Raw genomic sequence first — 57,671 nt, forward strand, 5'->3', positions numbered from 1 at the left:
GTGTTACTCACCCGTTCGCCACTAATCCGCCGGAGCAAGCTCCAGCCTCATCGTTCGACTTGCATGTGTTAAGCACGCCGCCAGCGTTCGTCCTGAGCCAGGATCAAACTCTCCGTAAATGTTTGATCGACTAACCAAGCCCTCCTGACAAGCAGAAAAACCCGGCGTCACATCTAGAGTGCCAGGCCACCGGAATAGGTGGTACCCGACACAAGTTTGAAACTGACAGAACAAATCATTACTGACTTGCTTTGTTGTTTAATCATTTTCCAAAGGAATCCCTGACCACCAAAGTGGCCCGGGGTTTTTGGCATTTGACATTGTGCACGCTGTTGAGTTCTCAAGGATCAGACGCACCCGACACATGACGGTGAAGCCATGACTTTCGGGGCAACTTGATTGTGTCCATCACCGTGGCAGTCTGAGAGCCACCGTTTACAGGTAGCCGTTGAGGCTGCACACGATATTGTGATGGGATTGGGTCTCGGTCACGCCGATTGCGCGTCATGACTTTCTTTGACCAGATGTCCCCACGTGAGGCCGGGAGCCGCTCAGGACTTCCCGCACCTTTGGGGTGACAAGTAAGAAGATTACGTGCATCCGGCACCGGCCGCAAATGTTCGCGCTTCCCGGGCGTGTCGCGCTACTTCTCCCACGGCGCGGGTATCGGAAAGTACCGCTCCAAAAAATCGGTCACGGTACGTGCACGCACCTCGAGATCCACTTCGGGGAAGCTTCCGTCATTGAGGCAGAAGAAGTCGACCTCCCGCTTGGGCAGCAATGACTCCATCGACTTCAGGCCGGCGGCGGTGGTCGTGTCGATGTAGCTGACACGCGCGTTGGGCTGCTCGACCGCACGCCCGGTGAGCAGCGCGTAGTAGTGGTAGAGCGAATTCGTGACCGAGATATCGGTACTGGAACGAAACCGACTGGCAGCGGTGCGGGCGAAATCTGCAGCGAACTCGGCCTCCATCTCGTGCAGCACACTTCGGCGCAGCGGCACCGCCGCGTGCTCGAGGTGCCGGGTGGTGAATCGTCCGAACCGTTCGTGCAACAGCCGGCGATTGACCCGGGCCGCATTCTCGAAACCACTGCGCCTCGCGTGGTTCTCGCCCAGCCCGATGCGGGTGTCTGCCTCGATGAACTTGGTCACCCCGCCCGGGGAGAAGAACATGCTCGGTGTCACCGGCCGACCAAAGAACATGTCGTCATTGGAATACAGAAAGTGCTCGGCCAGGCCGGAGATGTGTTGGAGCTGGCTCTCGATGGCCTGCGAGTTATGGGTGGGCAGCACGGTGGGGTCTGGAAAGTAGTCTTCACTCCGAACGACGGTGACCATGGAGTGCTCGGACAGCCAAGCCGGTGCTGGCGAGTCGGTCACGATGAAGATGTGCCGGATCCAGGGCGCAAACATGTGGATCGAGCGCAACGCGTAACGGAGCTCGTCTACCTGCCTGACCCGCGCAGTCGAGTCGTCACCCTCGCCCACCTGGTGTTCCGCCATCCGTTCCGCCCACCGGCGTTGAAACTCCGGGTCGTTGCCGTCGACCCAGGAGAAAACGATGTCGATGTCAAAGTTGATGTCTGAGGCGTGCTCGGCAAACATGTTCTCGATCGTCGGCCAGCTCAGGCCGAAGCGCTCGACAGTGCTGCGCACCGCCTCGGCCTTGGGCAACCACATGCGAGTGAGCGAGTTCTCCATCGGCAGGAGGTACTCGTCGCCGGCCATCTCCCACAACTCCAGCTGCACGCCCGCCGACGCCCCATAGCTCAGGCCGCCCGCCGGCTCGACCCGTGGCCGATACAGCCGAAAGATACGCGCCTTCGACGAGTCGGCGAGGTCTCCGTCTGCAACGAGCAGGGATCTGCCGGTTCGGGCGTCGACGACCTGGGAGTAGAACGGCTCGTCCTGACACGCGCTCACCAGTGCCGCGCGAAGGCGCTTGCGGTCCTCCCAGTCCGCTGCGATCACGGGCCGCTCGTCGTTGCCGCGAACGAACAGGAATTCTATCTGCGCCTCATCAAGAACCCGGCGGATGAACAGCAGGTCTTCCACCATGGCCTCGTGCGGAGTGAGAGTGTGGTTGACCAGACAGAGGCGGTGCCGGAAGCGCGTGATGTCAGGGCGCTGCAACAATCGGGCCGCGGATGAGGCGCGCGGTGCTTTGGCGTCGACCTTGGCGTCATCCGGTTCGGGTGCGACGAAAAAGGCGTCGTGCGGAGCGGGCTGGTCGGTGATGATGCCTCCTCACTGCTCGATCGTGCAGAGGGCAATTCTACCAAGCAGCACCGGGCCGCCGTCAGACGCCGCCAAAGCCGCCGCCACCGCCACCGCCACCGGCGTGACCTCCACCAGTCGACCCACTGCTGGAGGAGCTGCTCGAGGTTCCGGACCACGACTTGGTCGCGGTGTCGGTGAGGCCGGCGACACCCGCCGCGAATACGGCGGAGCTGAAGGCGCCCTGGCCGTGATACCAATCGGGCCGGGTTCCCGTCTGCTCATAGACTTCGCCCAGCTCTTTGAACCACTGTTTCTCCAGCCCGAAGAGCACCGCATACGGCAGCAGCCGTTCATACAGTTTCACGATCTGTCCGGTCTCCACAGTGGTCTCCGCCGTGGTCTCCGCCGTGGTGCCCATGGAGGACGCGCTCGGAGTCGACCACGGGGTCTCGCCGATTGGGCGGAACGGCCCTCTCACAGCCCCCTCGGGGCTCTGCAGCACGCGCATGCGGTCAGCCTCGGCCAATCTGATGTACATCTCAAGCCCCTTGAGGTAGTCACGCAGTTCTGCCCCGAACGCGGTGATCGGGCGAACGCCGACGACCAGCATGATCAGGCAGACGAGAACCACGACCGCGACCATGATCACGAGCGTCGATAACAGTGCACCCGGTCCGTCGTCGGGGACCGCCATTCCGAACAGGACTGAAAGCACGGTCGCCGCAGCGCCGACGACGAAGATCCACGTTCTGCCGCGGCCGGTGGCCTTGTGCCGGTAACCGAGGGTGAGCGCCAGCTCTTTGGCCTTCGTGACCAGTTCGGGCATCGCACGGGCCATCCGGGGATCGGGCCTGGACATGTTCTTGCGGTCACCGGGGGTGCGCTGGGTGCCGAACAGAACACTCACCAATTCGACCCCTGGGTCGGTGAGCCCATCATCCGTCACATATTCGAAGTGGAACGTGGGCTTCCCGCGGCCCGAATACGGCGGCTCTTCGATCACACGCACATTGTGGTTGACGGCGAGATTCAGAAACTCGGCGGCCATCGCCTTGCCACTCTTGCCGTATACCGTGGAGGCGAACAATGGCGTGATCTGCTTCGGGGGCAGATATTCGGGGATGATCGTGCCTCGGCCCGGGTCATCCCACCACGTCGTCCGACGCTTGAAGAGGGCGAACAGTGCCGTCGCGATGAGCACACCCAACATGATTAGTTGACCGACGGCGGCCGGCGACGCGAGGTAGCTGTTGTCGCGCGGCACGAATGTTCCTTCGTGGAAGCCGAGCGCCACGGTCAGGGTCTGACGGGCTTTCAAGCCCGTTGCCTCCGCGGTGATCAGCAGCCCATCTTCCGTCTCAGCCGTAGTGAGCTCATCACAGGCGTCTCGAGATCTCGAGTGCCCCTGGTAGCAGCTGGCGCTGCCCGAGAAAGCTGCGGCAAGGTCGGCCTCCAGATGCACGCGCGCGGTCACCCGTTCGAACGGTTGTCGCGCTCCGGTGCCGTTGACGTTCCAGAAGAACTCCTCGACGGTCGCGTCGTCGGGCTGCAGCGTGACGTTCGTCTGGTGGTACTCGATCACATACGTTTTGGCCCCGTGCACATAGCCAAAGTCACGGTCTGTGATCGTGACGACGGTGAATTCGCCATCCTCTTCCTTGTCGACGTTGTGACTCAGGGGGATGCCCGCCCCGTCTTTGATCGAATAGATCTGCAGGTCGAGGGGCTGGTCGTTGTACTTGTTTGGGATGGCCCCTTGGATTCCGCGGTTCTGGTCGATGTCGGGGAACACGGCAACGATCGTCTCGACCGTTCGCAGGGTGGAGTTTCCGGCGTCGTTGCGGCCGAGATAGAAGTCGGAGTCGAGCGATTCGAAGTAGAAGTCGTCGACCGAGGTCGTGAGCCCGTCGACGCGTCCCGCCATCGGAGGGTGCGGTGCTCCTCGTTCGAGGCCCACAGTGACGGCAGTGTCCACTACATCGGTGACACCCGCCGCCAGTGCGGGCTGGCTGCCGACCGTGGCCGATGTGCCCAGCAGTACAGCGAGGGCAGCCATGACACAAACCATGAATCGACGCATCAGGTCATTATGGCCGGTCAGAACACTTTTCTCGTCCAGGCTCACAGATGTCGCCGAGAGCACGGTGAATCGTCCCTCCGCTTTGGAGCGATTAACCCGCGGGGTGCGGCACCCGGGAAACCATACCCCCTATGGGTATAGCCGGTAGTCAACTAGGCTGGGCTCATGATCCCCGACATCAAGAAGCGCGCCCTCCATCGCGCACGCATCCTCCAGGGCCAGCTGCGCGGTCTGGAGAAAATGATCGACCAGGAGGAGTACTGCGTCGACATCATCACGCAGTCACTGGCCATTCAGAAATCCCTCGCCAGCCTGAACAAGCTCATGGTGGACAACCACCTGCAGACGCACGTGACCCAGATGTTCCAGGAGGGCGGTGAGGTGCGCGAGAGGGCGATCACCGAGCTTCTCAGGCTGTTCGAACTCTCCAACAATCGGTCCTGACGGCGAGCACCCCTCAGCGTTCAATGGCTCCACACCCGGGCTGTACTGCTCAGAAGTAGGTTCTGAGCAGGTCGATGACGCGGTCGTCATCGTCGAGCACCGGCACCACCCGCCACTTGTCGAACGCGGTGCACGGATGCGAGATGCCGAAGCAGACGAGGTCTCCCGGCCTCACCTCGAGCCCGCCCTCCAGATGGAGGTAGGCGTGCTGGTCATCCATCTTCGTGACCTCCGCGCGGCCGTCCACCTCCTCCGGCGCGTCGCCGTCAGCTCGCCTGAGCCGGAGCGGCACCGGCATGCCACTGTCATAGGGCGCATCCCGCCTGCCCATTCCCACAATCGCCAGCCCCGGCTCCGGCGCCGACCCGACCTGGGCCCACAGCTCGATCGCCGCCTCCAAGTGGCCCTCCTCGGGAACCCGGTTGAACGGGGTGCGCTCATGGTAGATGCCGTGGTCATGGCTGACGTAGGCCCCGCTTCTCAGAATCAGCTGAACACCCCGTTCGCGCGCCCAGCCACCCGCGAGGGCGTCGACGACCAGGTCGAAGTATGCACTGCCGCCGGTGGTCACGACCGGGTGCGCACCGACCAGGCGCTCGTCGACCATTCGGTCGATCGCCTCGCGCACGACGCCATAGTGAGCCCGAACCCCATCAAGGGTCGTCAATCCCCCTTCATAGCTCGACACACCGGCGAGCCGGATGTACTCGGTCGATGCGACCAGGCGGGCGAGCTCGACCGCTTCGTCGGAGCTGCGCACACCGGTGCGGCCGCCGGCGAAACCGATATCGACCAGCACCGACATCCCGCCGGCCCGTTCGGGTCGGCGCTTTCCGGCTTCCGCGATCGCACGGACCCCCTCCACCGAGTCGACCAGACACAGAAACTCCAGCGCCGGATCGGCAACCAGCATCGCTGAAATGGCATCCAGCGCGCTGCCGTCGAGCAGTTGGTTCGCCAACAGGATCCGTTGCACGCCGTACCCTGCGGCCACCCGGGCCTGGTGGGCGGTGGCGACGGTGATCCCCCAGGCGCCCGCATCGATCTGCCGCTGGAAAAGGACCGGCGACATGCTGGTCTTGCCGTGCGGGGCGAAATCAAGTTCGTGCCGCCGGCAGAACGCTGCCATGGTTTCGATATTGGCCGCGAGTGCCGTCTCGCGTATGACCATGACCGGCCAGTTCAGGCTGCCGTCGAAAAGAGAGTGCTGCTCGGCGACGTAGTCTTCGACCGTGCGCGGCTCCCCCACCTGCCAGAGCGCCTTGTCGTGCCAGTCGATCACCTGCGTGAGCATCCCATCGCCTCATTTCCTCCGGTGCGGTTCTGTCCATCGTGGCACGCACGCGCGCCGAGCGGGCACAGTTGCTGCCGTCTTCAGGCTGATTCCGTCGTCTGCCTCACTCCGGCGGGATGAGGTGGCTCAGGCGCGGCGCGCATCCGGCAACAGAATCGATCTGCTGGTCGGCGGCAGCGACAGCAGTTGCTCCAGGGCAGGCTCCAACTCAGCGACCCACGCCTCGTAGCCGGCCTCGTTGAGGTGGATCCGATCGATGCTGAACGCCGGGTTGATCGCATTGCCCAGGGCCAGCGCCGGCCACAGGTCCAAGTACTGGGCCCGCACGCTGGGAGCGAATTGCCACAGGTGTCGATTGACCTCGCGCAGAAGCGGGCTGAATTCAGCCCCTCGCGGCAGCAATGAATGCAACAGGATGCGCGTGTCCGGCAATGCTCGGCGCAACCGGAAGAGGATGTTCTCGACGGTGCGCACAATAAGTTCCACCGAGCGATTGGACGCCACATCATTGGTGCCGATCCCGAGCACGATCGCCTGCGGCGCCTCGGCGATGATCGACTCCAGCCGGGTCGCCACATCCACACTGGTGTCGCCGTCGACACCGAGGTTCAGGCATCGGTACTCGGGGAGATGCTCCTGCCATGGTCCGTTGTGGATCAGGCTTCCGCCGACGAACGCAATCGTGGGCTGGTCCGCCTGGTCGCTCATTGCCCACACCTCCCGAAATGTCGACGGCAGCCGGTCACCGCCGTGAACCCATCATCCATCGATCACGGGCTGTTGACCAGTGCTGCGCGGCGGATGCTCAGGTAGAAAAGCGGGATCTCTCCAGACTGAACCAATGCCCGTGCCTCAGTGGCCGGATTCACAGTGGCCGGATTCACAGTGGCTGGATTCACAGCGGTTGGATTCACAGTGGCTGGCTACACAGTGGCGTCTCAGATCATTCCCTTGGTGTGCCAGACGGTCTTGGTCTCGGTGAAGAACGTGATCCGATCGATCGACGGTGACGCCGCATCCGGCCCCGCCTCGGGCGGCAGCACCCGTTTGAGGGTTTCGGCCGCGTCGATCTGCAGGTCGACCCAGTCGAGGTCACCCGCTCCGAGCAGGTCGAGCGCGTTGACGTCGGCGTGCGAGGCCAACCACGGTGCGATCTCGGCCGGCGAGCCGGTGAGGATGTTGATCACTCCACCGGGCACGTCACTGGTGGCGAGCACCTCGCTCAGGCTGATCGCCGAAAGCGGGGTCTTCTCGCTGGCCACCACGACGACGGTGTTGCCGCTCACCAATGCGGGTGCAATCGCGCTGACGAAGCCCAGCAGGCTCGCCGACGGCGTCGGATGTTGCGGCGCGATGATCGCCACCACCCCGGTCGGCTCGGGCGTCGACAGGTTGAAATACGGCCCGGAGACCGGGTTGCCGTTGCCGGCGACCTGCACGTACTTGTCGGCCCAGCCCGCATACCAGACCCAGCGATCGATGGCGGTGTCGACCTGCTCGCCCGCCTGTTTCGCCGTCACACCCTCTTGACGGCAGATCTCGTCGACGAACTGTGCGCGACGCCCCTCGAGGAGTTCGGCTATCCGGTAGAGCACCTGGCCGCGGTTGTAGCCGGTTGCCCCGGACCAACCGGTGACCGCGGCGCGGGCTGCGACGACCGCGTCACGGGCGTCTTTGCGGCTCGCCCGGGCGACGTTGGCAATGAAGCTGCCGTCGGCACCGGTCAGTTCATAGACGCGACCGGATTCGCTGCGCGGGAACTTACCGCCGATGTAGAGCTTGTAGGTCTTCAAAACGGCGAGGCGGGTCATTTCGTGGCCTTCTTCGAGGTGCGACGGGGCTTTGCGGAGGGCGTTGCAGAAGTGCGTGTGGTGGCGGCGGACGCCGTGACGGGTTCGGCGACGGGTTCAGCCACAGCCTCTGTCGTCTGGGCTGCGACCGCGGTCAGTGCCGGTGAGGTACCGGCCGGCTTCAGGTAGGCGGCGAGTCCGTGGCGGCCGCCTTCACGCCCGTAGCCCGATTCCTTGTAACCGCCGAACGGGCTGGCGGGGTCGAGCTTGTTGAACGTATTGGCCCAGATGACCCCCGCGCGCAACTTGTCGGCGACCGCGAGGATGCGGCTGCCCTTGTCGGTCCAGATACCGGCGGAGAGGCCGTACGGCGTGTTGTTGGCCTTGGCGACGGCCTCGGCCGGGGTGCGGAAGGTGAGAACAGACAGGACCGGTCCGAAGATCTCCTCGCGCGCGATGCGGTGGCTGGTCGACACGTTGGTGAAGATGGTCGGCGCGAACCAGAAACCTTTCTCGGGCAGCACGCACTCGGGGCTCCAGCGCTCGGCGCCCTCGTCTTCGCCGACGGCACTGAGCTCGGTGATCCGAGCCAGTTGGGCAGCGGAGTTGATCGCCCCGATGTCGGTGTTCTTGTCCAGCGGGTCGCCCAGACGCAACGTCGACAATCGGTCCTTCAGCCGGTCGATCACCTCGTCATGAATGGATTCCTGCACCAGCAGGCGTGACCCCGCACAGCAGACGTGTCCCTGGTTGAAGAAGATGCCGTTGACGATCCCCTCGATCGCCTGGTCGATCGGCGCATCGTCGAAAACGATGTTTGCGGCCTTGCCTCCCAGTTCGAGGGTGAGTTTCTTGCCGGTCCCTGCGGTCGACCGGGCGATTCTGCGCCCCACAGCGGTCGATCCGGTGAACGCGACCTTGTCGACATCCGGGTGATTCACCAGCAGCTCCCCGGTCTGCCCGGCACCCGTGATGATGTTCACGACACCCTCTGGCAGTCCGGCCTGTTGCACGATCTCGGCGAACAGAAGAGCGGTCAGCGGGGTTGTCTCTGCAGGTTTCAACACGACGGTGTTCCCGGCCGCCAGGGCGGGGGCGATCTTCCACGCCAGCATCAGCATGGGGAAGTTCCACGGGATCACCTGGGCTGCGACCCCGAGTGATGCTGGGGAGGCGCCGAGGCCGGCGTGGTCGAGCTTGTCTGCCCAGCCGGCGTAATAGAAGAACCAGGCGGCCACCAACGGAATGTCGATGTCTCGGGACTCCTTGATCGGTTTGCCGTTGTCCAGGCTCTCGGCGACCGCCAGTTCCCGGGCACGTTCCTGGACCAGCCGGGCGATCCGGAACAGGTACTTGCCGCGATCGGCACCGGACATCGTCGACCACGTTCTCGTGTAGGCGACGCGAGCCGCCTGCACGGCCGCATCCACGTCGTCGGCATCCGCCGTCGCGACGGTGGTGATTGTCTCCTCGGTGGCCGGGGAGATCGACGGGAACGGTGTGCCGCGCCCGTCGACGAACTCTCCGTTGATGAACAGGCCGTACGTCTCGCGCAGGTCGAGTATCGCGCGCGACTCGGGGGCCGGGGCGTAGTCCAGAAAGCTGATTGTCATGGTTGAAGGTCCTTAGTCGATCGTCACGTAGTCGGGGCCGGAGTAGTGCCCGGTGGTCATCTTCTGCCGTTGCATCAGCACGTCATTCAGCAGGCTGGATGCCCCGAACCGGAACAGATGGGGTTGCAACCACTCCTCACCCGCGGTCTCTGCCACGGTCACGAGGTATTTGATCGCGTCTTTGGATGAGCGGATGCCACCCGCGGGTTTGACCCCGATCTTCTGGCCGGTCAGCTTGTACCAGTCGCGCACCACTTCCAGCATCAGCAGGGTCACCGGCAGCGTGGCCGCGGGCGACACCTTTCCGGTGGAGGTCTTGATGAAGTCTCCCCCGGCGAGGATCGCCAGCCAGGATGCCCGGCGCACATTGTCGTAGGTGTTCAGCTCCCCGGTCTCCAGGATCACCTTCAGGTGCGCAGAGGTGCCGTCCTCCCGGCGGCAGGTCTCCTTGACCGCGACGATCTCGTCGAAAACGCGGCCGTAGTTTCCGGCGAGAAATGCGCCACGGTCGATGACCATGTCGATCTCGTCGGCACCGGCCGCCACCGCGTCGCTGGTGTCGGAGAGTTTCACCGGCAGCGAGGCACGGCCGCTGGGGAACGCGGTGGCCACCGCGGCGACCGCGATCTTGCCCCGATCAGGGGCACCGTGGTGAGCGCCGAGCGCAGCCACGGCGTCGGGCACCATATCGCCGTACACGCAGATCGCGGCAACCGGGCCGCAGTCGGGGTCGGAGGCGTCGGGCGTGATCGCCTTTGCCGCCAGCGAGCGCACCTTGCCCCGGGTATCTGCTCCCTCGAGCGTGGTCAGGTCGATGAGGGAGATGATCGTGTCGAGCGCCCACCTCTTTGACGTGGTCTTGATCGACCGCGTGCCCAGGGCGGCAGCTCGTTGCTCGAGGCCCACCGCATCCACCCCGGCAATGCCGTTCAGGTAACGGCGCAGGCCTTTCTCGGTCAGGTCGGTACCGAGAACATTCAGTGCCCGCTCGGCAGGCGCCAGGGCTGTCGTCAATGTCACAATCGTCTTCTTTCGTCTCATTCACAGGTCACACCCGGTCACCCGACCCGGCGCGACCCGCCATTCAGTACTCGTGCAGCGACCTGGTCGGAGAGCAGCATCGCGCTGGACTCCTCGTCGGTCACCAGGACCGTGCACAGCCCGCTGGTGACCACCGCTTTGGTGACGGCGTGCTTGGGCCGACCGGCGATCACCGCGATGGAAGTGGCCGCTCGGCGGATCTCATCCAGGCCGAGGCCCACGGTGCGGTCATCGAGCTGTGTGTCGACAATTTCGCCGGCGGCATCGATATAGCGCCCGAGCACATCGCCCACAGCGCCGCGTGCCACCAATTCGTCGACGTCGGCCGCGGTGATATAACCGCTGTCAACGTGAACAGAGGATGCGTCGGCAACACCCGCACTGAACAGGAACGCATCGGCGGCTCGAGCCTTCTCCAGCACCTGGGCCACGGTGCGATCCCTTTCGATGGCACGCTTGGTCTCCAGATGTTCAAGAATTGCCGGGCTCGGCAGCAGAGTGGCCTGTCCGGAGCCCTTGTGAGCGATCTCGACTGCCGTCGCGGATGCCGTGCCGGCCATTCGGTTCAGGCTGACTCCGCCGTTGATCTGCACCACATCGACGCGTGTTGCCCACCCGTGTCGCAGACAGTCGGCGACACCTTGCAGCGTGCGCCCCCAGCTCACCCCGAGGGTGCGTGGGACCGGCCGCATTCCGGTCAGGTAGTCGGCCGCGGCCTGGGCGACACGAGCTTGAATCTCTGGGGCGCTGCGATGCTCTGACTGCACCACCACGGCGTCTTTCAAGCCGAACTTCTCACGCAACATCCGCTCTGCCGATAAGCGGCGAGCGCGTGGGTGCACGATTTCGATCCGGATGAAGCCCAACTCGCGGGCACGTGCCAGCAGCCTGCCGACCTTCCAGCGAGTGAGGTGCAGAATGGCACCGATCTCCTCCTGGGTCTTCGCATCCTCGTAGTAGAGTTCGGCGGCACGGATGGCAAGCAGTTCGTCGGTCTCGTCCACATCTCTCCTGTCCCCGTCGTCGTCACTCCTAGATTACGGTGAACTGTCCAGTTGATCAACAGATGTGTATCGGTTCGCTCACATGAGCAACATCTGGTCGCCGGCCGACTCCCGTCGTAGTCTGGAGCCCACAGACACCCGGCACCGAGCAAGGACCGATCGATGAAGACTTTCACGGTATTGGACCAGGTCGCGCGGCTGGAAGACCAGGAGTGGTTGGATCCGATCGCTGGCGCCACGCGGAACATTGTCGGGGCGTTGTTTCGGCCACAATGGTTGCGCGACCTCTTGCACGGAGTGCCCATCGGGCACCCGCTGCATCCATTGGCGGCGCAGATCCCGCTGGGCCTGTGGGCCGGGGCCGCCGGTCTCGACATTGTGCCCGGCACCGAGAAGGCAACCACCTTACTGGCCGGCGCCGGCGTGCTCAGCGCCCTTCCGGCCGCGTCGGCCGGCCTCGTCGACTGGGCCCAACTCGACACCAAGCAGTCCCGGACGGGCGTGGTGCATGCGGCCTGCGTGGTCACCGCCACCGGCATCTATGCGCTCTCCTTTCTCCAACGGGCTCGCGGCCGGCACGCTTCGGGGAAACTCCTCGGGTTTGCCGGTTTCTCCGTCGTGCTCGCCGGGGCCTTCCTGGGCGGGCACCTGTCGTACAGGCAGACCGCCGGGGTCAACCACACCAGGGACATTGAAGACACGTTGCCCAAGGGGTGGCACTCCCTCGGCAGGGCAGACGACCTGCCAAACGGCGAACTCCAGCAACGACAGGTCGGTGATGTACGGCTGGTGGTTCTCAGAACCGGCAGCCGGGTCGATGCACTGTCTGGGGTGTGCAGTCACCTCGGTGGCCCGCTCGCCGAGGGCGCCCTGCTGGTCGGCCCTGCTGGCACAGGGGCCTGTGTCGAGTGCCCGTGGCACAAGAGTGTCTTCTCGATGCGCACCGGCGACGTGGTGCACGGCCCGGCCACAACGCCGCAGCCATGCCTTGAGACCATGGTTCAAGACGGCGAGGTCTTCGCCCGGCTCGCGTCGGCCAATTGGGATTGACTGCCGCGCCATCGCCGGAACGCCATAGTCTGTCAACGTGGTGACATCACTGGCGCTCGCCCTCGACTTCGGCGGCACGAAGGCGGAATCCGCACTGATCGACGACTCGGGGCGGGTGGTTGCCGGGTCGCGGTTTCGCGCCCCGACCGGTCGAGACGCCACCAGCGAACATTTGGCGCGCGGGGTGGTGTCCATCATCCAGCAGTCCATTGCGTCAGCAGCTGGTTCTCAGATCGTGGGTGCCGGGATCGGTTCCGCGGGGCCCATCAACCGGGCCAAGGGCCTGGTCTCTCCGCTGAACGTACCGGGATGGCGTGATTATCCGCTGCGACAGACGGTCGTCGACACGCTGGCTGACAGGGGCCTCGACATCCCGGTCACACTCCAGATGGACGGGGTCGCGATCACGATGGCCGAACACTGGGTGGGTGCCGCCAGGGGCATCGACAATGTCATGGGCATGGTCATCTCGACCGGGATCGGTGGTGGCCTGATCGTGGGTGGCCGGGTTGTCACCGGCACCTCCGGAAATGCCGGTCACATCGGTCACGTCGAGGTGGCGGGGATGACCGGCGAGAGCACGTTCGGAAATGCAGGCGCTTTGGAGGCGATCGCCTCGGGCCCGAACACCGTCGCCTGGGCCAGACGCCAGGGTTTCACCGGCACCACTGGCGAAGACCTTGCGGCGGCCCATGCTGCCGGCGACGAGGTGGCGATCCGCGCAATCCAGCGCACCGGCCAGGCGGTCGGTCAGGCGATCTGCACGGCGACAGCATTGTTGGATCTGGAGATGGTCGCGATCGGTGGCGGATTCTCACAATCCACGCCCGACCTGTTCGAGACGATCAGGGAGACCATCTCTCATCATCACTTCGCCTTCGTGCGCAAGGTGCGCGTGCTGCCGTCCGCACTCAGCGGGACCGGCCCCCTGGTCGGCGCCGGCGCACTGATACACCGGGCATCACTGCTGGCCGCGGATTAACAGAGAAATAGTCAACCGATCGTCGATGCCGGCGTGCGGCGGAGTTCCACCGAGCGCGCCAGGTCGTCTTCAACCATGATGGGCCTTCGGAGTGGGATCGCCGCGACCAATGACAGCACCGAGACGACCACGAGCACGATCAGAGGCGGTGTCCACGAACCGGTCAGCTGCGACAGCACACTGAACATGAGCGGCCCCAACGCCGCAATGCCGTAGCCGACCCCCTGCACGAATCCACTCAGGACACCGGCCATTTCGTGGCTTCGGGTGCGCAACCCGATCAGTGCAAACGTCAAAGGGAAGGTGATCTGTCCGAGGCCCGCCATTGACACCCACAGCCAGGTGGCCGTGGCCGGCACCATCAGCAGACCCAGGTAGCCGACAACGAAGAATCCGACGCTCAGATATACCAGAATCCCGACGTTCTGTAGCCGGGCGGCGAGCGCCGGCGCCAGCAACCCGAGCGGCAGCACCATCAGGCCGTAGAGCGAGAGCATCGAGCCGGCGGCCAGGGGCGTGAGTCCGGCGATATCAACCAGCATTCGTGGCATCCACGCGAACATCGCGTACGCACTGATGCCGGAGACCGCGAAAATCGTCAACAGGGCCCACGCCACAGGAGAACGCCACACCTGTGCGTCTGCGCCACTCAAAGTGATGGCCGGCGCGGCTGGCGCTTCATCGACTCCGATACCGGCCTGCGGCGCCTCGAGAGAACCGCTCTCGGCCGCCGGGGTGGGCGCTCCGCTGGCTTCTGCCCGCGGCCTTCTCACGCGCAGCGACAACCACGGAAGCAGGCCGATGAAGGCGACGACCCCCCACACCCCAAGCGACACCCGCCAACCGGAGGCATCAGCAACCGGTCCGGCGAAAAGTGGCGGCACGAACGTGCTGAACGCCAGAGCAGTGGCATAGATGGTGGTCATCACACCGATGCGGTCGGGAAAGTAACGCTTGACCAGCGGCGGAAGCAGCACGTTGCCGATCCCCATACCGGCGAAGGCGAGCACACTCCCGGTGAGGAACAGCGCATAGTCTGCGGATGCCGCCCGCAGCCCGTTGCCGATGATCATGGCCGCCAGAGCGATCACTGTGGTGCTCTCCAGCCCGAGATTCCGGATCACGCGCGGAGTGAGCAGGCCGAAGACGGCGAAACAGATCGGCGGCAGCATTCCGATGACGCCGAGGCCGATGGTGTCGATCGCCACATCAGACGTGATCTGTGCGGTGATCGGTGAGACGGCGGTGACCGCTGTGCGCAGGTTGGCTGCCACCAGCACGATGCCCAGCAACGCCATCGTGCGGCCCGCCCAGAGGGGCAGCGGCTTGTCAGTGGTCATCGTGGACATTTGGTCATCCTATCGATCACGTCGCCGGTCTCAGCCCTCCTGGGCCAAGCGCTTCGACCGCGCGGCCAGTTCATCTTCGACAAGAATCGGCCTGGTCAACCAGAACCCGGCGACACCGGCAACCGCCGCCGAGACCAGCAGCAGGTAGATCGGCGCCTGCCAGCCGCCGGTCACCTCGTGCAGCATGGCCACCAACAGCGGTCCGAGTGCGCCGAGGGTGTAGCCGACGCTCTGCACGAACGCGCTCAGCTGCACCGCCATGCCATGGGTGCGAGTGCGGGTATTGATCAAGACCAACACCACCGGGAACAGCAGCGGTCCGGCCCCGATCAAGGTGACCCAGAGCCACGGCAGGAGCACTGGAACGGTGAGCAGCCCCAGATACCCGGCAAACCAGCACCCGACCCCGACGTAGACCAGGATGGCGGCGTTCTGCATGCGTGCCGCCAGCACCGGGATCAGTAGGGCGGCGGGCAGGCCGATCGCCGAGTAGAGCGAGAGCATCAGCCCCGCTTCGCCGACGCCCACCTGCGCCAGGTCGATCATGAGGCGTGGAATCCAGGCGAACATGGCGTACGCGTTCAGCGACGACATGGCGAACACCACGCCGAGCGCCCACGCAATCCGGGAATGCCAGACGCGGCCGATCTCGGTCGCATCCGGCACTTCAACGAGCCGGCGACCCTGCCCGCTCGCCCCAGTCTGCGATCGTCTGCCCACGAGGATTCCGAGCCAGGGCAACGCGGCCACCAGCGCGAGAACAGCCCAACTGCCGAGTGACACCCGCCAGCCGGCCTGGGCGGCCATCGGTGCCGCCAAAAGGGGCGGCAAGAATGTGCTCACCGAGAGAACCGCCGCGTACAGTGCGGTGAGCAGGCCGATCCGGTCGGGAAAATAGCGTTTCACCAGTGGGGGCAGCAGCACGTTGCCGGCGCCCATGCCGGCGAACGCGACCACACTGCCTGCCAGCAGGATGCCGACACCGGGCGCCGAGGCGCGCACCAGATGGCCGACCAGCATGATTGCGCAGACGACGACCACGCTCGTCTCGAGACCGACACGCCGGGTCAGGCGGGGCGTGAGAATGCCGAAGATCGCGAAACTCACCGGCGGGAGCATGCCGATGATCCCCAGGTCGAGGCTGGACAGGGGGATGTCTTTGGTGATGTGGTTGACAATCGGCGACAGCGCCGTGACCGCCGCTCGCAGATTGAGGGCGAGCATTATGATGCCGATGAACGCCAGGGTTCGCCCGCCCCACAGGGGCAGGGTGCGGTTGGCTGGCATTGCTCGATTCTACCGACGGCGATCATCGACCGGTGGCAACCGCGGAGCGGTCAGCCGAGGACGAGGCCCAACCAATCAACATCGTCAGTCTTGTACACGATCGACGACTCGATCCCCGCCAACGCCGCCACGGGCCGTGCGCCACGCACTTCGGCTCACATGCCGGGCCGCGCGGCGAGCGCCGTAAGGTGGGATCATGCCTCACAATCCGGATTCCGCCGCCCACGATTGGCGAACCGCGACCGGCGACGTCCTCGACTTGATCGCCGACATGCTCGGATCGCTCACCCCGGAGCGATGGGAATCTCCGAGCCTCGACGCCGGCTGGCGCATCAAGGACGTCGCCGGTCACATCGTGTGGCGGGTGGGAACACCAACGCGTCAGCTGTTGGCGAGCGGTTCGAAGGCGTATCTCGGCAAACATCTCAACCCGATGAAGGCCATCGACGACGTAAGCATCCTTACCGCACAGGCCAGCTACGGCGACCTCGTGCGCGACTTACGCCTCAGCGCCGAGGCCCATCGGTCGGGGCGCGGCCGCAAGAACTTCGGCGAACTCGCGGAGGCCGTCGTGCACGGTTTCGACATGTCCAATGCGCTCGGATTCGACCTCAGTGTCAACCCGAGCTCGACCGAGGCGGTCGCGCGCAGCAGAATGAAACTCTCGCCGAAGAACGTCCGTTCGGTTCTGAAGAACCGAACCCTGGTGGCCACCGACGCCGGATGGCGCATCGGCAGGGGCGACCAGTGGCCGGGCACGGCAGAGGCGATCGTGCTGTTCCTGTGCGGACGAAGGCCTCTAGCGGGCGGAACATTCGGGCCGGCTGAATAGCCGGGATGATCACTCGCTGAGCGCGAAAGGCAGACGAGAACCACACGCGATTCGCGCACGGTCTCGGGCCCCAACTTGGCGTCAGCTCAGAATGTGGCGTGCCCGCTCGACGTCGTCGCGCATCTGCAGCTTCAACGGCTCGATCCCGGCAAAGGCGACCATCGGGCGGATGCGCTCGACGAAGCACACGTCGACCACCCGGTCGTACAGGTCCGGGGTCTCGTCGAGAACATGGGCCTCGACCTGGCGCGGGGCGACACCGGCGAAGGTCGGGTTGCTGCCAACCGAGATCGCAGCCGGATACCGACGGTCACCCGTGATCAGCCAGCCTGCATAGACGCCGTCGGCCGGAATCAACCCGTCGAGGTCGGCGGAGAGGTTCGCTGTCGGAAACCCCAGAGCCCGGCCCCTTTTGGCCCCGTGCACGACCATCCCGCGCACACACGGGGTGTGTTCGAGCAGTGCCCCGGCACCGGCAACGTCACCGTCGGCCATGAGCGAGCGGATCCACGTCGACGACACCCGGCGACCGTCGGTCGGGGTGACATCGTCGATGACGTGCACCTCGAAACCGTGGGTTTCCCCCAGGGTGCGCAACACGTCCACGTCGCCCGCCCCCTTGGCTCCGAAGCGGAAGTCGTGGCCCACCAGAACCGCCCCCGCGTGCAGGCAGTCGACGAGAATCTCTTCGACGAACTGTTCGGGGCTGAGCGCGGCGAATTCACGGGTGAACTCCATCAACAGGGTGACGTCGACGCCGGTTGAGGCGAGCAGCTCCAATTTCTGTTCCAGCCCGACCAGGGCTTCGGGGCAGCTCTCCGGGGCGAACAATGACAGCGGGTGGCGGTCGAAGGTCACCACGGCCGACAGCAGTCCCCGACCGGCAGCCACCTGTTCGAGCTGATTGATGACCTCGCGGTGACCGGCGTGCACCCCGTCGAACTTGCCGATGGTGACGGCAGTGCCGCCGAGGTCGGTGGGCACCTGGGTGATTCCCCGGAACAGTTCCATCAGGCGTCCCCGTGAGTCGGCGCAGTGGGAGTCGGCGCCGTATGGGTCGGCTCAGTGTGAGTCGGCTCAGTGTGGTTCGATTCAGGGCCTTCCGGCGGATTACGGGACAGCCAGATCATTCCCAGCACCGGGATCACCAGTGGGATGAACAGGTATCCGCGCCCGAACATGCTCCACACCGTGTCATGCGGGAAGAGTCCAGGGTCGAGAAGGCTGAGCGTTCCGACCACCAACACGCCGAGCATCTCGAACGAGATGGTCGCCCAGGCCACCGTGTGCCAGATCCGCCCCGGCTGGGTGAGCGCGATCGTGGCGACGATGTAGACCACGGCGGCGAGCGCCGACAGCAGGTACGCCAGTGGCGCCTGGTCGAACTTGCCCACGATCTGCACGAACGAGCGTCCGGTCGCGGCCAGGGCGAGCACCCCGTAGACGGCGATCAGAACTCGGCCGATTCCTCGGACTCGGGGTCGACTTCGCGAAACGGCTCGGGGGCGCAAGACTTCAATCATCGCCTTCGATTATCGCAGAGCAGGCCGGGATCACGATCCACCCGGTCCCGGGTGGGGAACAGCGGACTGTTCATGCCCCCTGTACAAACCAGATCTGCCCCATCCGGTACAGCATGATCGCCACCGACAGGCAGGCGGCACCCAGAATCACGGTCGACCACCGGGTGCGCTCGATCAGCGCCCAGAAGCCCGTCCCCACCGGCAGGAGAACAGCCGAGATGAGATAGACGTAGAACTCAAGCAGGCTCCCGGTCGCCCGATTTCCGAACACCGGCGCCAGAACAGACACCACCAGTTGGGCGAGCAGAAGGAGCCAGACCAGCGCGGTGGCGCCCATGGTGAGGTCGGTCGGTTTGCGGCCCATGAGACCGAGGATCACACAGAGCACACCGGCCGCCGTGGCGATCGCGATCTGCGCGATCAGGAACCAGGCGATCATCAGCTCTCATCCTCCGGAAAATTGATCAGTGACCTGGCACTTTCGCCACGCAGTTGGACCAGACCGACGAGGCGCCCCGACGGCGACACAGCGGCGATCGGCGGGGTGAGACCGGCCAGGTCGGGACGGCTGAGTCGCTTGCCGTGGCCGAGGTCGATCGATTCGGATTCGGTGAGCTGAACGACCGGAAATAGCCGCCCGGCGGCGTCTGCCGGCTCGATCAGTCGGCCCGGAACATCCGGGGCCTCCACCTCGTGTGCGTCATCGATGTGAAAGGGACCCACTCGAATGCGCCGCAACGCGGTCAGGTGCCCGCCGATCTGAAGTGCCCGGCCCAGGTCGCGAGCCAGTGCCCGAATATAGGTGCCGCTCGAGCAGACCACCCGCACGTCGAGATCAAGCCACAGGGTGCCGGACTCGTCATCTTCGATACGGGGCTCGCCGAGCAGTTCGAAGGTATGCACGGTCACGGGCCGGGCGTGCAGTTGCACGTCCTCGCCAGAACGTACCCGTGCGTACGCCCGTTTGCCGTCGACCTTGATGGCACTGACCGAACTGGGCACCTGCTCGATCTGCCCGGTGAGCGCGTGCATCGCCTCATCGATCGCATCGCGGGTCACCAGCGGGGTGCCCTGGTCTGGTTCCGGATCCAGGAATTCGCCTTCGGCATCGTCGGTGGTGGTGGCGGCACCCAGCCGGATGGTGGCCGTGTACTCCTTGTCGGCGCCGACCAGGTAGGTGAGCAGCCTGGTCGAGGAGCCGACCCCGAGCACCAGAAGACCGGTCGCCATCGGGTCGAGCGTGCCAGCGTGCCCGACCTTACGGGTCTCGGCCAACCGGCGGGTCTTCGCGACGACGTCGTGGCTGGTCCAGCCGCCCGGCTTGTCGACGAGAAGGATCCCGCTCGTGCGGCCGGCACCGCGCCCGGCCCGGTCGGTTGCACCGGTTTCAGCCGGTCCGTCAGTGCTCGCTGTCATCAGTGCGATGGTATCAGTGCGATGGGCAGACGCGGACGAGCACCGCCTAGGCTGGGTGCATGCGAATAGGGGTCATCGGTACCGGTGCCGTCGGGGGTACGATCGCTGCGCTCCTTGACCGTGCGGGGTGCCAGGTCGAGGTCACGGCGCGAGGAGAGCACCTGGCCGCCATCCGCGAGCGCGGCCTGACGCTTGCCGGCGCGTGGGGCGACCATGTGGCCAGGCCGCTCGCCGGCGAAACCCTCAGCCGGCAACCCGACATCGCGTTCATCTGCACCAAGGCGCAGGACGCCCCGGAGGCGATCCGGGCGAACCAACAGATGCTCACCGGCATTCCGGTGGTGATCGCGCAGAACGGCTTGGTCGGCGTCGACGAGGCGAGCCGCCTGCTGCCCGGCTCCGAGTGCATCGGCCTGCTGGCGCTCTATGCCGCCCAATTCCTGGCCCCGGGAACCATAACGGTCACGGCTCCCGGCCCCAGCTACGTCGGTGTGGGCGGTGGTGCGGTGACTGAATCCGTGCGCCACGTCGCCAGAACCCTGAACACCGCGATGCCGACGGTGGCCACGGACAACTTCGTCGGCACCCAGTGGACGAAGCTGATCGTCAACCAGGTCAATGCGATGCCCGCCATCACCGGGATGAGTGCGCAGGAAACCATCGCCGACCGCAGGCTCCGACGTCTGATCACCCTCAGCATGCGTGAAGCGGCCAGGGTTGGCTTTGCCTCAGGTGTGACGTTCGGAACCCTGAAGCCGCTCGACAACGGGTTGCTTCGGGTGTTCGCTGCCGTGCCGGTCTGGGTGGGGCAGGCGCTGCCTTGGCTCATGGCGCGCCGGATGGGCACAGTGCCCAACCAGGGATCGACCCTGCAAAGCATCCGCCGCGGCCGGTCGACCGAGATCGACTACCTGAACGGCGCCGTCGTCGATGCCGCCGAGGCGGCCGGAGTGCCCGCCCCGGTCAACGCCGCCTTTGTCGCTCTCGTGCACCGGGTCGAGCGTGACGGAGCGTTCCTCACCCCCGCCGAGGTGCTCGCTGCCGTGCCCAGGGATTCCAACCGCGAATGACGACCTCAGCAAGTGTCGGCGAAGACGCGCCGCGGATGTCTGGGGTCGGAGTTGTCGATCAGCGCCATCGCCGCCGCCTCCGGCGACGACTCGGCGACGTACAGTTCCTGTGCTTCGCGCAGGGCAGCATTGCTGACGGCGGCGGGAGCGGAGCCATCCCCGGGAGAGGCTGCGTCGAGACGGGCGAAGGCGACCTCGTCGGGAACCTGCAGAAGCAACGAATAGTGCCAGAGCCCGCGCATCTCCGGTCGGTTCAGGAAGACACCGTCGACGATGAGGACCGCGTCCGGCGGGCCGGACTCCCAGGTGGGTTCGAAGCCGGTGTTGCTCATCCGATCGAATCCGGCGGTGACGAAACCCGTGCTGCCGCCCATTCGGTAGGGGTCGATGAGCACGCGGCGCAACAACGAATAGTCGATCGTGTCGTGATAGTAACTGGCGCCGGTGTCGCGGCCGTGACCGTCTCGCTCGCTCCAGGTCCGGTAGAAGTCGTTGATCGACGCACGGAAGGCCGCATGCCCGAAGAAGCGGAACAGTTCGGCAAGATCGTCGGCGAACTGCTTCGTGCCCGAGCCGTCTGCACCGTCGACGGCGATCAGGGTGCGGCCGTGACCGTAGTTGTGCAGGATCTCGCTGGCGAGTGCCCTGACGAGGTCGCGCCGCGGTCCGGGTGCAAGGTTCATACCCCAAGCCTAGGCCGCTCACGTCACCACCAGTCGTCCGTGCCGGCATCATGACGGCTGAATCCCCTCCGGCGCGTGACCTGGCCAGTGACGTGCGTGCGTGGTACCGCCAGAACAAACGCGACCTCCCCTGGCGGCGTCAAGGCTTCACCGCCTGGGGAACCCTGGTCAGCGAGTTCATGCTTCAGCAGACCCCGGTGGTGCGTGTCGTGCCGAGGCTCGAACAGTGGCTCGAACGCTGGCCCACCCCCGCCGATCTTGCCCGGGAGTCGCCGGGCGAGGCAGTGCGGGCGTGGGAGTCGCTCGGATACCCGAGGCGCGCCCTGTGGTTGCACGCCGCCGCGGTCACGATCACAAAGCAGCACGGTGGCGTGGTGCCACGCGATGTGCATGACCTGCTCGCGCTGCCGGGGGTCGGCGACTACACCGCCCGCGCGGTCGCCGTCTTCGCCTATGGCGAGCGGCACCCGGTTGTCGACACCAACATCCGCCGCGTGATCGCTCGGGCGATCGCCGGGGTCGAGCATCCGTCGCCGCCGTCGGCGATCCGAGATCTCACGGCGATGACCGCACTGCTGCCGGAATCCGATGCCGAAGCCGCAGAGTTCAACGCTGCGATGATGGAGCTCGGCGCCGTGGTGTGCCGCGCGTCGAGCCCCCGGTGCGAGGTGTGCCCCATCCGCGCGCACTGCGCGTGGCGGGGCGCGGGCTACCCGGCGTTCACCGGCACCCGCCGCGCTGTCCAGAAGAAGTACGCGGGCAGCGACCGGCAGGTGCGCGGCTTGATTCTCGCGCTGCTTCGCGAGGAGCATGCAGCAACAGGCCGCGAGTCAATCGACGCCCTCTGGCCGGATGCGGCCCAGTTGGAACGCGCGCTGAAGGGCCTTCTCGCCGACGGTCTGGCCGCCGAACCGACGCCCGGCCGTTTCACCCTGCCCGGGCATGATCACGCACCACAGCCGTGAGGTCCTCCAAATGGCTCTTCCACCATCAGGAACCGCGCTCTGGCGCCCCTCACCCCACCGATGCCGACTACTCGACGTCGGCCTCGCGCGGCTTCACATAGGGGTCGGCGTCGCCCGCATAGCTGGCACCGGTGGCCAGCTGTTCCACCGCGGAGTCCTGGTTGCGTGCCTTCTCGAGCAGTTCCTCCAGGTGCGCTGCAGTCTCGGGGATCGCGTCGAGGATGAACTCCAGCGTCGGGGTGAGCCTGGAGGTGATGTTCTTGCCCACCTCCGTGCGCAGCAGGCCGGTCGCCGATTTCAGGGCGGCCGCCGAATCTGCACGCTCCTCCTCGGTGCCGTACACCGTGAAGAAGACGGAGGCGTGCTGCAGGTCGCCGGTCACCTTGACGTCGGTGATCGTCACAAAGCCGAGCCTCGGGTCACGAAGACCCTTCTCCAGCCGCTTGGCGATGATCACCTTGATGCGATCGGCCAGCTTTCTGGCGCGTGCCGGATCAGCCATGGTCAACTCCTCAACCTTCTTCTCACTGGGCGTTCCGTCGATCCTGCGTCAGACGGGGTATCCGGAGAGGCACTGCGGGGCAGATGCCCCGTCTGTGCCCATCCGGATACCCGCATCCGAAACGCCACGATCAACTAGACGCGTACTTTTTCTTTCAATTCGATGGTCTCGATCTCGTCACCGATCTGGATGTCGTTGAACTTGCCGAGGCCGATACCACACTCGTAGTCGGTCTTGACCTCGGTAACGTCATCCTTGAACCTGCGCAGCGAGTCGATCGCGAGGTTGTCCCCCACCACGACGCCGTCGCGGATGACGCGAGCCTTCGCGTTCCTGGTGATGGTGCCCGAGCGCACGATGACACCGGCGATGTTTCCGACCTTGGAGGAACGGAAGATCTCGCGGATCTCGGCGACACCCGACTGCACCTCTTCGAACTCGGGCTTGAGCATTCCCTTGAGGGAGTTCTCCACGTCTTCGAGCGCGGCGTAGATGACCGAGTAGAACCGGATGTCCACGCCTTCGCGGGCGGCATGGGCACGAGCCTTCGGGTCGGGGCGCACGTTGAAGCCGATGATGATGGCATTGTCGATGGTCGCCAGGTTGACGTCCGACTCGGTAACGCCACCGACACCGCGGTGGATGATGCGCAACTGCACCGAATCGTCGACCTCGATCTTGAGCAGCGACTCCTCCAGCGCCTCGACGGCACCGGAGACGTCACCCTTGATGATGAGGTTGAGCGACTCGACCTTGCCCTCTTCGAGCGCCTTCGTGAAGTCCTCGAGGCTGATGCGCTTGCGGGTGCGGGCCAGCAGGGCGTTCCGCTCCGCGGCCTCGCGCTTCTCGGCGATCTGGCGGGCGGTGCGGTCATCCTCGGTGACGAGGAAGGTGTCGCCTGCCTTCGGAACGCTGGTGAGTCCCAGCACCTGGACCGGGCGCGACGGTGTCGCGAACTCGACCGTGTCGCCGTTCTCGTCGAACATGGCGCGCACACGGCCGTAGGCGGTTCCGGCAACGATGGCGTCGCCGATCTCGAGGGTTCCCGACTGGATGAGCACGGTGGCCACCGCGCCGCGACCCTTGTCGAGCTTCGCCTCGATCGCGACGCCACGGGCATCTTTGTTGGGATTGGCGCGCAGGTCGAGGGCGGCATCCGCGGTCAGGATCACCGCGTCGAGCAGCTCGGTGATGCCGACGTTGTTCAACGCCGACACATCCATGAACATGGTGTCGCCGCCGTATTCCTCAGCGATCAGGCCGAACTCGGTGAGCTGTTGACGCACCTTGGCGGGGTTGGCACCCTCCTTGTCGATCTTGTTCACTGCGACGACGATCGGTACACCCGCGGCCTGGGCGTGGTTCAACGCCTCCACCGTCTGCGGCATGATGCCGTCGTCGGCCGCCACCACGAGTACCGCGATGTCGGTGACCTGGGCGCCACGGGCGCGCATGGCGGTGAACGCCTCGTGGCCCGGGGTGTCGATGAAGGTCAGGGTGCGCGGGGTTCCCTCATGGTCGGCCTGCACCTGGTAGGCACCGATGTGCTGGGTGATGCCGCCCGCCTCACCGCCGCCCACGTTCGTCTTACGGATGGCGTCGAGCAGACGGGTTTTACCGTGGTCGACGTGGCCCATGACCGTGACAACCGGCGGGCGCATCTCGAGGTCTTCGTCGCTCTCTTCTGCCAGTTCGGCATCGAGGTCGATATCGAAGGCTTCGAGCAGCTCGCGGTCTTCGTCCTCTGGCGAGACCATCTGGATCTTGTAGCCCAGCTCGTCACCGAGTACCGCGAAGGTCGCCTCATCGAGCGACTCGGTTGCGGTTGCCATTTCACCGAGGTGAAACAGCACCGTGACGAGGTTGCCGGGGCTCGCGTCGATCTTGTCTGCGAAGTCGGTGATCGAAGCACCGCGGCGCATCCGAACAACCGTGTTTCCGTCGCCGCGGGGAACGCTCACGCCGCCCAGCGACGGAGCTTCGCGCAGCTCGAATTCCTGCCTCTTCGTGCGCTTCGACTTGCGCGAACGGCTCTTGGAGCCGCCGCGTCCGAATGCACCTGCTGTGCCACCGCCCGGTCCGCGACCACGGCCGCCTCCGCCCGCTGGACGGTTGGGGCCGAACGTGCTGCCCGGTGCGCGGAACGGGGCGCCCGGGGCGCCTGCCCCTGCGCGCGGCGCTGCGCCGGCACCAGCCGGACGGGCACCACCGGCACGCTGTCCGAACCCACCGGGACGGGCACCCTGACCCGGGCCACCGGGTCGGGGCGCGCCTGGGCGGGGAATGCTGGGGCGGGGGATGCTGCTCGGCGTCGGCCGGCCCATGCCCTGGGCGCTGGCGAACGGGTTGTTGCCCGGACGCGGGATTCCAGCCGGGCGCTGGCCCATGCCCTGGTTTGACGCGAACGGGTTGTTGCCCGGGCGCGGTGTCGGGGTGGCCGCGGCGGGGGCTGAGGGTGTGGCCCCCGGGGTCGGGCCGGCATCGGCGGCCGGTGCATCCGGCGTGGCCTTCTCGTCTGTCGACTTCTCGGCAGTGACCGTGTCAGCAGCAGCCTTCTCAGCAGCAGCCTTTTCAGCGGCAGCCGCCTCGGCTGCGGCCTTCTCGGCCGCCTGCGCCGCTGCCTGGCGGTCTGCAACGCTCATCGGTTTGGCAGGCACCGGAACATTGACGGCCTCATCGGCGGTGGCCGCGGCTTCAGCCACTGGCGCCTTGGGGGCCGGGGTGTCCGCGGCGGGCTTCGCCTTGGCGGGCTTCTTCTCTTCGGCCGCAGCGGCTTTTGCGCCATCTGCTTCCAGGGCCGCCTTCAGGCGGCGGGCGACGGGCGGCTCAACACTGGATGAGGGCCCCTTGACGAACTCACCCATTTCTTCGAGTTTCGCCATCGCGGTCTTACTGTCGACACCGAGTTCTTTGGCGATCTCGTGTACGCGTGGTTTTGCAGCCACAATTCTCCTGTCTGGGCCTGCGCCCGGACAGGGGCAGACCATTAGTCAATCAACGGGACTCATTTCGAGCCGTTCATTAGTTGTCGCTCATGGTGTGTTCACTTCGCCATTCAGCCTGTTCTTGTTTGATCGGATGCCCCGGGGTGGGAATCCAACGTGGTCAGAAAGCGCGCCATACTCGTGCCCGGGACCGCATCGAGCCGTTTGAGCGCCCGGCCGAAGGCCCGACGGTCAATCGCCCGAACAAAACATCCACGGTTCGGATGCACCCACGCACCTCGCCCGGGTTTCGTGGCGGTCTCATCGACCACCAGCTCGAAATCCTGGGCGACAACCCTCACGAGTGAGGGCTTGTCGGCACGCGTGCGGCAACCGACGCACGTTCTGACGGGATCCATACTACGCCCCTTGCGCTTCGATACCGAACCTGGTGGGTCTGTGCAGGCGGTCCGGCCCAGTGAGGATGGCTGGGATCAGTCCTCGTCAAGAATACTGTCGGGCTGGATGTCGATCTTCGCGCCCGTCAGCTTCGCGGCAAGGCGTGCGTTCTGCCCCTCCTTGCCGATCGCCAGCGAGAGCTGGTAATCGGGAACGAGCGCGCGCACCGCTTTCATCGACTCGTCGATCACGAACGCACTGGTCACCTTGGCGGGCGACAATGCGCTGGCGACGAACGTGGCCAGGTCTGCCGAATAGTCGACGATGTCGATCTTCTCGTTGTTCAGTTCAGCAGTCACGGCGCGCACACGCTGCCCCATTTCACCGATGCAGGCTCCCTTCGCATTGACGCCCGGTTCGGTGGCCCGAACCGCTATCTTGGTGCGATGCCCGGCCTCACGGGCGAGCGAGACGATCTCCACCACTCCACTGGCGATCTCTGGGACCTCCAGCGCGAAGAGTTTGCGAACGAGCGACGGATGCGTGCGGCTGACCGTGATCGACGGCCCCTTCAGCCCCTTGGTGACCGCGGTCACATACACCCGGATCCGACTGCCGTGCGTGTAATCCTCGCCCGGGACCTGTTCCTCCGGGGGCAGGATGCCTTCCACGGTTCCGAGGTCGACGTGGATCATCCGCGGGTTCGGGCCCTGTTGGATCACGCCCGCGACGATGTCGCCCTCACGCCCACGGAACTCGCCGAACACGGCGTCATCGGCCAGGTCTCGCAGACGCTGGTTGATCACCTGCTTGGCTGCAAACGCGGCCACGCGGCCGAAGTCGCTCGGACTGGTCTCGGCCTCGCCGATCACCTCACCGTTTTCATCGTGCTCGGGAACGAACACCTGCACGTGGCCGGTCTTGCGGTCGAGGTGCACACGCGCATGAGGCGCTTCGTCGGCATCCGCCTTGTGCTCCAGATGACCGGTGTGTTTCAGGTACGCGGTCAGGATGGCGGATTCGATGATCCCCACCAATTCCTCAAAGGGAATCTCACGTTCGCGCTCGAGCAGTCGCAGCACGCTGAGGTCGATATCCACGGCCGGCCTCCTTTATTCAGATAGATTCAAAAATACTCGACCCCGGGCCAACGGGAAGAACAATGACGTGGCCCCGATCGAGTCGGCCGCAGCCGCAGGGGGTGCCCCGCGCGATCGACCACTACTAAGTTACCCGAATCCGCCGCCACTGTCTGTGCGTTTCCCGGTGCCGGACTGGAGACCCCGGGTGCTGCCGCGAGAGTGGGCGGCTGCGGCCGGTCAGGTGAGCCGGGCGGCGATATCTGTCAGGGCAACCTGCTCCCGGTCGCCGGTGCGGCGATCCCAGAGCTCGACCACCCCGTCGGCCACTCCGCGCCCGACGATCACGATCGTGGGCACGCCAATCAGTTCGGCGTCGCCGAATTTCACACCGGGCGATACCTTGAATCTGTCGTCGTAGAGCACGTCGCGGCCCGCTGCATCCAGCTCATCGGAGACCCGCTGCGCCGCCTCGAACACGGCGTCGTCTTTGCCGGTGGCGATCACGTGCACGTCGAACGGTGCCACCTCGGCCGGCCAGATCAGCCCCTTGGCATCGTTGTTGGCCTCGGCGATCACCGCCATGATGCGGGTCACCCCGATGCCGTATGAGCCCATGGTGACGGTGACGAGTTTTCCCCTCTCGTCCAGAACCTTGAGTCCGAGCGACTCCGCATACTTGCGGCCGAGGGCGAAGACATGTCCGATCTCCATCCCCCGTGCGGTCTCGATCGGGCCGGAGCCATCGGGCGCGGGGTCCCCTGTTCGCACATCGGAGACGTCAACGATTGCATCGGCTGTGAAATCACGGCCAGCCACCAGCTGGAGCACGTGTTTCTGGTCTTCGTTGGCCCCGGTCACCCAGGCAGTGCCGGTGACAACGCGGGGGTCCACGAAGTATCGGATGCCCGTCGCCGAGTCCTCACCCAACACCGGCCCGGCCGCTGTCCATGGCCCGATATACCCTTTGACCAGCCATTCCTGCCGCGTGAAGTCGTCTTCACTCGCAGCTTCGACGGCAGCGGGAGCGAATGCGACCTCAACACGTTTGAGATCGACCTCGCGGTCGCCCGGCAGACCGATCACAATCAGCTCACGGGTACCATCGAGATGTTGCAGCGCGAGCACCACGTTCTTCAGCGTGTCTGCAGCGGCCCACGGGCGACTGTCGTCACGGGGGTGCTCCGCGTTCAGCAGGGCGACCAGGGTCTCGATCGTCGGAGTATTCGGTGAGTCGACGACAGTGGCCTCCGGCATTCCGTCGACCGGCAACTCGTCGGGAATCGGGGTGACGTAGGCCTCGATGTTGGCCGCGTAGCCGCCTGCGGAGCGCACGAAGGTGTCCTCGCCAACCGGGGTGGGATGCAGGAACTCCTCGCTCTTCGAACCTCCCATCGCCCCGGCATCCGCCTTGACGATCACATAATCCAGCCCGAGCCTCGCGAAGATGCGTTCATAGGCGTCACGCTGGGCCTGGTAGCTCGCGTCGAGGCCCGCGTCGGTGTAGTCGAACGAGTAGGCGTCTTTCATCGTGAACTCGCGGCCACGCAACAGCCCAGCTCGAGGACGCAGTTCGTCGCGGTACTTGTCCTGGATCTGGTAGATCGTGAGCGGCAGGTCCTTGTAGCTGGAGTAAAGGTCTTTCACCAAAAGCGTGAAGACCTCTTCATGGGTGGGCGCGAGCAGATAATCGGCACCTTTGCGGTCCTTGAGGCGGAACAGGTCGTCGCCGTATTCGGTCCAGCGGCCGGTCTGTTCGTACGGGTCCCTCGGCAGCAGTGCCGGAAAGTGCACCTCCTGCGCGCCCGCGCGGGTCATCTCCTCGCGTACGATCTGCTCGATCCGTCTCTTGACCTTGAGCCCGAGCGGCAGCCACGCGAACACTCCCGGCGCCTGGCGACGGATGTAGCCGGCCCGAACCAGCAGGCGGTGGCTGGCCACCTCGGCATCGGCGGGGTCGTCGCGGAGAGTACGGACAAACAGGTGTGAGAGGCGAGTGAGCACGAGATCTACCTTAGCTCCCGCCGGTCCGGCGCCGTGAGAGTGCGCATTCGGTCCTTCGCAGCGTTCAGGAAGGACGTATTGCGCACTCTCACGAGGAGGGGCTGGTCAGGCACCAGCGAAGAAGGCGGAGATCGCGGCGGACAGCGCACGCGGATCGTCGACATGGCAGAGCTCGCGCGCCGAATGCATGGACAGCAGCGGCACCCCCACATCGACGGTGCGGATTCCGAGTCTCGTGGCCGTCAGTGGGCCGATCGTCGACCCGCAGGGCACCGTGTTGTTCGAGACGAACTCCTGATACGTGACGCCGGCTTCGGCCGAGCACCTGGCCCAGAGGGCGGCACCGTGGGCATCCGTGGCGTATCGCTGGTTGGCGTTGATCTTCAGCAGTGGCCCACCGCCCAGGATCGGATGGTTCGCGGGGTCGTGACGTTCCGCATAGTTCGGATGCACCGCGTGTCCGGCATCGGCCGAGACGCACCAGGATGCGGCCAGTGCCTGTATGCGTTCAGAGCCGCTCGCCCCGAGGCCGTCACCGATCCGGGTGAGCACGTCGGCGAGGAAGGGGCCACTGGCACCTGACCGCGACTCGGAGCCGAGTTCCTCGTGGTCGAACGCGGCCAACACGCTGATCTGGCCGGCGCTCTCGTGCGAACTATCGGCTGCAGCCAGCAGGGCGACGAGACCGGCGTGCACGGCACTGAGGTTGTCCATCCGGCCGGCCGCGAACAGGTCGCCGTTCAGCCCGAACCGTGCGGGTGTCTGGGTGTCGACGGTGAGCATGTCGTAGCCGGCGACGTCGTCGCCGGCCAGGCCCACCAGGGATGCCAGGTGGCCGACGATGTCGGCGTCCTGTACATCACCGACGCCGAACACCGGGTTCAGGTGTTTCTGCCGGTCGAGGGTGAGCCCGTTGTTCACCTCACGGTCGAGGTGGATCGCCAGTTGCGGAATACGCAGGATGGGCCCGGTGCGCACCAGATGCTCGGAGCCGTCCCTGGTGACCAGGCGCCCAGCGAGTTCGAGTTCGCGGTCGAGCCACGAGTTCGCGAGCGGGCCGCCGTACACCTCGACCCCGGCCTGCAACCAGCCGTGGGCGCCGGTGGTGGGTTTCGGCTTCAGTTTGAAGCCCGGCGAGTCGGTATGGGCACCGAGGATTCGAAACGCAGTGGTCGCCTGGGCCGACTCCGGCTGGAGCCAGGCGATGACGGCGCCGTCACGCACCACATAGTGGCGGCCTGCAGTGTCAGGCCACGGGTCGCTTTCGTTGAGTGCACTGAACCCGGCGTCAGCCAGGCGCCGGGCCACCTCCGCTGCCGCGTGATACGACGACGGCGAGGCGGAGATGAATCCGGCGAAATCATTGATGTGTGAGGTTGTGGCATCCATGCAGTCAATCCAACCATCGAATCCCCCGGCGCGGGTTCGTGCGGAGTCACGGCGTGTGCACTGGGTCAACTGCGGGCGAGCTGCTCCGTCAGTGCGTCGACGAACGCTGCTGGGTGCTCCAGGTGCGGAGAGTGCCCGCAATCATTCAGCAGCAATTCGTTCGTTCTACCCCCGGCGGCCCGGTAGGACTCCAGCACCCGGCGCGTCTGCGCGATCATCTGCTGCGGCGGTGCCGCCTCCGCGCCCGGCCAGCCGGGGATGACGCCCAGCGACCCAAGAAAGTTGAGGTCGAAGGCCGACGCGTCGGACACGATCGCGTCGTTCTCGCCGTGGATCCACAGGATGGGCGGCTTGTCCGCGAGGTCGACGATCCCGGTGACATTGAAATACTGCGGGGCCATGGTGTTCAGCACCCCGCGGGTGCCCGGCGCGAACCCGGGCCAGTTCTCCGATGCCGAGGAGGTTCCGGGATAGTTGTCGTCGCCGGTGGCAGTGGTCAGCATCGACTGCACCCACAGGTCTTCGTGCTTCGAGACGAACCCGTCGGCGACATAGCTGCTGCGGTACACCGAGCGGGGCGATGTCTGTTCATCAGATGTCAGGTCGCCGGCCGCGAGCCGCGCGATGAAGTCGGGGTTCGCCCCTCCGCCGCCGGTGCCCGCACCATCCGGGGTGAGCATCCGTCCGTCCGCGGCCGTGCCGCCGAACCCGTAGGGAGAGACCGGGGCCACCAGCGTGAGGCCCGAAACGAATTGAGGATGCTCCAACAACAGTTGCATCGCCACACCGCCACCCATGCTCCAGCCGACCACCTGCGCGCGGTCGATCTCCAGAGTCTCGAGCACCGACACCACGTCGTCGGAGAAGTCTCCGAGTCCGCGGGTGGCGTCCACCGGGAGGGTGGAGCTGCCGCCGAACCCGCGCAGGTCGATCGCGAGCGCGCGCACGGACGCGGGCATCTCGAGCATCACCGGTTGCCAGAACAACGAACTCGACACGTTGCCGTGGATGAACACGACGGTGCTCGATGCGTCGGAGGTGGGCCGCTCGAGTACGTTCGCCGTCAGGCGCGCGGTGGTGACGGTGCGCTGCTCGATACCATCGAGAATTGTTGGGGTGTTCATGGTGTCCTCCCTGACGCCGGTGGCCGGTGGCCGCGACCGCGGCGCACCCTCACTCTTCGATCATTATTGCGTGCTGAGCAGTGGTTCGGTCACGTTCCAGGTCATTTCAGGATCGCGCTCAGGACCGCAGCGTCGCCGCGTCTCTCGCGGTGCCTGTCGCGGTGTCTGTTGCGGCCTCTGTCCCAGAGACGCCTTCGGCAATCGTCAGGGGTGCGCCCGTCGCTGCCACGATCTCATCAGCGGCGACACCGGGAGCGCACTCGACCAGCACGAGACCATCCGGTGTCACATCGATCACCGCGAGGTCGGTGATGATGCGATCGACCACACCACGCCCGGTCAACGGCAGGGTGCACTCGGAGACGATCTTCGCCGACCCGTCACGAGCGACGTGCTCCATCAGCACGATCACCCGGCCGGCGCCGTGCACGAGGTCCATCGCACCGCCGGGGCCCTTGACCATCGTGCCGGGGATCATCCAGTTGGCGAGGTCACCGCCTTCGGACACCTGCATCCCGCCGAGGATGGCCGCGTCGATCTTGCCTCCCCTGATCATCCCGAAACTCATCGCCGAGTCAAAGTACGACGCTCCGTCCAGGACGGTGACCGTCTCCTTGCCCGCATTGATGAGGTCGGGATCGACTGCCGTGCGCGCAGGATAGGGCCCGACCCCGAGGATGCCGTTCTCGGACTGCAGGATCACGGTCACGTCGTTGGGCACATAGTTGGGCACGAGTGTCGGAAGTCCGATTCCGAGGTTCACGTAGGAGCCGTTGGTCAACTCGAGCGCCGCCCGGGCGGCCATCTCGTTCCTGGTCAGAGCCATGGTCAGGCCTCCTCGGTCACGGTCAGCTTTTCAATACGTTTCTCGATGTCGCTCCCGACCAGGACAACACGGTCGACGTAGACGCCGGGCAGGTGCACCCGGTCGGGATCCAGGCTGCCCGCTGGCACCAGTTCCTCCACCTGCGCGATACACACCCGGCCCGCCATCGCCGCCAAGGGCGAAAAGTTGCGGGCCGTCTTGTTGAAGATCAGATTGCCGTGCGTGTCACCGACGGCGGCGTGCACCACTGAGAAGTCGGTGGTGATCGCCTCTTCCAGCACGAAGTCACGGTCGACGCCGCGCACCGGGAAACAGGCGGTGGGCTTCGCCGTCGACGCGAGTACGATACTGCCGTCGGCGGCGTAGCGCACCGGCAACCCGCCGTCGGCCACCTGGGTGCCGACTCCGGTCTGGGTGTAGAACGCGGCGATTCCGCTGCCGCCGGCGCGCAGTTTCTCGGCGAGGGTGCCCTGGGGGGTGAGCTCGAGGTCGAGTTCACCAGTCAGGTACCGCCTCGCGAACTCCTTGTTCTCGCCGACGTATGATGACGTCATCTTCGTGATCAGCCCCTCGGCGAGCAGCAGCCCGAGACCCCAATCGTCCACACCGCAGTTGTTGCTCACGATCGCAAGGTCTGAGACCCGCCTCGCGAGCAACGCCTCGATGACCGCCATCGGATTGCCGCACAGCCCGAAGCCGCCGACCGCGATCGAGGCACCGTCTGGAATATCGGCCACTGCTTCTTCGGCCGAATCCACAACCTTTGAGAACGTCATCGCCTGCCCTCCAAGTCGTCTGTCTTGCCACCGTGTTCATCGGCCTGCACGTGGGCCCGAAGAACGGTGGCGACGAATCGCGCTCCCTCCTTCGACATGATGATCGTGTAATGGTTCACATCCGGCACCTCGAGCACGCGACGTGAGGGGAGCTCGTCCCACTCGGAGGCTGTCCTGGCCGCGTAGAGTGCCGCCGGCTCGTTCATCAATCCGCGCGGTGCCCGCAGAAATTCGATCGGTACAGCCACCGCAGCGAGAGCCTCGGCGTAGCCGGCGCTGCCGTCAAGTTGCAACACGTCTTCGGCAACCGCGGCCACCTGCGTCGACGGGATGAATCCCGAGTCGGTCTCGTCGAGGTCGTAGTCGACGTAGGCCTCGAACTCCGGTGACCACTGGTCGGCGAACGCTGGGTGCCGGCGCCAGAACCGGGCGTACTCGGCCCGGCTCGCGAAGGTCTGGGTCAGCCGGTCTGCGGCCGGCCCGAGCATGGCCGCCGGGTCTGCATTCGCGGGCCGGGGAATCGGAAGCCCCCCGTCGACCAGTACCAGCGAGCGCACCCTGGCCGGATGCCTCTCCGCCAGGCGCACCGAAACGAATGCCCCCATGGAATGGCCGACGACGACAGCATCGTCGACCGCGAAGGCGTCGAGCAGCGCCGCCATATCGTCGGCGTGCCGTTTCAAACCGTACGGCCCGGGCAACCCGTTGCTGCGGGCTCGGCCGCGCAGGTCGGGCGCAATGATGCGGGTGGTCGGCAGGGCCCTGGCCAGGAACGGCCAGCTGTAGTGCGAGGCCGTGATGCCATGAATGGCGAGAACGACGGGGCCGGGTGCAGTGGGATTCCAGACTCCCCCGGCCAACTCGCCGCCGGCGACCGGCACCCGAAATGTTTCGTAGTCGTTCATCGGGCGCTCCAGCCCCCATCCATGGTGTGGCTCGCGCCGGTGACCATGCCGGCGTCTGGTCCGGCCAGCCAGAGCGCGAGGCTCGCGACCTCTGAGGGTTCGACCAACCGTTTGATCGCCGACTCGGCCAGCATCACGTCGGTCACCACCTGGTCTTCGCGGATGCCGTGCAGTTTCGCCTGCCCCGGCAGTTGCGCCTCGACCAATGGCGTGCGCACATAGGTCGGATTGATGCAGTTGCTGGTCACCCCGTGCGCTCCGCCTTCGAGCGCCGTCACCTTCGACAGGCCCTCCAAGCCGTGCTTGGCCGCCACGTAGGCGCTCTTGTACTGGGATGCCCGCAACCCGTGCACGCTGGACAGGTTGAGCACCCGGCCGAAGCCCTGCTCATACATGTGCGGCAGCGCAGCACGGATCAGCAGGAACGGAGCCTCCAGCATCACCCGGAGCATGAGGGCGAACCGCTCCGGGTCGAAGTCTTCTATCGGGGCCACGTGCTGCAGGCCGGCGTTGTTGACAAGGATGTCGCAGTCGAGGCTCACGTCGCGAAGTGCGACCGTGTCAGAGAGGTCGACAGCCCACGAGTCTCCATCCAGCTCGGCGGCAACCTCGGCCGCCGCCTCGCCGTTCAGGTCCGCGATCGTCACCCGTGCACCCGCCGCGGCGAATGCGCGGGCGCAGGCGGCGCCGATCCCGCTGGCGCCGCCGGTGATCAGTGCTGTGCGGCCGGTCAGATCGGTCATGGTTTCGCCCTTTCGCTGGGGGTGGTTGCGCCGGGGTTGGCCACACTGTCGGCCGGCGCCCGCAATGCTCCCTCGATGAATCGCATCATCTCGTCGAAGACGTGCTCGGGAACCTGGTTCGTGCCACTCGCCGTGGGGTCGGCATCCGCGCCCTGGTCGCCGTCGCCCCAGAGCACCCAGCGCATGCCGATCATTTCGCCGATGCCCATCAGTGCCCACGCGGCCACGGTCGGGTCGATGTCGCTGATCTCGCCCGCCTCACCCGCCTCGGTGAGGCCCTGGATGTAGCCCTCGACGATGCGGGTGTAGTGCAGCCGGAGCGCCCCGGGCGACACGAACTCGGCTTCCCTGATCACCCGGTACAGGGCCGGGTGTTCCGCGGTGAAGGTGAAGAACGCCCGGAATCCGGCCCGCTCCGATTCAATCCGGTTGGTGGTCTCGGCGCTGGCAGCGCTCATCGCCTTGCGCACCCGGTGGTTCAGGTCTTCGACCAGTTCGTTGAAGATGTCGAGTTTGGTCGCGAAGTAGAGGTAGAACGTTCCCTGGCCGATGCCCGCGGCCTCGGTGATCCGCGAGACGGATGCCTCGGCGTAGCCGTACTTCGCAAAGACGCGCTCGGCCGCCTCGAGCAGTCGCCTTCTCGTGGCGACACCGCGGGCGGTGCGGGGTGGTGAAATCGTCACCGGTCGGCCTCCTCGGAGAAAGGGATCGACGCCGGCACGACGTCGTCTCGCCACTGCTTGAGCAACTCGTGCCTCAGCACTTTGCCGGCACTCGACCGGGGAATCTCTGCGACGAATCGCACCCGAGCAGGCACTTTGAATCTCGCCAGTTGGCTGCGGGCGTGCGCGAGTAGGTCAGCCTCGTCGGTGGCGCGAGAAGCATTGGCCACCACGAACGCGACACCCACCTCACCCCAGCGTTCGTCGGCAACTCCGACGACGGCGGCGTCGCTCACCGCCGGGTGCTCGAACAGCACGCGCTCGACCTCGGCAGGCGCAACGGACTCACCGCCCGAGATGAACACGTCGCTGAGTCGGTCAATGACCTGGAAGTAGCCGTTCTCGTCACGTCGCACCAGATCACCGGTGTGCAGCCAGCCGCCCTGCAGTGCTCGTTCGGTCAGTTCGGGGGCGCGAAAATAACCTGCGAAGACTCCGGGGCCACGAACGAGGAGTTCGCCCTCGGCAGCCCCATCCCGTTGTTCGCCGGTGACCGGGTCGGCGACGGCGACTTCGACGTGCGGGTAGGGCAAGCCGGCGAATCCCGCCATTCGGGTCGCGTCCTCGTCGGGCAGGCAGAGCACGTTCGGGCTGGCCTCGGTCAACCCGTAGCCCTGGCTGAGAGAGACGCCGCGCGCATGCCAGGTACGCAACAATGGCTCGGGCATCGGTGCCCCGCCGACGATGGCGTGGGTCAGGCTGGACAGGTCGGTGCGGGCGAAGGACCGATGCTGGGCGAGAAAGAGATAGTTGGTCGGCACGCCCATCGTGGTGGTGATGCGCCGGTCGGCGATCAACTGCAATACCCGGCCGGGGTCGAACGTGCGCTCGAGCACGACCGTCGCGCCCACCCACCAGGCCAACAACGGTTGAATGTTCCAGCCGCCCACATGGTATTGCGGCATCACCGCCAGGACCACGTCGGAACTGGTGAGTTCGGCGATGCGGGAGAGGGACAGGTTCGTCCAGAAACAGTTGGCGTGGGTGAGCACCGCCGCCTTTGCGCTGCCCTGGGTGCCCGAGGTGAAGATCATCAGCAACGGGTCGTCATCGCGGACCCCGCGCGTCGTGCGAGATTCACCGCCTGTGCCCAGAGTCGGATGTCGGGGTGACGGCACCTCGACCTCGACGCCACGGGCCCCGAGTTGCGTGATCGGTGGCGCGTCGACGGCACGCTCTGCGGCCGCGCGTGCGAGGGTGGCGAACTCGTCCTCGATCACGAGCAGTGCGGGGTCGGCCAGTTGCAGCTGTTCGGACAGCTCACGCACCGAGAGCCGCCAGGACAGCGGCACCAGCACGAGCCCGGCCTTGGCACAGGCGAAGAACAGTACGACATGATCTGCACTGTTGCCGGTGACGGTGGCGATGCGGTCTCCGATGAGGTAGCCGGCCTGAAGGAGGGCGCCGGCCAACGCGGCCGCCCTGTCCTCCAACTGGCCATAGCTCAGTGGCACTCCCCGGTCGTCGACGGCCACCCGCTCCGGGGTCGCACGCGCACGGTCGCTGGTCCACCGCCCCAGGCAATGCAGACCGTCGGGGTGCAGTGATTCGGTTTGCGGAGGCAGCGTGTGGATCACACCAACTCCTTCTCTTCAACCGTCTGGTTGCGTCGAGCGGCTTGAACGCTTGCGGGAATCCCCGCGATGCCACCGGGCAGGAACAACACCACGAGAATGAACAGCGTCCCGAGGATGAACAGTGGTTGCGACAAGGGTATCCGAAGGATATCGGGCAACGAGGCGACCGCCTCGGACCCCGCGAGTGCGGTCAGCCTCTGGTCGAGCAGTGTGTACACGATTGCGCCGAGCACGGCACCCCAGCGGTAGCCGACCCCACCGAGCACCACGATCACCAGGAGTGACAATGTGAAGTCGGGAGTGGCCACTCGCGGGGACACCCCGGACTGCAGCAAGAGGAATCCCATCCCTGCGATTGCGGCCAATACCCCGGCGATGGCGAAGATGACCAACCTGACCCCGTACGGCCGGATACCGAGCACGCGCACTCGCAGGTCGTTCTCCCTGGCCGCGGCCACCACGTGGCCGGCCCGGGACTTCTCCACCCAGAGCGTCACCAAATAAACCACGACCAGGATGGCCAGTGCCAGCCAGTACAGGTTCTTGGTCTGGAGCACCCCGACGAGCGCGTCGGGCACACGGGTCACATCCAGCGGCAGACCCTCTTCACCGCCGGTCTTCTTGCCGGGGTTGCGCCTGACCAGCACTGAACCCGCCTGCGCGAAGGCGAGGGTGACCATGGCGAACGAGATGCCGGTCACGCGCAGGCTGAGCGCGCCCACGAACGCCGAGAGAATGATCGCGAACACGATGGTGATCAGGATCGCAGCGACGAATGCGCCGCCAGGAGGCAGCCACTCGGGCGCGAAGTTGCGAAGCACCACGCCGAGCCCGTAGGCGCCGGCCGCGAAGAACAGCGCATGGCCGAAGCTCAGCATGCCTGCCAGACCGAACAACAGGTGGTAGCTGAGCGCGAGTGCCGCGATCAGCATGGCGTACGCGAGCACCTGTAGTGTTCCTGGCGTGTAGGACGGGCCGGGGAAGACACCGGGAATATCGATGGCGAGCAGCGGAAGGAGCGCGGCGAACCCGATCAATGCGACACTGGCGGCCACGATGATCCCGGCGCGCATCCGGGCAGATATCTTTGTCATCGCACACTCTTCCCCATCAGGCCCTGTGGCCGGATCAGCAGCACCGCGGCCAGCGCCAGTACGACTGCGAGGTCACCGGTGCCCCAGAGGTAGTAATTCGCGAACTGCTGCAACACCGCCACCAGCACACTGGCAACGGCAGCACCGGCCAGGGAGCCGAGGCCGCCGATCACCGTGACGATGAAGGCGAAGATCAGAAGCGATCCCCCGATGTGGGCTGAGACGTAACCGTAGTAGACCGAGGCGAGCACACCGCCGAGCCCGGCCGCGGCCCCACCGATGGCGAACACGAGGGTGAACGCGCGCCGCACATCGATTCCGAGGGCCGTGACCATCGACCGGTTCTCGACCCCGGCCCGGATGATCAGACCGTAACGGGTGTGTTTGAGGAAAAGCACGATCGCGAGCAGCACCAGCGCGGCGCAGCCGATCAGGAGGAAACGACTGTTCGGGATGCGTGCTCCGAGGATCTCAGTGGTCAGCCCCAGCCATTCCGGGTTGACCACATAGATCGGGTCGGTGCCCCAGATCCCCTCGAACAGTGCAACCGAGGCCAGGGCCAGACCGACCGTGACCAACACCTGTTCGATGTGCCTGAGGTACAGCGGCCGGATCAGAAAGAACTCGGTGGCCGCGGCGAAGGCGGCACCGATGATGGCTCCCGCGATCATGGAGGCACCGAGTGTCCACCATGTGCCGTCGCTCAGCCGTCTGGCCACCTCCCAACCGATGAACGCGCCGAGGGTGAGGAAGGAGCCGTGGGCGAAGTTCAGCACGCCCATGAGGCCGTAGATCAGGGACAGCCCGGAGGCCACCAGGAAGTACAGTGCCCCGAGGCCGAGGCCGGTGATCAACAACAGCACGATGGTGCTCATACCGACACCTCTTCGTTCGTCGAGCTGTCGGCCGCGGCAGCACTGCTGCTTTCTGCACTGCTGCTTTCTGCACTGCTGCTTTCTGCACTGTCTCCGTGCACACCCAGCAGTCGGGTGATCAGGTCTTCGTCATCGAGCAACTCGTCGGCCTCACCGGTGAACACGACCCGACCGTCGGCGAGCACCACAACCCTGTCGGCGAGTTGTCGGATCACCTGCAGGTTCTGCTCCACCAGGAGAATCGGCACCGTGCGGGCTGCGGTCTCCAGCGCGTTGGCGACCTCGCCGACGATCCGGGGCGCCAACCCCTTGGTCGGCTCGTCCACCAGCAACAGCTTGTTGGTGTTCAGCAACGCCCGTGCCAACGACACCATCTGTTGCTGCCCGCCAGACAGCGTGCCCGCGCGCTGTGCTGCGCGCTGCACCAGATCGGGGAACAGCTCGTCGATGAACTCGCGGTTCGGGGCGGCATCTCGTTCGGCCAGCTTCAGGTTCTCGGCCACCGTGAGGGCAGAGAAGATCTCGCGGTCCTCGGGAACGTATCCGATGCCCAGTTGAACGATCTTGTGGGTGGGCATCCGATCAATACGGCGTCCTTCGAAGGTGACCTCGCCGGTGCGGGTGATCAGTCCCAGGATCGATTTGATGGTGCTGGTCTTGCCCACGCCGTTGCGACCCAGAAGCGCGGTCACGCCGGTGCTCGGCACGTCGAAGGAGACATCTTCGACGACCTGTTGGCCTGCGATGCTGCCTCGAAGCGCTCGCACCGAAAGGATGTTCTCGCTCATGCCGTCGCTCCCAGATACGCCGATTGCACGCGTTCGTCGGCCATCACCTTCTGGGGGGTGTCGCAGGCGAGCAGTTCGCCGTGGTGCATGACGGCCACCCGGTCGACCAACCCCATGACAACCTCCATGTGGTGCTCGACCATGAGCACCGTGCGTCCGCCGTGGTGCAGACCGCGAATGACGTCCATCAGCCCTGGTACGTCGCCGGATCCGACGCCGGCCATCGGTTCGTCGAGCAGAATGACCCGCGGCTCCATCGCCAGCAGCATCGCGATCTCCAATTTGCGTTTGTCTCCGTGCGAAAGGCCGCCGGCCAGGGCGTGGCCCCGGCTGGCGAGCCCGACCTCGGCCAGGCGGTCCTGGGCGACGCGGTTCGCGTCGTCCGAACCACGCGGGAAGCGGGTCACCCGCGTGGCACCGCCGGCCTGTACCTGGGCGGCGAGCCGAACGTTCTCGGTCGCGGAGAGCCCGTTGAACAGGCTCGAGGTTTGAAAGGTGCGGCCCAGGCCAGCCCGTGCCCTGGTGTGGATCGGTTCGCGAGTGACTTCTCTGCCATCGAGGCGAACCACACCCTCGGTCGCGGTGAGAACACCCGAGATCACGTTGAACAGGGTGGTCTTTCCCGCCCCGTTCGGGCCGATCACACCGAGCATCTCGCCTGCGGCGACCGACAGCGACACATCCCGGAGGATCTGCGCACCGCCGATCTGCAGGCCGACGCCGTCTATTTCAAGTACAGCGGCTTCGAGTACGGGCTGGCCGGTCACGGAAATTAACCGATCGGCGGCGCGACGACGTCAGCGTCGACCACGTCAACCAGCTCCGGAGTCCAGTTGCCGTCGGCATCCTTGACCAGTTTGGCCTGGAACATCGGCTGGATCATGGCGTGGTCCTCGGCACGAACCGTGACCGAACCCTTCACCGAGTCGAACGTCCAGCCCTCAAGGGCACCGATCATGTCGTCGACGTTGTCTCCGCCGCCGGCGGACACAGCCTGGACGAGCATCTGGGCCGCCACAAAACCATCGGGTGTGAACAGGTCTGCCTGCTCCCCGGCGGCGTCGAGGTGGGCGATCATCGCCTGGCTGGCGGCGTTGTCCGTTGCGGAACCGAAGTAGTGCGACAGGAAGCTGATCTTGTCGCTGGCGGGGCCGTAGGCACCGTAGGTCGACAGGTCACCCAGTCCGGTCACGACCGGAATCGAGTCGAAGACACCCTGCTGCTGGAGGGACTCCCACATCGCTCCTGACGAGGCACCGGCCCAGGCCACGAAGACCAGGTCGGGCTTCGCGTCGAGCAGCTGCTGCGAGAACGGGGTGAACTCGGTCGCGTCCTCGGCGACCAGTACGCCGTCAACGGTGGCGCCCTTCGCACCGAGCACGGCCTCGACGCCGGCGAGGTTGCCCTGGCCGAACGCGTTGTCCTGCGCGAACACGACGATCTTCTTGCCTGAGGGATCACCGATGAACGTGCCGGAAGTGGCGACATCCTGGTAGGTCTGGCGGCCGGAACGGAAGGTGTACTCGTTCACCCCGGTGATGACGTCGGCGGCTGCCGGGCCCGAGAGGTACAGAACCTTGTTCTGTTCGGCCTGTTCGGCCAGCGAAACGGCGATGCCGGACACGACGGTGCCGGCGAGGATCTGGTAGCCCTGACCGATCAGGTCCTTGGCCTTGGAGACGGCGGTGTCAGGGTTGCCCTGGTCGTCTTCCCACGTGATCTGCAGCTCACGACCGTCGACAGCGCCGGTACCATCGGTGGCATAGTCGAGCCCCGCGTTGAAACCGTTGACGTACGCTGCGCCGTATGCCGCGAGCGGGCCGGTGATCGAGGTGATCATGCCGACTTGTACCGGGTCGCCCGTGGCCGGGGCACTCGTCTCGCCGGCAACGGGCGCGGTGCTGGGAGCAGGGTCTGCTCCGGTTGGTGCGCAACCGACCAGCACCAGGGCGGCGGCTGCGATCAGCGCCGGTGCCGCAAACTTCTTTGTTACCCGCATGGGGACTGCCTTTCCTTACAGTGAACGACGATAATGGATTGTGAACCTGACACATGGTTCAGGTCTCAGAAACCTATGATGGATGTAGGCCGCTGTCAAGTCGAAACGCGTGGGCAGCCGCAGGACACGAAGCAACGAACAGAGAAACAAGCACAGAATGAGGTCATCATGAGCAACACCGAGGTCGTCATCATCGCAGGGTCGCGCACACCGCAGGGACGGGTCAACGGGCAGTTGTCTTCGATGACCGCCGTGCAGTTGGGAACCGCCGCCATCGCCGGCGCACTGGCACGAGCCACGGTCACCGGCGACCAGGTGGACGCCGTGGTGATGGGGCAGGTGCTGCAGGCCGGTTGCGGGCAGAACCCGGCGCGTCAGAGCGCGATTGCAGCAGGCATCCCGTGGAACGTTCCCTCGATGACGGTGAACAAGGTGTGCCTGTCCGGCCTCGCCGCCATCATCGATGCCGCCCGCATCATCCGCCTCGGTGAAGCGAGCGTGGTGATCGCCGGCGGCCAGGAGTCGATGTCACTTGCCCCCCACCTGTTGCCCGGCTCCCGGCAGGGCTGGCCGTATGGCAGCGTCACGGCCCTGGACCACGCCGCCCACGACGGCTTGAGCGATGCCTTCGACGGCCTGTCGATGGGGCTTTCCACCGACAATCACAACACCAGGCTGGGTATCGGCCGGCTGGAGCAGGATGAGATAGCCGCCGCCTCACACCAGCGCGCGGCGAAGGCACAAGCCGACGGCCTGTTCGCGGATGAGATCACCCCGCTCGCCGTGCCGCAGCGCCGAGGCGAGCCATTGGTGGTCGACACCGATGAGGGAGTGCGCGCCGACAGCACCACCGAGACGCTGGCCCGGTTGCGGCCCGCCTTCGATCCTTCCGGAACCATCACCGCGGGCAACTCGTCGCCGCTCAGCGACGGCGCCAGCGCGGTCGTGGTGGCCAGCCGGGCGTGGGCCGAGGAGCACGGTCTGCCGTGGCTCGCCGTGGTGGAGGCATCCGGCCAGGTCGCCGGCCCCGACAACTCCCTGCACTCGCAGCCGGCGAATGCGATCATTCGCGCGCTGACCCGTCAGGGCTGGCAGGCCGACGACCTCGACCTGGTCGAGATCAACGAGGCGTTTGCCGCGGTCGCGCTGGAGTCCACTCGGGAGCTCGGGATCACCGCAGACCGGGTCAATATCCACGGCGGGGCGATCGCGATCGGGCATCCCATCGGCTCCTCTGGAACCCGGCTCGCCCTGCACGCAGCATCGGAGTTGGCGCGTCGCGGCACCGGCAAGGCCGCTGTCGCCCTCTGCGGGGGCGGCGGCCAGGGCGAGGCGCTGCTGCTGCGGCGCTGATGTCGTTCCCGCCCCCGAGAATTTCAGGACGACAGCGGGGCGGGGCCGCTACGGCGCCCCGCCCCCGTCAGCTCCTGAAGTTGTTGCAGTGACACGTCAGCCGACGTCAGCCGAAGAAGTTGATCGGCTTGACGATGTCGGCGTACATCAGCAACAGGCTCATCGCGCCCAGCACGGCGACGACCGCGAACGTGATCGGCATCAGCTTGGCCGTGTCGACGGGGCCCGGATCGCGCCGCTTGAACACCTTCGCGAACCAGCGGCGGATGCCCTCCCACAGGGCACCGGCGATGTGGCCGCCATCCAGAGGCATCAAGGGGATCAGGTTGAACACGAGCAGGGCTACGTTCAGTGATGCCAGCAGCCCGATGAACGAGTACACCTTGTCCATGACCGGGATGGTATTGATCATGGCGATCTCCCCGGCCACTCGGCCGACGCCGACCACGCTGATCGGGCCGTTCGGGTCGCGCGGGGCCGTGCTGAATGCTGCGTTGGCGACGTCGACGAGCCGCTGCGGCAGGTGCAGGATCATGTTGCCGACCGCGGCAATGTTCTCGCCGACCGCTGGCAGCACGGCGGTCACGGGCTGCCGCACCAGTTCGGAGGCCGGACCGATGCCGACGAAGCCGACATTCTGCAATTCGGGCTTGCCATCCGCGCCGTTGATCACGTTGCCCTCTGCGTCGAGGGCGTAACGCTCGGTCAACAGCGGTGTCAGGGCGAGCGTCTGCTGGGCGCCATCACGGTTGACCACCACGCTCAGCGTCTGCCCGGACGCGTCACGGATCAGAGCCGTCGACTGGTTCCAACTGGTGATCGGCACGCCATCGATGGAAACAAGCGTGTCGCCCGGTTTGATCCCAGCAACGGCGGCCGGCGCCTTCGGGTCAGCCGCCGTGCAGGCCTGGCTCGTACTGGTCGCCGGCAATGCGCACTCCGAGACCGACCCGATCGTGGTCGACGGCATCGCCTGGCCGAACCCCATCAGCAGGATGGCGAACAACACCACCGCGATCAGGAGGTTCATGAACGGCCCACCGGCCATGATGATGACGCGCTTCCAGACCGGCAGGCGGTAGAAGGCGCGGTGATCCTCGCCCTCACCGATGGTGTCAGCAGACGCACGCCGAGCATCGTCGACCAGCGAACCGGTGAAGCCCCGCTTTACCGGCACCGTGTCTCCGGCACCGTCTTGCACGAGAGTGTTGAAGAAACCCGTGCTGGCGGTGCGCATCCCGCCGCCAGATTTCACCGGCGGGAACATGCCGATCATGGCGATGTAACCGCCGAGGGGGATCATCTTGATGCCGTACTCGGTCTCGCCCCTCGTGCGCGACCACAGCGTTTTGCCGAATCCGATCATGTACTGGGTGACCTTCACCCCGAACAGTTTTGCGGGCACCAGGTGCCCGATCTCGTGCAACCCGATCGACACGGCCAGGCCGACCACCATGATGGCGACGCCGAGGAGGAACAAGAGAATGGAATCCACGGTCTCAGGGTAACCGCTGAAACCTGTGGGCGCGCTGGCCGAAACCTGAGGGTCTCGGATGCCGCGGGAGCCGGCTCTGCGCCTACGACGCGATGAGGGTGACCGGTTCGTGTGAAACCGGGAAGTTCACCGATCGGGCGATGAAGCATTTGCCGGCCGCCTCGGCATGCAGCTGTGTCATCAGTTCGGCCTGCTCGGCATCGGTGATCGTGACCACGGGTTTGAGCGTGACGCCTGTGAACTGTCCGCCGCCATCAGGGGTCTGCTCCATCACTCCTCGGGCGTCGTCTCGATAATCGGTGACGATGACACCGTGCAGGACTGCAACGTGCAGGAAGGAGAGCATATGGCACTGCGCGAGGGCCGCCACCAGAAGGTCTTCCGGGTTCCAGCGGTCGGCGTTTCCGTGGAACACCCGCGCTGCGGAGCCGGCGATCGGTGCCTTACCCGCGGCGGTCAGCTCAAGTTCCCGGCCGTATTCACGGTAGCCGCTGGTGCCGGTGCCCCGGTTGCCCTGCCAGGTGCACGAGACCTCGAAATGGTGTTCGTTCAACAATTCTTCAGCTCCCGACCCGTGGCTACTCCCACTGGAGTAAATGCTATCGACAAACTTCCGGGCAACGATAAGCTGGAGGAACCATGACTGACACACTTTCTGCCCCCGCATCCGCATCGTCCGCCGCTTCCAAGTACAGCGTTCCCCAGGAACGCCGTATTGTCACGGCCATACCCGGACCACGGTCCGTCGAACTGCACAAACGACGCCAGGCCGTCGTGCCGGTCGGGGTGTCGTCCGTTCTGCCGGTTTACATCGCCCGCGCAAACGGGGCGATCGTGGTCGACGTCGACGGCAACCAGTTCATCGACCTCGGCGCCGGGATCGGCGTGACCACCATCGGACACACCGACGCCGCAGTGGTGCGAGCCGCCCACGAGCAGATCGATGACGTGTTGCACACCCTGTTCACGGTCACGCCTTATGAGGAGTACGTGCGCGTCGCCGAGCTGCTGGCCGAGCACACGCCAGGCGATTTCGCCAAGAAGACCGTCCTGATCAACGCGGGCGCCGAGGCCGTGGAGAATGGCGTGAAGATCGCCCGCAAATACACCGGGCGAAACGGTGTCGCGGTGCTCGACGACGCCTACCACGGTCGCACCAACCTCACCATGGCGATGAACTTCAAGGCGGCCCCGTACGCGACCGGGTTCGGCCCGCTCGCCGGCGACGTCTACCGCGCCCCGAACTCCTACCCGTACCACGACGGCTTGAGCGGCGCAGACGCCGCCAAGCGCACCATCGCCTATCTGGAGAAGTCCGTCGGCGCCGAAGACCTGGCCTGCCTGGTGGTCGAGCCGATCCAGGGTGAGGGCGGTTTCATCGTTCCAGCCGACGGGTTCCTTCCGGCCCTGCAGGAGTGGTGCACCGCCAACGGGATCGTCTTCATCGCCGATGAGATCCAGTCGGGTCTCGCGCGCACCGGCGCCTGGTACGCGAGCGAGCACTTCGGCCTGGTGCCGGACATGGTGTTGAGCGCGAAGGGCATCGCCGGCGGTCTCCCTCTGGCTGCTGTCACCGGCCGCGCCGAAATCATGGACTGTGCCCAGCCCGGTGGCCTCGGCGGCACGTTCGGCGGAAACCCGGTGGCCGCAGCCGCCGCGGTCGCCGTGTTCGAGCAGATCGCCGCAGGAAACTTGTTGGCCGAGGCGACTCGCATCCAGAACACTTTGGTGCCCGCGTTGGAGAAGCTGAAGCAGAAGTACGACGTCATCGGAGACATCCGCGGTATCGGGGCGATGATCGCGATCGAGCTCGTGGCTCCGGGCACCGGAGACACCACCAAGGAGCCGAACGCGGCCGCCGTCAGCGCCATCGCGGCGTACGCGGCGCAGCAGGGCGTCATCCTGCTGACCGCCGGCACCTACGGCAACGTGATCCGGTTCCTGCCGAGCCTGGCGCTCACCGACGAACTGATCCTCGACGCGGTCAGCGTGGTGGACGACGCACTCGCAACACTGTGACGGCCGGCGCCGGGACAACGCCCCGGCCTGAGCGTTCGGGCACGTTCCAGGTGGCTGATGCTGCCCAGTTGGCTGTGGTCGAACGCAGTGGGTTCGTCGAGTCACGGCACGCCGGCAGTGCCGTCGTCACCGCGGCAGACGGCACGGTCATTCGAGCTGTCGGCGCGCCGGACGCGCCGGTTCTCGCCCGCTCCTGCCTGAAGCCGTTCCAGGCAATCGCAATGTTGAGCGCCGGCGCGCCCCTCGCCGGCCCCACCGCTGTGATCGCCACGGCCAGCCACACAGGCACCGACGGGCACGTCGAACTGGTGGACGCGTTGCTGGCTGAGGCCGGTCTCGGCCGGGATGCGTTGCGTTGCCCGGTCGACTGGCCCGGCGATCCAGCCGCACGTGCCGCCGCCCGACAGCGCGGCGACGGCAAGCAGACCGTCTACATGAACTGTTCCGGCAAGCACGCGGCCATGCTGCTGACCTGCGTGCGAAACGGATGGTCGCTGCCCGACTATCTGTCCCCCGACCATCCGTTGCAACGACTGATCCTCACGACGATCGAGGAGTTCACCGGCGAACAGGTGCACGCGGCGGCGACCGACGGCTGCGGCGCCCCCGTCTACGCGCTTTCGCTGACCGCGCTCGCACGCGGTATCGGCCGGCTGGGCGCCGCGCCGGGCAGGCACCCCGAAGTTGGCAGCCTCGACCACTACGCACGCATCCTGGCCGACGCCATCCTCGCCAACGGGTGGGTGATCGAGGGGCCCGGGCGCCCGAACCAGATCGTCGCAGACAGGCTCGGCCTGGTGGCCAAGCTCGGCGCCGAGGGCGTGCTTGTGATGGCGGCACCCGACGGTGTCGCCGTTGCCGTGAAGATGCTCGACGGCTCGTCACGGGCGACCACGGCGGTCGGATTGGAACTGCTCGCCGAAGCGGGTGCCATCGACCATACGGCCGTCGCCGAAGTACTTCCCCTCCTGGATCTGACGATCTTTGGGGGCACCGAACGAGTTGGCGAGATCCGCGCAGACATCGTCGACTGACGGTGTCAGTCGGTGGGCCAGCGGGCGCGTCCGACTTCCCCGCCTGGCGCAAGCAACCACACCCGCGACGCGCCGACTTCGAGAGGCGGCGGTACGTCCCGGCTGCGGGTGAGCATTCGGTATTCGGCGACGCTGCACCCGTCGAACACCAACGTGCAACTGCGGCGCAGCCTGCCGAACAACGCCGGTTGGGATTGCCAGTGGTCGGTGTCTCCGACCAGTATCGTCGCCGATCGATGCTGGAGGATGAGTTCGCCACCGCGGCCTGACGTGGGATCGTGGTGAGCATTCATCGACACATCCCCGTCGGCATACGCCCGGGCCTGTTCGACCTCGTGCCCGATATCGACAACCCTCGGCGCCGCGCCAGGAAACTCGCGCAACTGGCGGGCACGCCGCCTGGGCCAGGCGCTGACCAGCAGATATCCGTGCCCCGGCACGAACTCCACAACGGCCGGTTGCGGCTCCGGAGCACCAGAAACAGCATCCGTCACCGCGAGTTGCACCCGATGCTGCCGATGAATCCCGCCGCCCGGCGGCAGCGCGGCATCCCACTGTGACGCCGCGCCCCCGGCCAACACGTGTTCCTGGCTGCTGGTCATCCGCAGCATGATCGTCTGTTCGAATAACGACAGGATGGCGGCGAGTCCCGTGGCCCGCCGGGTCGTGGCCACGAGCTGGATCCCCACCTGCGAACCATCACGTGCAAGCAGGTGCACGGCGTCCAGGAAGTCCTGGCTGTGCTCGACCGGGATTCGGCTGACCAACGAGTCGAGGTCATCGATCAGCAGCAGGGTTGCGGCACCTCGGCTGCCCGAGGCCGCCCGCTGGGCCAGGTCTGTGACCGTATCCCAGGCCCCCTCGATTCCGCGTGGAACCAGGCGTACCTGGCGCGTCGATCGAGACTGCACGGCCAACAGGTGCAGGCAGCTGGTCTTTCCTGTGCGTGCGGCCCCGAGCAGCAAGAGGTTTCCGTCGACGGCCGGGCGATAGCGCAACACCTCCTGCTTCTGCTCCTCGGGAAGATCGGTGACGCCGAGTACGAATTCGTCTGCCACGTCCGCGACCGGTGGTTCTCCATTGTTGGGTGCCGCAGCCTGCACCAGCGCAGGCAGGGCTTCGAGCCCGATGACTGCCGGCAACGGATCAAGCCACGGTCGGCGCGGCGGAGCCGGCCCGGCCTCGAAGCGCGCGCGGGCGTGCATGATCATCTCGGTGTCGGTCGTGGCAACCATGAAACCCACGGGCCCGCCGGAGGCGGCCAAGCAGCAGGCGCCGGGCGATGCGGCCGGGAGCATCACAGCGGCGTTTGTGCCGATCACTGCCTCACTGTCGGGCGCGTTGTTGACCCTCAGGGACAGGCGGAGGTTACAGTTCGCACGAAGCGCGTCACGCACCACCCCAGCCGGACGTTGAGTGCAGAGGATGAGGTGCAATCCCAGAGACCGGCCGCGGGCAGCGATATCCACGAACAACTCGTAGAGATCCGGGAAGTCGTCGAGCATGGCGGCGAACTCATCGACGACCACGACCAACCGAGGCAACGTCTCCCCGGTCAACTCGGTGATATCACGCGCACCGGCTCGGTGCAGCACGCTCTCGCGATACGTGATCTCTGCGCCGACGCTGGCCAGCGCCCGGGTCGCCTCGGTGCGGCCGAGGTCGGTGATCACTCCGACGCAATGCGGCAGGGCTGCCAGCGGGGCAAAAGCCGCTCCCCCTTTGAAATCGACCAGGAGGAAGGTCACCGACTCCGGCGAATAGGACGCTGCCATCGCTGTCACCCAGGTGATCAGGAGTTCGCTCTTGCCGCTGCCGGTGGTTCCACCGACGAGGGCGTGCGGCCCATCGGCAACGAGGTCGAGTGTGATTGTCTCCTGGGCCGCCCGGCCGACCGGAGCAGCCAGGTTCGAACGGGGCCCCGACGGCCCGGTGCCGAAAACCTGTGATCCGGGCGAACGGTGATCCAACAGGTTCGCCAGTTGCACGGGCGAGAACATCTCACCGGAGGAAACTACTCCGCGGTCGTGTGCGTGTGCACGGAGCACCTGCGCGAATTCCGCCGCTTCCGCCGCCGAGACCAATTCGCAGGACACCCGCTCCCCCGGCCCGGCCCCCACGATGATCCTTGCGTGATCGGCTCCGGCGACATCGACGAGCGTCGCGCACTGGGCCGGCAGCCGCCGGACATCGGGCGCCACCACCATCAGGCTCCGAATTTTTTCAGCCTCCGAGCCAATCGTCCCCGGCGTCACTGCCGACCGTTTCTCGGTAGCGCGTCGGCTGCCGTCGAACAGATCGACCACCTCGAACACGGTTCGCGCCGATCCAGGCGCGAACTGTGCCTGCAGGTTCCCCTCCCGGTGCGGCAGGCTGCGTGCCCAGTCCCATTCCGGGGTTGTCGGAAGCCGGAGGTGCAGCGATTCCGGCGGCAGCCGGTTGAGCAGTTGAACCAGATAGCCGCGGGCGATCGCGCGAACGATGGTCGGCGGACCGCAGATCGCGATCCCACCCGCACAGTCGCCCACCACCGGGGCATTCGGGATGATTGCCGCGGCACGTCGAAGGGCTGCGACCCGCGAATCCTCCGCGCCACCGGGCGGATCCTCCAGTCGCAGGCCACTCGGAACTGAGCCGAACCCCAACGCCACCAGCTGACGGGCATCCACGTCGCGCCACCGGCTGTCACCGCCGGCGTCACGGCTCAACAGTTCGCGGGCTCCTGGGTTCTGCACACGAAGGATCTCTCGTCGCCGGCCGATCTCTGCGGGCACGCAATTCTCGAGGTGCACCAGCGCGGCCTCGTGCGCTGCCAACTCGCGCAATCGCTGCCGTCGCCGCCCGCGCCTCTGGTCGACCACCCCGGCCACGGCGACGATCGGCCCGAGGGCGGCGAAGACCAGCACGAATGGGCTACCGGTCATCAGCCAGATCGCCACAGCACCGATCACCGGTGCGACAGCGCCGATCACCGGAAAGCCCGGGGCCGTACCGAGCGGGGGCCTGGTCGGCACGGCGAAGGTGCGGGCCAGCTGTTCTCCCTGCTGGGTTCCGGCGCGGTCGTCGAACGGATGCTGCACAAAGGTATCCCAACACGGATCGATAGCCGCTCGTGGCCCGGAGCACCTGATTGTTCAGAGGAGGGCGCAGGGCTGTGGCGGTCGGAGCAGTGACCCGCACGGCAGTGCTGTGCCTCGCAGGGGTTCAGGCCCGGCCGTGGATCGCCCGCGACCGCCGGGAGAGGGCATCGATGATCACCGCAACCAGCAGTACCGCCCCGGTGACCATATACCGGATCGAGGAGTCCAGACTGAGCAGCGTCAGCCCGCTCGCGATCGACTGGATGACCACGATGCCGAGCAACGCCGACCAGGCGCTTCCGCGACCGCCGAACAGGCTGGTACCACCGATCACGGCCGCGGCGATGGCGGTCAGGTTGGTGTCGCCACCACCGCTGCTCTGGTTTGCGGCCGCCAACCGCCCCGCTGCCAACAGTCCGCCCAATGCCGCCAACGTCGTCGACAACACGAAGACCGAGAAGAAGACTCGATTGACCCGTATTCCGGCACGGCGCGCGGCTTCCACACTGCCGCCGACGGCAAACACCGAGCGCCCCCAGCGGGTTCGGGTCAGTGCATAGTTCAGAATGACGACGAGGGCCATGAACACCACGAACATCAGACCAACGCCGCGGTTCGTGTTCAAATACCAGAACGCAACGCCGAGCAGGAGGAACAGCAGGATGCTGCGGATCACGATCTCGACTGCCGGGACCGCCTCCAATTCGGCCTGCTTACGCCTGACGGCGGCAAGGTAGGCCGTGATCCCATACCCGGCCCCGGCGACCACCGCGACGAGGTAGGACAGCCACGGCGGCAGGAACATCTGCTGGGCGAACCTGACGATCCAGGAGTCGAACGGAATATTGATCGAGCCCAGAGAGCCCAGCACATATAGTTGCAGGCCAAGTATGCCCAGCAGGCCGGCGAGGGTGATCACGAAGCTGGGCACACCGAAACGGGTGTAGAGAAAACTGTAGAACAGCCCGATGATCGCTCCCACTGCGAGCGCCGCAACGATCGCCACCGGGAGCGGCCAGTTCCATTGGGTGAAACTCACTGCCAGGATCGCCGCTGCCAGACCGCTGATGGAACCGATCGACAGGTCGATCTGCGCCACCAGCAGGACCAGCACGACACCGAGGGCGATTGTTCCGATCGCTGCGCATTGCAGGGCAAGGTTCACGAGGTTGCTGCTGGAGAGGAAATCAGGGTTGAGAATGCCGAAGATCCCCCAGATCAGGATCACACCGATGACCACCGGCAGAGAGCCCAGATCGCCCGTCCTGGTCCGTGAGACGAACCCTCGCCACGCGCCCATTGGTGAGCGGGCGTCCAGGCTCTCTTCCTCGAAGACGACTTCAGCCACAGTCTCGTCAGCCGCTGTCTCGTCAGCCGCTGTCTCCTCGGCAACTGTCTCGTCAGCAACTGTCTCATCAGCAACAGTCTCGCCAACCACAGTCTCGTCGGCCCCACTCGCGTCAGGCCCGGCCGGAGCTTTCGGATCGCTCATGATCCGTCCTCGTGGCCACGGGTTCCGGAAGCACGCCGGGTCACCACGTTGTCGGTTGCCCCGGTGATCGCCGCGACGATGTCTTCCTGGGTGACCTGTCCAATGGGGAACTCGCCGTTGTTCCGGCCGAGCCGCAGCACGACCACTCGATCGGCAACCGCCATCACATCGGCCATGTTGTGGCTGATCAGTACGACGCCGAGGCCGCGTTCGCGCAAACGCTCGATCAGGTTCAACACCTCGGCGGTCTGGGCAACGCCCAAGGCTGCCGTGGGTTCGTCGAGGATGACGACCTTCGGGTCTCCCAGCAGGGAACGGGCGATCGCCACCGTCTGCCGTTGACCGCCCGAGAGGGATGCGACCGCGATCCGCACAGAGGGGATCTTGGCCGACAACTGCCGCAGCAGAGTCCACGATCGTTTCTCCATCTCGATCTCGTTGAGGGCCAGGGTGCCGATCTCCCGGCCGAGGAACAGGTTGGAGACCACGTCGAGGTTGTCACAGAGGGCGAGGTCCTGGAACACCGTTGCGATTCCGAGGTCACGTGAGTCGGTGGGGCTGGAGACGGTCACCCGCCGACCCTCGAACTCCATCGTTCCGCGGTCGGCCGGGTGCACCCCGGCCAGAATCTTCACCAGTGTCGACTTGCCGGCACCGTTGTCCCCAACAATGGCTACCACTTCGCGGGCGAAGATGTCCAGGTCCACCTCGGCCAGCGCCTGGACCGCACCGAAGCTTTTCCCCATTCCTCGCATCGTGAGCACCGGCGGGTCAGTCCTTGTCGGCGGCACGATCGGTTGGGCGAGAGTCATGACCGGGCACCCCCTTCACCCGAGTCATCACAGAGTTGATGGTCTGATGACGTCTGCAGGACAGCCGACCGGGCGGGTCTGGTCTCGGCCTCCACTCGATCGGCTGTCATTGCGATCACTTGATTCCGGCCGCCGTGCACGCTGCTGCGTATTCCGGGGTGCAGATCTGCGCGACGGTGTAGAAGCCGTCCTTCACGACCGTGTCCATGATGTTCTTCACCGTGACCACAACCGGCACCAACAAGGTTGTCGGTACACCGTCGGTTGCGCCGCTGGTCCCTGTGAGCGTTACGCCGTTGACCACGTCTACGGCCAGTTGGGCCGCCGTCTCAGCCTCTTGCTTCAACGCCTTGTAGATCGTCATGTACTGGTCTCCGCTCACGATGCGCTGGATTCCGGCGAGTTCGGCGTCTTGACCGGTCACTGGCGGGATGGGGTTGACCCCCGCCGCCTTCATGGCCGCTATGGCTCCACCCGCTGTGCCGTCGTTCGCCGCGTAGACACCATCGATCTGTCCGCTGAATTTGGTGACCTGGCCAGCCATCCACTGCTGTGCCTGGTCGGGGCTCCAATCAGGGGTGTCGAACTCGGCAAGGATCTTGAGCCCGCTCTTGTCGAACACGCTGTGCGCACCCTTTTTGAACAACACCGCATTGTTGTCGGTCGGTGACCCGTTGATCATGATGATGTTGCCGGTGTCCTTACCGTCTTCCTTCAACTTGGCATCGAGGGCGGTCGCCTGCAGCACTCCGACCTTCTCGTTGTCGAATGACAGGTAGAAGGCGATTTTGTTGCTGTTGATCAGCCGGTCGTAGGAGATCACCGGCACGTTTTGGGCGGTGGCCTCTTCAACGATGCTGGCGGCGGCTGACGAATCGACCGGGTCGAGCACCATCACCTTGACGCCCTGGGTCAGGGCAGATTCGGCCTGTTGCTGCTGTTTGGCCGCATCCTGATCCGCGTTGGAATAGACGACGGTGCAATCCGGGCACAGCTCTTTGACCTTTTGTTCGAACAATGGGCGGTCATAGGCCTCGTATCGGGTGGTCTTCGACTCCGGCAGGAGCAACGCGATCTTGGCGCTACTGGATGCCGGCGCCTGGCTGGCCCCTGAGCTCGCCGGATTCTCCGCGGGGGTGCTGTTTCCCGAGCATGCCGTGAGGGTTCCGGCTGTCAGCAGAACTGCCGCGATTGCGGTGACAGTTCTGAGTGCAGTGATCTTCATTCGCTGGCCTTCCAATAGCGGTCGCCCATTCGGCGACTTAACCCGAGCCTGTCACCGTCGTTCGGTCTCGCCAAGGTGTTGGGGTCAGCAATGTTGCAGGCCGGTGACTGACCGCGCCCCTCGGACTGACCACAGATTCCCTGCGCCGTTCAGCCGCCGATTTTTGGAATCACGAACTCCACCCATTGTTCGCCGATGGCGATTCGAGTGCCGGATTCGATCAGGTACCGCCGTCCCGGCTCCAGCCGACGCTGATAACCGCCCGGCTCGACCCGCATCGAGCCGTTGGCGGAATAGCGGTCGGAGACCCACAAACGGCCTTCCATCATGCCGATCTCGAGGTGCGTCTTCGAGACAGAGCGTCCTTCGTCGGTGATGGGGATCAACGTGGAAATCTCCTCGCCGGGTTGCGCCACCGGGTTGCGTCCGATCAGCCCGGGCCCCGAGATCGCTGCAGTCTCCCCGGTGCTGAAACGTACCAGATACGCCGGCGGTACCGCGGGTGGTTGAATCCGCGCCTGCTCCGGCACGTCTTCGACATCGGCGACTGTCCTGGGCTCATCCGCAGCAGCTGAGGGCTCATCCGCGTAAGCCATGGGCTTGTTTCTGGGTGCCGCGGGTGCCGCGGGTGCGGCAACGGCAATCGGGACGACAACAGAGGTGTCGGACGCGCGCTGGTCGACGAGCGGTCGCGGCACTGCCGACACGGAGCTTCCGCACTCGCCGCAGAACAGTGCTCCCTGGGGGAGCTCGCTTCCACAAACTGCGCAATTCACTTGTCTCGCCCCTTTCGCAACCCATGATATCGGTCGAATGAGCGCACGGAGATGAGCGCTTTGAGTCGTTCCCAACGGCCCTTGCCCACCCCCAGGGATTCACGCAGGTCGCGCACGGAAGCCCACACCCGGTCGGCATCCGCCGCGTTGGACTCAATCGGTGAGAACATCGCTCGGTCGGTGACAGACGCCAGCACCAGGGGCCGCATCCCGCCGACGGTCTGAGCCACTTCGCTGCGGGTGGCAGACTCCGGTGTCAGATATCCGTGATCGCGAACATTGTCCTCGAACTCCTGCCAGCCGCCGCTGATGCGTCGAAGTGGATCACCGGGTGCCGCGCGCAGACGCCGACGCCGCCACTTTGCGGCGATGATCAGCAGGAACGGGCTCAGTACCACCAGGATGCCAGCGGCAGTCCAGCCGGCAATCACCGCTATTCGCAGCAGCAGGGCCATCCACGGGTCGGATGCGGCGTCATCCTCCTCCTGCTCGCTCTCCAGGGATGCAGCACTCTCCTGTTGCTGCGGATCGGCCACGGGCGGTTGTACCGCGGACTCCGGCCGAGCCACGACAGTGGGATCCTCGGGCAGTTTGGGGGGCACCGGCCTGATCGGCGGGGTGGGGTCGAAACTCAGCCAGCCATCGGTTGCCGTCTGCACCTCGACCCACGCCGACACATCGCCGCCGAGGATCGTGGTGCTGTCCTCACCCGGTTGGGGCTGGCCGGGCACGAAGCCCATGATCACCCGGGCAGGGAATCCCAACTGCCTGGCCATCAATGCCGCTGTGACGGCGTATTGTTCCTGGTCGCCGACCATGGGTTTCTCGGTCAACAACTGGGTGATTCGATCGCTGGCGTGCCCCGACCGGCTCTCGGGCTCGTCCGGGCTGATGCCGTGGCTGACGTAGCCCTGTAGTTTGAGCGTGCTGATCGCCTGGACCAGACGAACACCGGGAGGGTCCGAGACCGGCGCGAACAGGTTGAGGGTGTTCGCCAATTCGTCGGGCAGAACAGGGATCGGTGGAAGTGACGCCGGCCCGGGCAGACTGGTCGCCAGCAGGTCAAGACTGGCCAGGGGTTTTGCGATGCTCGTCAGGCGGTAACCGTCTCCTGCGTGCAGCGACAGTGTGACTGCGCCGGTGCCGGTCGCATTGTTGTAGAAGAAGTTGTCGGCCAGCTCGGCAGCACGGCCCCCGGTGAAAGTGATCTCTTCCAACTGGCCGGAGCCGGGGGCCCACACTCCGGAATACTCCTCGACCTCGACGGTGAGGTCTAACAGGTGACCGCCGGCCCCGCTCTGGTCCAACCGATAGGGCATGCGGGTGAACGATCCGGCTTCGCTCGTGACGGTATCGCTTCCGACCGAATAGACCACGCCGTCGTACGTGTCCATGGTTGCGAGTTCCAGGCGCTGCCCGGCTGGCATCCCGTGAATGGTGAACATGGGGGTGTCAGCGGCCTCTGGCTGCAGGTAGCGGCGAAACCCGGCAAGCGGGCTGATCTGGTCCCGGGGGTCGAACGGTTGGATCACGTTGCTGCGGAGAACTTCCCGGTCATTCACCAGCGGATAGCCCGCAGTGGCCGTGGCTCCACCCGCGGCGGCCAGGGCGAGGATGATTCCGGCGGCGAGGAAGCCGCGCACTGACGCACGCCTCGCCTCACCCGACGAGGAGGCAGCACCTTCCTGGTCCAGCGACATTCTCTTGATCGCCGCGGTCCTCCGATCCCAGCGCAGCCAGACCACCCAGCCGATGGTGACGCTCAACATGGCCAGGCCCCGCTCCACCGGGTAGGCGGGATCCTCAGGGCCGAAGGCCACACCCACCCAGAACACCACCACCGGGAGAATCGCCCCGAAAGCCGGCCGAAACGCCCGGAGAACGATGGAGAGGCTGGACACCGTTCCCAGCAGCAACAACACGAACACCGGCACCAGGAGGGTCTGATAGGAACCCACCGGGAGGGTGATGGTCAGCAGTTGTTTCCACGCCAGGGCGCTTGCTGCGAGCAGTTC

The 57,671-nt window shown here is 65.7% G+C and carries 50 protein-coding genes and 1 rRNA gene (1 of these 51 running past the window's edge); 9 read left to right on the forward strand and 42 right to left on the reverse strand.

The features are described 5' to 3' along the window. The 3 genes from DL891_RS00005 to DL891_RS00015 all read right to left on the reverse strand — a co-directional run. A 16S ribosomal RNA gene (locus tag DL891_RS00005) occupies positions 1-119 on the reverse strand; the annotation flags it as partial. A 524-nt stretch (positions 120-643) separates the two neighbouring features. Further along, entirely contained in the window at positions 644-2,059 is a 1,416-nt protein-coding gene (locus tag DL891_RS00010) for a stealth family protein (RefSeq protein WP_111718259.1), read from the reverse strand. Positions 2,060-2,300: 241 nt separating this feature from the next. Further along, positions 2,301-4,277 carry a DUF2207 domain-containing protein gene (locus DL891_RS00015; RefSeq protein ID WP_157962331.1) on the reverse strand — a complete coding sequence of 659 codons (1,977 nt, stop codon included), beginning with the start codon at positions 4,275-4,277 and terminating at the stop codon, positions 2,301-2,303. 189 nt (positions 4,278-4,466) lie between these two features. Here DL891_RS00015 and DL891_RS00020 point away from each other — a divergent pair, with 189 nt between their 5' ends. Continuing rightward, a complete protein-coding gene (locus DL891_RS00020; protein WP_111718263.1) occupies positions 4,467-4,745 on the forward strand; it encodes a metal-sensitive transcriptional regulator in 279 nt (92 codons plus the stop codon). A 49-nt stretch (positions 4,746-4,794) separates the two neighbouring features. Here DL891_RS00020 and DL891_RS00025 read toward each other — a convergent pair whose 3' ends face one another. From DL891_RS00025 to DL891_RS00050, 6 genes are all read right to left on the reverse strand, one after another. Continuing rightward, positions 4,795-6,039, reverse strand: a complete 1,245-nt coding sequence (locus DL891_RS00025) for an alanine racemase (protein WP_111718265.1) — start codon at positions 6,037-6,039, stop codon at positions 4,795-4,797. 126 nt (positions 6,040-6,165) lie between these two features. Continuing rightward, the gene (locus DL891_RS00030) at positions 6,166-6,747 is read right to left on the reverse strand and encodes a GDSL-type esterase/lipase family protein (protein ID WP_111718267.1); all 582 of its coding nucleotides are present in this window, start codon (positions 6,745-6,747) and stop codon (positions 6,166-6,168) included. 230 nt (positions 6,748-6,977) lie between these two features. Next, positions 6,978-7,850: an aldehyde dehydrogenase family protein gene (locus DL891_RS00035; RefSeq protein WP_111718269.1), complete on the reverse strand. Its 873-nt coding sequence runs from the start codon at positions 7,848-7,850 to the stop codon at positions 6,978-6,980. Beyond that, the gene (locus tag DL891_RS00040) at positions 7,847-9,436 is read right to left on the reverse strand and encodes an aldehyde dehydrogenase family protein (protein ID WP_198668728.1); all 1,590 of its coding nucleotides are present in this window, start codon (positions 9,434-9,436) and stop codon (positions 7,847-7,849) included. Before DL891_RS00040 ends, DL891_RS00035 begins: the two co-directional genes overlap by 4 nt. Positions 9,437-9,454: 18 nt before the next feature. Further along, the gene (deoC, locus tag DL891_RS00045; RefSeq protein ID WP_111718272.1) at positions 9,455-10,483 is read right to left on the reverse strand and encodes a deoxyribose-phosphate aldolase; all 1,029 of its coding nucleotides are present in this window, start codon (positions 10,481-10,483) and stop codon (positions 9,455-9,457) included. Positions 10,484-10,500: 17 nt separating this feature from the next. After that, the gene (locus DL891_RS00050) at positions 10,501-11,487 is read right to left on the reverse strand and encodes a sugar-binding transcriptional regulator (RefSeq protein ID WP_111718274.1); all 987 of its coding nucleotides are present in this window, start codon (positions 11,485-11,487) and stop codon (positions 10,501-10,503) included. A 162-nt stretch (positions 11,488-11,649) separates the two neighbouring features. Between DL891_RS00050 and DL891_RS00055 the strand changes: the two genes are divergently transcribed. After that, complete coding sequence (locus DL891_RS00055) at positions 11,650-12,537, forward strand: Rieske 2Fe-2S domain-containing protein (RefSeq protein ID WP_111718276.1); 888 nt, start codon at positions 11,650-11,652, stop codon at positions 12,535-12,537. A gap of 37 nt (positions 12,538-12,574) precedes the next feature. Continuing rightward, positions 12,575-13,519: an ROK family protein gene (locus DL891_RS00060; protein ID WP_111718279.1), complete on the forward strand. Its 945-nt coding sequence runs from the start codon at positions 12,575-12,577 to the stop codon at positions 13,517-13,519. A gap of 11 nt (positions 13,520-13,530) precedes the next feature. Here DL891_RS00060 and DL891_RS00065 read toward each other — a convergent pair whose 3' ends face one another. Next, positions 13,531-14,868, reverse strand: a complete 1,338-nt coding sequence (locus tag DL891_RS00065; protein WP_232818918.1) for a CynX/NimT family MFS transporter — start codon at positions 14,866-14,868, stop codon at positions 13,531-13,533. Positions 14,869-14,898: 30 nt separating this feature from the next. Beyond that, the gene (locus DL891_RS00070) at positions 14,899-16,155 is read right to left on the reverse strand and encodes an MFS transporter (protein ID WP_111718281.1); all 1,257 of its coding nucleotides are present in this window, start codon (positions 16,153-16,155) and stop codon (positions 14,899-14,901) included. Between the two features lie 196 nt (positions 16,156-16,351). Here DL891_RS00070 and DL891_RS00075 point away from each other — a divergent pair, with 196 nt between their 5' ends. Further along, positions 16,352-16,987 carry a maleylpyruvate isomerase family mycothiol-dependent enzyme gene (locus tag DL891_RS00075; RefSeq protein WP_111718283.1) on the forward strand — a complete coding sequence of 212 codons (636 nt, stop codon included), beginning with the start codon at positions 16,352-16,354 and terminating at the stop codon, positions 16,985-16,987. Between the two features lie 81 nt (positions 16,988-17,068). Here DL891_RS00075 and DL891_RS00080 read toward each other — a convergent pair whose 3' ends face one another. From DL891_RS00080 to truB, 4 genes are all read right to left on the reverse strand, one after another. Beyond that, positions 17,069-17,998, reverse strand: a complete 930-nt coding sequence (locus DL891_RS00080; protein WP_111718285.1) for a bifunctional riboflavin kinase/FAD synthetase — start codon at positions 17,996-17,998, stop codon at positions 17,069-17,071. Further along, positions 17,998-18,510, reverse strand: a complete 513-nt coding sequence (locus DL891_RS00085) for a hypothetical protein (protein WP_232818919.1) — start codon at positions 18,508-18,510, stop codon at positions 17,998-18,000. Before DL891_RS00085 ends, DL891_RS00080 begins: the two co-directional genes overlap by 1 nt. A 70-nt stretch (positions 18,511-18,580) precedes the next feature. Continuing rightward, complete coding sequence (locus DL891_RS00090) at positions 18,581-18,949, reverse strand: hypothetical protein (protein WP_111718287.1); 369 nt, start codon at positions 18,947-18,949, stop codon at positions 18,581-18,583. Then, positions 18,949-19,926 (reverse strand): tRNA pseudouridine(55) synthase TruB, encoded by a 978-nt coding sequence (gene truB, locus DL891_RS00095; protein WP_111718289.1) that lies wholly within the window; start codon positions 19,924-19,926, stop codon positions 18,949-18,951. The genes DL891_RS00090 and truB overlap by 1 nt, the downstream gene beginning before the upstream one ends. Positions 19,927-19,985: 59 nt before the next feature. Here truB and DL891_RS00100 point away from each other — a divergent pair, with 59 nt between their 5' ends. Then, entirely contained in the window at positions 19,986-20,996 is a 1,011-nt protein-coding gene (locus tag DL891_RS00100) for a ketopantoate reductase family protein (protein ID WP_111718291.1), read from the forward strand. A 5-nt stretch (positions 20,997-21,001) separates the two neighbouring features. Here the strand turns inward: DL891_RS00100 and DL891_RS00105 are convergent, their stop codons facing one another. Continuing rightward, complete coding sequence (locus DL891_RS00105; protein ID WP_111718293.1) at positions 21,002-21,679, reverse strand: uridine kinase; 678 nt, start codon at positions 21,677-21,679, stop codon at positions 21,002-21,004. Between the two features lie 50 nt (positions 21,680-21,729). Here DL891_RS00105 and DL891_RS00110 point away from each other — a divergent pair, with 50 nt between their 5' ends. Next, complete coding sequence (locus DL891_RS00110; protein ID WP_111718295.1) at positions 21,730-22,644, forward strand: A/G-specific adenine glycosylase; 915 nt, start codon at positions 21,730-21,732, stop codon at positions 22,642-22,644. A gap of 67 nt (positions 22,645-22,711) precedes the next feature. On the opposite strand, the gene rbfA is transcribed toward DL891_RS00110, so the two are convergent. From rbfA to DL891_RS00200, 18 genes are all read right to left on the reverse strand, one after another. After that, positions 22,712-23,146, reverse strand: coding sequence for a 30S ribosome-binding factor RbfA (rbfA, locus tag DL891_RS00115; protein ID WP_111718297.1), 435 nt, complete (start codon positions 23,144-23,146; stop codon positions 22,712-22,714). 134 nt (positions 23,147-23,280) lie between these two features. Beyond that, complete coding sequence (gene infB / locus DL891_RS00120; protein ID WP_111718299.1) at positions 23,281-26,133, reverse strand: translation initiation factor IF-2; 2,853 nt, start codon at positions 26,131-26,133, stop codon at positions 23,281-23,283. Positions 26,134-26,201: 68 nt separating this feature from the next. Next, positions 26,202-26,489 carry a YlxR family protein gene (locus DL891_RS00125; RefSeq protein ID WP_111718301.1) on the reverse strand — a complete coding sequence of 96 codons (288 nt, stop codon included), beginning with the start codon at positions 26,487-26,489 and terminating at the stop codon, positions 26,202-26,204. Between the two features lie 75 nt (positions 26,490-26,564). Beyond that, positions 26,565-27,569, reverse strand: a complete 1,005-nt coding sequence (gene nusA, locus DL891_RS00130) for a transcription termination factor NusA (RefSeq protein ID WP_111718303.1) — start codon at positions 27,567-27,569, stop codon at positions 26,565-26,567. A 219-nt stretch (positions 27,570-27,788) separates the two neighbouring features. Next, positions 27,789-29,552 (reverse strand): proline--tRNA ligase, encoded by a 1,764-nt coding sequence (locus tag DL891_RS00135; RefSeq protein WP_111718305.1) that lies wholly within the window; start codon positions 29,550-29,552, stop codon positions 27,789-27,791. A gap of 105 nt (positions 29,553-29,657) precedes the next feature. Beyond that, positions 29,658-30,941 (reverse strand): M18 family aminopeptidase, encoded by a 1,284-nt coding sequence (locus tag DL891_RS00140; RefSeq protein WP_111718307.1) that lies wholly within the window; start codon positions 30,939-30,941, stop codon positions 29,658-29,660. Between the two features lie 65 nt (positions 30,942-31,006). After that, positions 31,007-32,065, reverse strand: a complete 1,059-nt coding sequence (locus tag DL891_RS00145; RefSeq protein ID WP_111718309.1) for an alpha/beta fold hydrolase — start codon at positions 32,063-32,065, stop codon at positions 31,007-31,009. Positions 32,066-32,183: 118 nt separating this feature from the next. After that, the gene (locus tag DL891_RS00150) at positions 32,184-32,891 is read right to left on the reverse strand and encodes a 3-oxoacid CoA-transferase subunit B (RefSeq protein WP_198668708.1); all 708 of its coding nucleotides are present in this window, start codon (positions 32,889-32,891) and stop codon (positions 32,184-32,186) included. Positions 32,892-32,893: 2 nt separating this feature from the next. Continuing rightward, on the reverse strand, positions 32,894-33,667 hold the full coding sequence (locus DL891_RS00155; protein WP_111718311.1) for a CoA transferase subunit A: 774 nt from the start codon (positions 33,665-33,667) through the stop codon (positions 32,894-32,896). Next, positions 33,664-34,572, reverse strand: coding sequence for an alpha/beta fold hydrolase (locus DL891_RS00160; protein WP_232818920.1), 909 nt, complete (start codon positions 34,570-34,572; stop codon positions 33,664-33,666). The genes DL891_RS00155 and DL891_RS00160 overlap by 4 nt, the downstream gene beginning before the upstream one ends. Next, the gene (locus tag DL891_RS00165; RefSeq protein WP_111718315.1) at positions 34,569-35,315 is read right to left on the reverse strand and encodes a 3-hydroxybutyrate dehydrogenase; all 747 of its coding nucleotides are present in this window, start codon (positions 35,313-35,315) and stop codon (positions 34,569-34,571) included. Before DL891_RS00165 ends, DL891_RS00160 begins: the two co-directional genes overlap by 4 nt. Further along, the gene (locus DL891_RS00170) at positions 35,312-35,992 is read right to left on the reverse strand and encodes a TetR/AcrR family transcriptional regulator (RefSeq protein ID WP_111718775.1); all 681 of its coding nucleotides are present in this window, start codon (positions 35,990-35,992) and stop codon (positions 35,312-35,314) included. The genes DL891_RS00165 and DL891_RS00170 overlap by 4 nt, the downstream gene beginning before the upstream one ends. Before the next feature lie 2 nt (positions 35,993-35,994). Further along, positions 35,995-37,614: a class I adenylate-forming enzyme family protein gene (locus DL891_RS00175; RefSeq protein ID WP_232818921.1), complete on the reverse strand. Its 1,620-nt coding sequence runs from the start codon at positions 37,612-37,614 to the stop codon at positions 35,995-35,997. Further along, positions 37,611-38,708: a branched-chain amino acid ABC transporter permease gene (locus tag DL891_RS00180; RefSeq protein WP_232818922.1), complete on the reverse strand. Its 1,098-nt coding sequence runs from the start codon at positions 38,706-38,708 to the stop codon at positions 37,611-37,613. Before DL891_RS00180 ends, DL891_RS00175 begins: the two co-directional genes overlap by 4 nt. After that, the gene (locus DL891_RS00185) at positions 38,705-39,583 is read right to left on the reverse strand and encodes a branched-chain amino acid ABC transporter permease (protein WP_111718319.1); all 879 of its coding nucleotides are present in this window, start codon (positions 39,581-39,583) and stop codon (positions 38,705-38,707) included. Before DL891_RS00185 ends, DL891_RS00180 begins: the two co-directional genes overlap by 4 nt. Next, positions 39,580-40,371, reverse strand: a complete 792-nt coding sequence (locus DL891_RS00190) for an ABC transporter ATP-binding protein (protein WP_111718321.1) — start codon at positions 40,369-40,371, stop codon at positions 39,580-39,582. The genes DL891_RS00185 and DL891_RS00190 overlap by 4 nt, the downstream gene beginning before the upstream one ends. Further along, positions 40,368-41,144: an ABC transporter ATP-binding protein gene (locus DL891_RS00195; RefSeq protein WP_111718323.1), complete on the reverse strand. Its 777-nt coding sequence runs from the start codon at positions 41,142-41,144 to the stop codon at positions 40,368-40,370. Before DL891_RS00195 ends, DL891_RS00190 begins: the two co-directional genes overlap by 4 nt. Further along, entirely contained in the window at positions 41,144-42,370 is a 1,227-nt protein-coding gene (locus tag DL891_RS00200) for a substrate-binding domain-containing protein (RefSeq protein WP_111718325.1), read from the reverse strand. Before DL891_RS00200 ends, DL891_RS00195 begins: the two co-directional genes overlap by 1 nt. A gap of 168 nt (positions 42,371-42,538) precedes the next feature. On the opposite strand from DL891_RS00200, the gene DL891_RS00205 reads away from it, so the two are divergent. Further along, positions 42,539-43,723 (forward strand): acetyl-CoA C-acetyltransferase, encoded by a 1,185-nt coding sequence (locus DL891_RS00205; protein WP_111718327.1) that lies wholly within the window; start codon positions 42,539-42,541, stop codon positions 43,721-43,723. Between the two features lie 106 nt (positions 43,724-43,829). Here the strand turns inward: DL891_RS00205 and DL891_RS00210 are convergent, their stop codons facing one another. Further along, positions 43,830-45,218 (reverse strand): RIP metalloprotease, encoded by a 1,389-nt coding sequence (locus tag DL891_RS00210; protein WP_232818923.1) that lies wholly within the window; start codon positions 45,216-45,218, stop codon positions 43,830-43,832. Positions 45,219-45,300: 82 nt separating this feature from the next. Continuing rightward, entirely contained in the window at positions 45,301-45,771 is a 471-nt protein-coding gene (locus DL891_RS00215; protein ID WP_232818924.1) for an OsmC family protein, read from the reverse strand. Positions 45,772-45,857: 86 nt separating this feature from the next. Here DL891_RS00215 and gabT point away from each other — a divergent pair, with 86 nt between their 5' ends. Both gabT and DL891_RS00225 read left to right on the forward strand, forming a co-directional pair. After that, on the forward strand, positions 45,858-47,237 hold the full coding sequence (gene gabT / locus DL891_RS00220) for a 4-aminobutyrate--2-oxoglutarate transaminase (protein ID WP_111718331.1): 1,380 nt from the start codon (positions 45,858-45,860) through the stop codon (positions 47,235-47,237). A 50-nt stretch (positions 47,238-47,287) separates the two neighbouring features. Next, on the forward strand, positions 47,288-48,271 hold the full coding sequence (locus tag DL891_RS00225) for an asparaginase (RefSeq protein ID WP_111718333.1): 984 nt from the start codon (positions 47,288-47,290) through the stop codon (positions 48,269-48,271). Positions 48,272-48,276: 5 nt separating this feature from the next. On the opposite strand, the gene DL891_RS00230 is transcribed toward DL891_RS00225, so the two are convergent. The 6 genes from DL891_RS00230 to DL891_RS00255 all read right to left on the reverse strand — a co-directional run. Next, positions 48,277-51,351 carry an FtsK/SpoIIIE domain-containing protein gene (locus tag DL891_RS00230; RefSeq protein ID WP_111718335.1) on the reverse strand — a complete coding sequence of 1,025 codons (3,075 nt, stop codon included), beginning with the start codon at positions 51,349-51,351 and terminating at the stop codon, positions 48,277-48,279. A gap of 124 nt (positions 51,352-51,475) precedes the next feature. Continuing rightward, positions 51,476-52,843: a sugar ABC transporter permease gene (locus DL891_RS00235; RefSeq protein WP_111718337.1), complete on the reverse strand. Its 1,368-nt coding sequence runs from the start codon at positions 52,841-52,843 to the stop codon at positions 51,476-51,478. Further along, entirely contained in the window at positions 52,840-53,655 is an 816-nt protein-coding gene (locus DL891_RS00240; protein WP_111718339.1) for an ATP-binding cassette domain-containing protein, read from the reverse strand. The genes DL891_RS00235 and DL891_RS00240 overlap by 4 nt, the downstream gene beginning before the upstream one ends. Positions 53,656-53,770: 115 nt before the next feature. Then, positions 53,771-54,880 (reverse strand): sugar ABC transporter substrate-binding protein, encoded by a 1,110-nt coding sequence (locus DL891_RS00245; protein ID WP_111718341.1) that lies wholly within the window; start codon positions 54,878-54,880, stop codon positions 53,771-53,773. 149 nt (positions 54,881-55,029) lie between these two features. Next, the gene (locus tag DL891_RS00250) at positions 55,030-55,587 is read right to left on the reverse strand and encodes an FHA domain-containing protein (protein ID WP_111718343.1); all 558 of its coding nucleotides are present in this window, start codon (positions 55,585-55,587) and stop codon (positions 55,030-55,032) included. Positions 55,588-55,652: 65 nt separating this feature from the next. Then, on the reverse strand, positions 55,653-57,671 hold the 3' portion of the coding sequence (locus DL891_RS00255; protein ID WP_111718345.1) for a transglutaminase-like domain-containing protein. The gene runs 27 nt beyond the window's last position; the window shows 2,019 of its 2,046 coding nt (coding positions 28-2,046); the start codon falls outside the window, past its right edge; its stop codon occupies positions 55,653-55,655.

This window comes from Homoserinimonas sp. OAct 916 (assembly GCF_003260275.1).
Lineage (GTDB): Bacteria > Actinomycetota > Actinomycetes > Actinomycetales > Microbacteriaceae > OACT-916.

Bases quoted from the DNA above. Each gene is read 5' to 3' on its own strand.
- DL891_RS00010 (WP_111718259.1), bottom strand. From the start codon at position 2,059: ATGGTGGAAGACCTGCTGTTCATCCGCCGGGTTCTTGATGAGGCGCAG.
- DL891_RS00015 (WP_157962331.1), bottom strand. From the start codon at position 4,277: ATGGCTGCCCTCGCTGTACTGCTGGGCACATCGGCCACGGTCGGCAGC.
- DL891_RS00020 (WP_111718263.1), top strand. From the start codon at position 4,467: ATGATCCCCGACATCAAGAAGCGCGCCCTCCATCGCGCACGCATCCTC.
- DL891_RS00025 (WP_111718265.1), bottom strand. From the start codon at position 6,039: ATGCTCACGCAGGTGATCGACTGGCACGACAAGGCGCTCTGGCAGGTG.
- DL891_RS00030 (WP_111718267.1), bottom strand. From the start codon at position 6,747: ATGAGCGACCAGGCGGACCAGCCCACGATTGCGTTCGTCGGCGGAAGC.
- DL891_RS00035 (WP_111718269.1), bottom strand. From the start codon at position 7,850: ATGACCCGCCTCGCCGTTTTGAAGACCTACAAGCTCTACATCGGCGGT.
- deoC (WP_111718272.1), bottom strand. From the start codon at position 10,483: ATGAGACGAAAGAAGACGATTGTGACATTGACGACAGCCCTGGCGCCT.
- DL891_RS00055 (WP_111718276.1), top strand. From the start codon at position 11,650: ATGAAGACTTTCACGGTATTGGACCAGGTCGCGCGGCTGGAAGACCAG.
- DL891_RS00065 (WP_232818918.1), bottom strand. From the start codon at position 14,868: ATGTCCACGATGACCACTGACAAGCCGCTGCCCCTCTGGGCGGGCCGC.
- DL891_RS00070 (WP_111718281.1), bottom strand. From the start codon at position 16,155: ATGCCAGCCAACCGCACCCTGCCCCTGTGGGGCGGGCGAACCCTGGCG.
- DL891_RS00075 (WP_111718283.1), top strand. From the start codon at position 16,352: ATGCCTCACAATCCGGATTCCGCCGCCCACGATTGGCGAACCGCGACC.
- DL891_RS00080 (WP_111718285.1), bottom strand. From the start codon at position 17,998: ATGGAACTGTTCCGGGGAATCACCCAGGTGCCCACCGACCTCGGCGGC.
- DL891_RS00085 (WP_232818919.1), bottom strand. From the start codon at position 18,510: ATGATTGAAGTCTTGCGCCCCCGAGCCGTTTCGCGAAGTCGACCCCGA.
- DL891_RS00090 (WP_111718287.1), bottom strand. From the start codon at position 18,949: ATGATCGCCTGGTTCCTGATCGCGCAGATCGCGATCGCCACGGCGGCC.
- truB (WP_111718289.1), bottom strand. From the start codon at position 19,926: ATGACAGCGAGCACTGACGGACCGGCTGAAACCGGTGCAACCGACCGG.
- DL891_RS00100 (WP_111718291.1), top strand. From the start codon at position 19,986: ATGCGAATAGGGGTCATCGGTACCGGTGCCGTCGGGGGTACGATCGCT.
- DL891_RS00105 (WP_111718293.1), bottom strand. From the start codon at position 21,679: ATGAACCTTGCACCCGGACCGCGGCGCGACCTCGTCAGGGCACTCGCC.
- DL891_RS00110 (WP_111718295.1), top strand. From the start codon at position 21,730: ATGACGGCTGAATCCCCTCCGGCGCGTGACCTGGCCAGTGACGTGCGT.
- rbfA (WP_111718297.1), bottom strand. From the start codon at position 23,146: ATGGCTGATCCGGCACGCGCCAGAAAGCTGGCCGATCGCATCAAGGTG.
- infB (WP_111718299.1), bottom strand. From the start codon at position 26,133: ATGGTCTGCCCCTGTCCGGGCGCAGGCCCAGACAGGAGAATTGTGGCT.
- DL891_RS00125 (WP_111718301.1), bottom strand. From the start codon at position 26,489: ATGGATCCCGTCAGAACGTGCGTCGGTTGCCGCACGCGTGCCGACAAG.
- DL891_RS00140 (WP_111718307.1), bottom strand. From the start codon at position 30,941: ATGGATGCCACAACCTCACACATCAATGATTTCGCCGGATTCATCTCC.
- DL891_RS00145 (WP_111718309.1), bottom strand. From the start codon at position 32,065: ATGAACACCCCAACAATTCTCGATGGTATCGAGCAGCGCACCGTCACC.
- DL891_RS00150 (WP_198668708.1), bottom strand. From the start codon at position 32,891: ATGGCTCTGACCAGGAACGAGATGGCCGCCCGGGCGGCGCTCGAGTTG.
- DL891_RS00155 (WP_111718311.1), bottom strand. From the start codon at position 33,667: ATGACGTTCTCAAAGGTTGTGGATTCGGCCGAAGAAGCAGTGGCCGAT.
- DL891_RS00160 (WP_232818920.1), bottom strand. From the start codon at position 34,572: ATGAACGACTACGAAACATTTCGGGTGCCGGTCGCCGGCGGCGAGTTG.
- DL891_RS00165 (WP_111718315.1), bottom strand. From the start codon at position 35,315: ATGACCGATCTGACCGGCCGCACAGCACTGATCACCGGCGGCGCCAGC.
- DL891_RS00180 (WP_232818922.1), bottom strand. From the start codon at position 38,708: ATGACAAAGATATCTGCCCGGATGCGCGCCGGGATCATCGTGGCCGCC.
- DL891_RS00185 (WP_111718319.1), bottom strand. From the start codon at position 39,583: ATGAGCACCATCGTGCTGTTGTTGATCACCGGCCTCGGCCTCGGGGCA.
- DL891_RS00190 (WP_111718321.1), bottom strand. From the start codon at position 40,371: ATGAGCGAGAACATCCTTTCGGTGCGAGCGCTTCGAGGCAGCATCGCA.
- DL891_RS00200 (WP_111718325.1), bottom strand. From the start codon at position 42,370: ATGCGGGTAACAAAGAAGTTTGCGGCACCGGCGCTGATCGCAGCCGCC.
- DL891_RS00205 (WP_111718327.1), top strand. From the start codon at position 42,539: ATGAGCAACACCGAGGTCGTCATCATCGCAGGGTCGCGCACACCGCAG.
- gabT (WP_111718331.1), top strand. From the start codon at position 45,858: ATGACTGACACACTTTCTGCCCCCGCATCCGCATCGTCCGCCGCTTCC.
- DL891_RS00235 (WP_111718337.1), bottom strand. From the start codon at position 52,843: ATGAGCGATCCGAAAGCTCCGGCCGGGCCTGACGCGAGTGGGGCCGAC.
- DL891_RS00240 (WP_111718339.1), bottom strand. From the start codon at position 53,655: ATGACTCTCGCCCAACCGATCGTGCCGCCGACAAGGACTGACCCGCCG.
- DL891_RS00245 (WP_111718341.1), bottom strand. From the start codon at position 54,880: ATGAAGATCACTGCACTCAGAACTGTCACCGCAATCGCGGCAGTTCTG.